We start from the raw sequence: 57,671 nt of genomic DNA, 5'->3' as shown, positions 1-57,671 counted from the left end.
TCTATTTAAAATCGAAAAAAGTCGATAATTGATCGCACTTTTTGCTCGTCTGATCTAGACGAGCTTTTTTAGTGGAAATAAAATTTATTTTTTTAAAGGAAAACCTTGTGATTGAAACTTGTCAATACGGGGCTTTTACCTTATCATAGTTAGAGAGTATATAAACTATTTGACCAAACAACTAGAAATATATCAGTAACATATCGAAGGGGGAACTGTTAGTGCAAAAAGAAATCAATGCGGGGGTCATGTTGAATGTGATCCCTACACAACAGTTCAAGACAACACGAGTCGTGATCTCATTTTTAAAAGAGTTGACAGATCGCAAAGAACTCGTTATGCGAACGCTATTAGCTAATATTTTAGAAACGAGTAGTCAAGCTTATCCGACGCAAAAAGCGGTTGCCTTAGAGCTTTCCAAGATGTATGGAGCAAGTTTTGGTACAACAGTCAGTCGTCGTGGGCAAGTACATATTCTAAATTTTGTTTTGAATTGTGTAAATGATAACTATCTTTTGCATCCCGAAGATTTATTAGGCCAAGTTTTCTCATTTTTAAAAGAATTGATCTTTGCACCATTAGCTAATGATGGGGCCTTTGATGAAACGACTTTTGAACGGCAAAAGCTTAATTTGACCGCTTATATCGAAGCAGTCAAAGATAATAAGCAGTCCTATGCGGCGTTAGAATTGCAAAAGATCTATTTTGAGGATACGATCCAACAAGCCGCTAACTACGGCACAGTGGAGGATCTAGCTCCAGTTACGGCAGCTGAACTCTATGCTTATTATTTGGAAATGCTTCAAAATGATCAGATCCAGATCTTTGTGTCAGGAGATGTCGCGGAAGCCGAAGTTGAGGCTAAGGCGCTCACCTTACCTTTTGGCAAAAGAATGACTGCGCTCGACAAGCTTGGTTATCAACAGCCAGCACGAGCTGAAGTAGTTGAAGTGGTCGAAAAGCAGACTTTAAATCAAAGTAAGCTAGACTTAGCTTATCGCTTGCCGACCGCTTATCGCACGGACAAACACTATGCTGCGGTAGTTTTCAATGCTTTGTTGGGGGGCTCACCACAGTCTAAATTATTTGCTAATGTACGAGAAAAGGAAAGTCTGGCTTACTATGCAAGTAGTAATTTTGATCCTTTCCGGCAATTGCTCTTGATCCAAACAGGGATCAAGACAAGTGACAAGGAAAAAGCCTACAGCTTGATCAAACAACAAGTTGCTGACTTAGCTGCATGTAAATTCAGTGAAGCTGAATTAGAAAATATCAAACTAAATTTGATCAACGGTTATGAGAGCCGTTTGGATAATCAAATGACGGCGATCACACGTAGTCAGTTAGATATCTTGAGCCAAGTGCCAGAAACACCAGCGACCTGGATCGAAAAGATCAACCGAGTTTCGGCTCAAGATGTGGTAGAGGTGGCTGATTTAGCTGAGCTTCAAGCCGTATTTTTCTTAGATGGGGGGCATATTTAGTGGAGATCAATAGTTATCCGCAATTTGGCGAGACGCTTTATACTGCTACTTTGGATAATGGGCTGAAAGTCAATTTCTTGCCTCGAGCAGATTTTCATAAGACTTATGGGATCTTGACGACTGACTATGGCTCAGTTGATAACGAATTTGTTCCTTTGGGTGAGACTGAAGTTCGCCGTTTTCCTGACGGGATCGCCCACTTTTTGGAACATAAATTATTCGAAAAAGAAGATCACGATGCCTTTGAACTATTTGGTAGATATGGGGCTGATGCCAATGCCTTTACCAGTTTTACGCGTACGAGTTATCTGTTTCAAACGACACACAATGTTGCTAAGTGTGTGACGACGTTATTGGATTTCGTGCAAGCGCCATATTTTTCGGAAAAAACAGTTGAAAAAGAAAAGGGGATCATTGGTCAAGAGATCAAAATGTATGATGATGACTCCAATTGGCGTTTGTATTTTGGGATCATCGAAAACCTTTATCCTAAAAATTCATTAAGTGTCGATATCGCTGGGACAGTTGATTCGATCAATAAGATCACTGCCCAAGATCTTTATGATTGTTACAAGACTTTTTATCAGCCAAGTAACATGGATCTCTTCTTAGTCGGAAATTTTGAAGTTGAAGCGATGCTCGAGTTGATCAAAGAAAATCAAGCAGCCAAGGAATTTCCAAGTGCTGAGCCGATCAAGCGTGCCGAAGAATTTTTTGATCACGAGGGTAAGGATATCATCCCTTATCGCATGACTGAATTGGAGATCCAGCGCCCTAAAACGATCATTGGGATCAAGGGATTAGATCAAGTCCCAGCTGGTCGGGCAGGCTTGCGGTATAAGCTAGCAGTCGAATTATTATTGTATTTACTTTACAGCGAAACTTCAGATAAATACTTAGAACTTTATGATGCAGGTGTCTTGGATGATAGTTTTGGTTATGATTTTTCTTTAGAACGTGGTTTTCATTTTGCTACGATCTCAGGTGATACCAATAAACCGCAAGAACTATCCAATGCTGTGATCGATATCGCTGAGCACGCGTTAGGGTTTTTAGAAGATAAAGGATCTGCTTTCGAGTTAGCCAAACGTGAGCTGATCGGACGAAACATCCAAGCAATGAATTCATTAGAGAGTATCGCTAATCGTTATGAAGCTGATCTATTTGAAAGTGCGACCTTATTTGATGTTGGAGCGCTTTTAGAACAATTGACTTTAGATGATATCAGAGCTGTTGCCAAACAGTTCTTACGTTCAGAGGCGATCAGTGTTTACCAAATTCTCCCGAAAGAAGATGAAGATCAATGAAATGGGCTTTGCTCTGTGGAGCCTCAGGTGATCTAGGTCACCAAATAGCCAAAGACTTAGCTGCTGATGGCTGGTCGTTATATTTACATTACTATCACAATCAAACGCGTGTGGATGATCTAGTAATAGAACTAGCGAAGAATTATCCCAAGCAAGATTTTTTAGCACTCCAAGCTGATCTTACAGCGCCAGACACGATGCCCCAAGTAGCTTCCCAGATCTTTGGTAGTCTAGATGCATTGATCTTTGCGCAAGGAACGACTGAATATGGTCTATTTAGTCAACAAGAACCGCAAGCTTTTGATCAAATTCTAGCGATGCAATTGCAGAGCCCGTTGCGTTTGATCGCGTCGCTCGAAGCTAAATTAGCTCGCAGTCAAGCGGCACGGATCGTGTTTATCGGTTCGGTCTATGGTGGAGCTGGTAGTGCTTTAGAGGTCGGTTATAGTACGGTAAAAGGGGCGCAAAGTGCTTTTTGCAAAGCTTATAGTAAGGAAGTCGCCTCTTTGGGGATCACAGTCAATACGATCGCACCTGGAGCGATAGATACGCAGATGAATCAGATGTTTTCTGGTAGTGAACGGCAAGCAGTCGAAGAAGAGATCCCAAGTGGTCGCTTTGCTCAGCCAAGTGAGATAAGTTATTTCGTAAAAATGTTGTTAGCCCCTAAAGCTAGTTATTTAACGGGTCAGACACTTTATGTGACCGGTGGTTGGCTCGTGTAGACGATAGAATCTAAAAAAGAGACGGAGAAATTAGATAAAATGACAGATATTGGAACAATTTTAAAAGAAGCACGTAAAGAAAAAGGTTTGACACTAGATGACTTGCAACAAACGACCAAGATCCAAAAACGTTATTTGATCGCGATCGAAGACGGTGATTTTGCGGCATTACCAGGTAAATTTTATGTGCGAGCTTTTATCAAGCAATATGCCGAAACTGTGGGGATCGATCCAGAAGAGTTGCTAGTCAAGCTAGATGAAAATAACGCACCAAAGCCAAAAGAAGAAACAGAAGCAACGACACGCACCGAAGCCGTCAAGCGCGAAGAAGAAGAAAAAACTATGTCACCAATCCTGGCAGGTTTGATCCGTTATTTACCAACGATCATCATCGTAGTCATCGTAGTTGCGATCTTAGGGACGATCTACATCTTTGCTTGGGGGGATCGTGACCGTAATAGCAGTACCCAAATCGCGGATAACAGCCAAAGCGTCTCAGTTTCTTCCGAAAGTTCTGCTAAGAGCAGTAGTTCAAAGGAAAAATCTTCAAGTAGTGAAAGTAGTAGTAGCACATCTAAAAAAGAAAGCTCAAGTACAAAAGCTAAGAAAGAATCTAAAAAGGCAACTAAGCAAAAGATCACTAACACTTCAGCTGCGGGTTCAGCTTTCGTATATGATCTAGAAAATGCGCCAGCTACAAATAAGATCGAAATGTCAGTTTCTGATGGCGCAACAGCTTGGAATGCTGTTTCAGCTAATGGAGTTCAAGTATGGCAAGGAACGCTTAGTGCTGATAATGCTACACAAACAATTAAGATCCCTGAAAATACAACAACGATCACGTTGAATTTAGGAAACTCAAAGGCAACCTCGATCAAGATCAACGGTAAGAAATTTGATTTCTTGAAAGAAAACGAGACATTGACTGTACGTACGATCACATTGAACGTTGCACAAACAACGGCACAATAAAAGTAGTATGGCAGAAAAAGGCGGATGCCAAAGCATAAGTAAATCTAAGAAAGGAAACTGTGCGCTTCTCAAAGTATGAAACTTTTCCGCCAACACAGTAGAAAATTATGAATTTACCTAATAAATTGACAGTTTTACGGATCATTTTGATCCCGATCTTCATGTTAGTTCTGCTATTGCCACTTGATTGGGGCGAGGTGGTCTTAGCTGGGACTGTTATCCCGGCCACACAATTGCTCGGAGCGCTGATCTTTGCCGTCGCTTCGATCACGGATTTTGCGGATGGTCAGATCGCACGTAAGCAAAAATTAGTTACCAACTTTGGCAAATTTGCTGATCCTTTAGCCGATAAGATGTTAGTAATGACCGCATTTATCATCTTGGTGCAGATGGGAAAAGTCCCAGCATGGGTGGCTTCGATCATTGTTTGCCGTGAATTGGCCGTAACTGGTTTGCGCTTGATCATCGTTGAAAATGATGGTAAAGTCATGGCGGCTGAACTCCCAGGTAAGATCAAAACGATGACACAAATGTTTGCGATCTTGTTCTTGTATTTGAATAATGTTTTCTTTATCAATGCAAATATCATGATCGGCGAGATCTTATTGTATATCTGCTTATTCTTTACAGTATATTCAGGGTTGGATTATTTTTGGAAGAGTAGAAGTATTTTTGCCGATTCTTTTAACGATTAAAAATGATAGACTACTTCAGTTGTGAAGTAGTCTATTTATTTGCATAGAAATCTAAGTGATTTGCGTATCTTTAAAGTGAGGTTAAAATATATCAAACATTAGTTCGCAAAATGCTTGCTTTTTTTGAAAAAAATAAGTATGATATATGGTACAGAGTAATTGAACGTAGATTAGGAAACGTTCTTTGTGAGTAGATGACAAAGAGGAGGAGTAAATTTGGCTGACGAAAGACAAGTTGCTTTAGACAAAGCGCTCAAGAAGATCGAAAAAGATTTCGGTAAAGGTGCCATCATGAAGATGGGTGAAAAGGCTGATACCCAGATCTCAACTGTTCCAAGTGGTTCATTGGCCCTTGATGAAGCTTTGGGAGTAGGTGGTTTCCCACGGGGACGTATCGTAGAGATCTATGGCCCTGAAAGTTCTGGTAAGACAACAGTTGCCTTGCAAGCTGTGGCTGAAGTTCAAAAACAAGGCGGCCTAGCTGCCTATATCGATGCGGAAAATGCGCTTGATCCTGCTTATGCGACAGCTTTGGGCGTTAACATCGATGACTTGTTACTCTCCCAACCTGGTACTGGTGAAGAAGGGCTACAGATCGCAGATGCTTTGGTCTCTTCTGGGGCGGTAGATATCGTGGTCATTGACTCCGTAGCAGCTTTAGTTCCTAAGGCTGAGATCGAAGGTGAGATGGGTGATTCACACGTTGGGTTACAAGCACGTTTGATGTCTCAAGCTTTACGTAAACTTTCAGGTACGATCAACAAGACTAAGACGATCGCTTTGTTTATCAACCAGATCCGTGAAAAAGTCGGAGTGATGTTTGGTAATCCAGAAACGACCCCTGGTGGACGTGCGCTTAAGTTTTATTCGACGATCCGTTTGGAAGTTCGGCGTGCTGAACAGATCAAAGATGGTTCAGATGTTTTAGGTAACCGGACACGGATCAAAGTTGTGAAAAACAAGGTCGCACCACCATTTAGAACGGCAGAAGTCGATATCATGTATGGTGAAGGGATCTCGAAGATGGGTGAATTGATCGACTTAGCAGTTGAAAAAGATATCATCGAAAAGAGCGGGTCATGGTTCTCTTATGGTGGTAGCCATATCGGTCAAGGCCGTGAAAAGACAAAGGCTTACTTGAGTGAACATCCAGAAGTGGCCGACGAGATCACCCAAAAGGTTCGTGATACGCCAACGCTCACACAAAAAGAGAAGAAAGCACTCGAAAAAGAACAAAAAGCTAAGGAAAAAGAAGCGGCTAAAGTTGATAAAAAAGCAACTAACAAGCCGGTCAGTTTGGACTTAGGTAAAGACGACAAATAAACTTTAAAGAGTAGCCGTTTGCTAAGGCTACTCTTTTTTTGCGACACTTTTTAGATAAAAGGTCAAACAGACTGATAATGATTGACATTTACCAACATTAAACATTAAAATATTATTGTGTGTAAATTAGACCTAAGCCGTCGATTTACCACGATAAAATAGATCGCGGAGGTGCAAACTTGAACTATACTGTTATTAGTGCCATCCTCGCAATCGCTGTTTTGACTTTAGTGCTAGGTTTTGCTTTAGGAATCTTTTATCGAAAGCGTAGTTATGAACAATCGCTAGATGCCGCAACTCAAACGGCCAAAGGTATTATTGCTAGTGCCAAAAAAGAGGCTTTACTGGAAGCAAAAGATGAAAGTCATCGCTACCGTAAAGAAGTCGAAGGCGAATTGAAAGAGAGACGCTTTGAAGTTCAGAAACAAGAAAATCGTTTGTTGAAAAGAGAGGAGAACCTTGATCGCAAGGATTCGGTCTTAGACAAACGCGAACAAGCACTCACACAAAAAGAAGATCAGTTGAGTGCTGAGCAACAAAGATTAGATGCAAAGAGCAAAGAAGTCGCTTCGCTTGAACAAAAACAAAAAGATAAGCTGGAAGAAATCGCCGCTTTGACAAAAGACCAAGCTAAGGAGCTTATTCTTAAAGAGACGCGTAACAGTTTGAATTATGAATTAGCTGTGATGATCAAGGAAAGTGAAGCTCAAGCTCAAGCTACAGCTGATAAAAAGGCTAAGAGTTTGATCGCACAGGCTATCCAACGTAGCGCAGCTGATATGGTCTCCGAAACCACCGTCTCAGTCGTTAACTTACCAAATGATGAGATGAAAGGCCGCATCATCGGGCGTGAAGGGCGGAATATTCGCACACTTGAAACTTTGACAGGGATCGATCTGATCATTGATGATACGCCTGAAGCTGTCGTTTTGAGTGGTTTTGATCCGGTAAGACGCGAGATCGCCAAAATGGCCTTAGAGAAATTGATCCAAGATGGTCGGATCCATCCGGCACGCATCGAGGAAATGGTCGAAAAGGCCACTAAGGAAATGGATAGCCGGATCCGCCAGACTGGTGAAGAAGCTATCTTTGATCTTGGGATCCATTCAATGCACCCAGATTTGATCAAGACGGTCGGACGATTGAATTATCGGACAAGTTATGGTCAAAACGTATTGGATCATTCGATCGAAGTTGCTAAGATCACAGGGGTCCTTGCGGCTGAGTTAGGTGAAGACGTTACAATAGCGAAACGCGCAGGTTTACTACACGATATCGGAAAGGCAGTCGATCATGAAGTTGACGGCTCGCACGTTGAGATCGGGGTAGAATTGGCGAAGAAATATAAAGAAAACGATGTTGTTGTCAATACGATCGCATCCCACCACGGTGATGTAGCACCGAAATCAACGATCGCAGTTTTAGTTGCGGCAGCCGATGCTGTTTCAGCCGCACGTCCAGGTGCTCGAAGTGAATCGTTAGAAAACTACATTCACCGTCTTGAAAAATTGGAGAATATCTCTAATGAATTTGAAGGTGTGAAGAAGAGCTATGCGATCCAAGCCGGGCGTGAAGTTCGGATCATCGTTAAACCAAATGAGGTCAACGACCTTGAGGCAACTGTTTTAGCACGTGATATTCGAAATAAGATCGAAGAAGAACTTGAATATCCAGGGCATATCAAAGTTACCGTTATTCGTGAAACACGGGCGGTCGAATATGCTAAGTAATGGTTTTAGCAATTGTATCAAAAAAGCTGTAGTCCGATCAGGGCTACAGCTTTTTTATTAGGCATGACGTGCTTGTTTTAATTTCTCAGCTTGTTTAGCACTTAAGTTGCCTAGAGTGACTAAACGGTCTTCGATCAAGTCTAAAACGTAATTACGATCCGCCTGATTTTCGACAAAATCGTATTTATCACCATCGATGATCAATAGTTGAGAGAGTTCGTAATTTTTTTCAAAATCATCGTAATAGCGTAAGAGACGTTGGTAGTATTTGATCAATGAAGGATCAGTTGAGATCTGTTCATATTTACGCCCGCGCTTTTGGATCCGCTTGATCATCGTATCATAGGAAACTTTGATCAAGACCATCAGATCGGTATCGTTAGAGGGAGTAGCAGCCTTGAGTTCGGTCAACATATGTCCCAAAAGTTCTTGATAGGTCGCATATTCGATCTGAGTGGCATTTCCCATATCGGTATTCATCTTCATGAACATCGCATCTTCGTAGATCGAGCGATCGAGAATATTGTTTGGTTGCTGCATCGCTTGCTTCATCATCATAAAACGACGATTTAAAAAGAAAGTTTGTAAGAGATAGGCATAAGGATTAGTAGCATCCTTATCGCCGGCTTGACGCTTTTTGGCTGCTATCTCGTTGCCTTTGTAAAATAATGGTAAGACAGGGTTATCTTCAACGGGTTCAAAGAATGGCTCTGAGCCTAATTCTTGAGCCAAGATCTGTGTTAGGCTTGATTTACCTGATCCGATTATCCCAGCTAGTGTGATCATAGAAAGTTCATCCTCTCGGTTAATGTACTTAACTATCTTACATTTTTAACGCTTGTTTTTCAATGGAAATTGGCGGGGATCCCCCTACCTTTAGACTGGGGTGGTTGACATGGTGGATTACTTGACTAATTGTTACGAGAGGCATATATTTCTCTATGTAAAATTTTTTATGGGCAGACTGTAGGTAAGATGATAGCCTGCCAGAAAGGCTTGTGAGACAATGAAAAAACAAAAAAGACAGCTATTTTTAGGGTCTTTGATCACACTGGGGATCGTCTATGGTGATATAGGGACCTCGCCTTTGTATGTGATGAAAGCTTTATTAGCGGATCTAGGAAGTCCCAAATACCTGACCCGTGAATACCTTATTGGCTGTCTCTCGCTAGTTTTTTGGACTTTGATGCTGATGACGACGATCAAATATGTTTTGATCGCATTGAAAGCAGATAACCACGGTGAAGGGGGGATCTTTGCCCTCTATGCTTTGGTACGCCATCAAAAAAAGTGGCTGATCGTTCCCGCATTGATCGGTGGGGCAGCTTTGTTGGCTGATGGGACCCTGACCCCAGCAGTGACTGTTACCAGTGCGATCGAAGGGTTGAAGGGAGTTGCATTTGGTAAAAATGTTCCGATCGCATCGCAAAATAGTGTGATCATCGTAACGTTTGTGATCTTATTAGTGTTATTTTTGATCCAGCGATTTGGGACGAGTTTGATCGGTAAAGGTTTTGGCCCGGTGATGTTTATCTGGTTTAGCTTTTTAGCGATCGTTGGTCTCATCAATTTAGCTAGCGATCCGGGGATGTTAGCTGCCTTGTCACCACATTATGGGTTAAAATTACTGTTTTCACCCGAAAATAAAGTTGGGATCTTTATTTTGGGGAGCGTATTTTTGGCAACGACTGGGGCTGAGGCGCTGTATTCAGATATGGGCCATGTTGGGAAACGCAACATCTATTTGACTTGGCCCTTTGTCTGCACGGCACTTGTATTGAATTATTTTGGCCAAGGAGCATATTTGAGTACACATTTAGCTCAGATAAAAGCTCAAACTAACTTTGAAAATCCATTCTATGCTGTTTTGGGTCCAGATTGGTATTTGTTTGGTGTAGTTTTGGCAACGTTAGCGGCTATTATCGCGTCCCAAGCTTTGATCACGGGGTCATTTACCTTGGTCCAAGAAGCGGTTGGGTTAAAACTTTTACCCCGGATGAAAGTTGAGTATCCAAGTCTTTCCCGCGGGCAGATCTATATTTCTGCAGTCAATTGGTTATTGTGCTTGACTACGACGATCGTGTTATTTTACTTTAAGACTTCTGAGCATATGGAGGCAGCTTACGGTCTAGCGATCACCTTGACGATGCTGATGACCACATTATTATTATTTGAGTATCTGCGATTTAAAGAAAAACCGCTAAGTGCTGTTTTGGTCTTAAGTTGTTTTAGTGTGATCGAATTGATATTTTTAGCTGCTAGCTTGAGTAAATTCATGCATGGTGGTTATGTGACGGTCTTTATCACCTTATTGATCTTAGGCTTGATGTTTGTTTGGTTCTTTGGAAATCGGCTACGTGAGCGTTATGCAGATCGCTCCGAGATGATCAATTTAAAGGATTATAAGTCAATGTTACAAGCACTAGCCAAAGATGAAAGTGAACCACTTTTTACAGATAACTTGATCGTTTTAGCTAAAGTAAAACGCGATCTTAGTGTCAAACGTGAATTGCTGTATTCGATCTTAGATAAAAAGCCTAAGCGCGCTAAAGTCTACTGGTTCGTGACGGTCAATACGACCGATGAACCATACAATAACTACTATACAGTTGATATGCTTGGCACGCGTAATATCGTCAATTTACAGTTATATTTAGGCTACAAGATGAATCCAAGCGTCAACTTATATCTCTATCAGATAGTTTCTGATCTGATGCAAAAAGATGTCATCGATGAACAGCCGCAAAAGTATACAACAGCTCCTGGTCGGATCGTGGGTAACTTTTCTGTTTTAGCGATCCAAGAAGTTTTATCGCCAGATACTCGGATCCCGGCTTGGATGCGTTTGTTGATCTCGGCCCGGATCTTTATCCAAAATCACAGTACGACACCAGTTCAGTGGTTTGGCCTTGAAACTAGTGAAGTCCACCTAGAAAAGGTCCCGCTTTTCTTGAAGAAACGTTCGGTACCTGTGATCGAGCAACGGGTCATCTTAAATCCTAAGGACATCAAACGCAGTACTTGCGAATAGTTGATCGCACCCAGTTATTGGGTGCTTTTTCGTGTTTTCCTTAAAATTAAATGTGTTTGTGTGTTTTTTTATAGATTATACGGATAAAATTATTATATTTAGAAAAATAGTTCGATTTTTATTTTGACAATTATAGGTCACTTTGTTATGCTTAAAGCAACTTGAGGGCTGATCAAGATCTTGATAGCCGCTGGGAATAGTGTGGTAGCGGTGGGACCCCCAATCTTTTGAACAGAGCTTGTTTGAAAATAACCAGGAAAGGATATGCTATATCACTTTCGGTCGTATTTTATGCGATCCCACATAGATATGGCGGGCACTTAGATTGAGTAATCGAATTAGTATTGTGATGGGCAGCTATTCTGATTGGGAGACCATGAAAAATACAGCTGCTGTTTTAGATGAATTTGGTGTAAAATATGATAAGGCTGTGATCTCAGCTCATCGGATGCCCGAAGAAATGATGACATTTGCTAAAGACGCTGTAGATAATGGAGTCGAAGTGATCATTGCGGGTGCTGGTGGTGCGGCTCATCTACCTGGGATGGTCGCTGCTAATACTGTTTTGCCAGTTATTGGTGTTCCCGTCCAATCGCGGGCATTAAATGGCCTAGATTCATTGTTATCGATCGTTCAGATGCCAGCGGGGGTTCCAGTCGCAACTACTGCGATCGGTGTGGCAGGCGCTAAAAATGCCGCTCTATTGGCGTTGCAGATCCTGGGTGTTACCGATAAGACGATCCAAAAAGACCTACTTGCTTATCGCCAGGAAATGCATGATAAAGCTGTAGAAAGCGGTGATCTTCTTGGCTGATGCAGTGCAACTCAAACAAGGACAGACGATCGGGATCATCGGTGGCGGACAATTGGGGCAAATGCTAGTTTTATCGGCTAAAGCGATGGGGCTAAAGACGATCATTTTAGATCCTGATGCCACTTGTCCAGCTGGACAGGCAGCTGATGCACAGATCGTGGCGCCATATGACGATTTTTCGGCTTTAGAAGAACTAGCCAAGCGAGCTGATGTCTTGACTTATGAGTTTGAAAATGTCGATCTAGCAGCTTTAGAACATTTAACAGATGCTAAATTATTGCCTCAAGGGACAAAACTACTACGGATAACTAAGAATCGCTTAGCTGAAAAGACTTTTTTGCATGAGCATGGCTTAAAGACCGCTCCATTTAGAGCAGTCAAGACAAAGACAGAGCTTGAACAAGCAGTAGCTCAGTTAGGTTTGCCAAGTATTTTAAAGACTTGTGAAGGGGGCTATGACGGTAAAGCCCAGTTTACACTCAAAGAAAAGGCTGATCTTGACGCTGCCAGTGAATTACTCGCGCAAGGAACATGTATCTTAGAAGGATTTGTGAACTTTTCTTTGGAGTGCTCTGTTATGGTCGCGCGAAATGCTAAGGGTGAAGTGACAGTCTTTCCGGTCAGTGAAAATATCCATCGTAACCATATCTTGCATGAAAGTATCGTACCGGCTCGGATCACACCAAAGGAACAGCAAAAAGCGCAAGCCATCGCAATAAAGATCGCCCAAAGTTTGAATTTACGCGGGATCTTGGGGGTTGAACTTTTTGTAGAGCCGGACGGTGAGATCTACGTCAATGAGCTAGCACCCCGCCCGCATAATTCAGGACATTATTCGATCGAAGCCTGCAACTTCTCGCAATTTGATGTACATAATCGGGCGGTCATGAATTGGCCAATGCCGAAGATCGAATTGTTGAAACCAGCTATTATGGTCAATATTTTAGGGCAACATAAGGCTTTAAGTGAAGACTTGATCGCCCAAAAGCCACAATGGCATTTCCATGACTATGGGAAAAAAGATGTTAGAGTCGATCGTAAGATGGGGCATATTACGATCTTGACTGACGATCTAGAACAGACTTTAGCTGAGATCAAAGCAACTCAAGTTTGGAATTAAAACAATTAAAGGAGAATCATTAATGATTTCACGTTATACACGGCCTGAAATGGCTGCAATTTGGACAGATGAGAAAAAATTTGAATGTTGGTTAGCAGTTGAATTGGCAGCTGATGAAGCCTGGGCTAAATTAGGCCATATTCCAGCTGAAGATGTCGAAAAATTAAAGCAAAATGCTAAATTTGACGTTGACCGCATTCAAGAGATCGAAGCGGTGACTCACCATGATGTGATCGCATTTACACGTAATGTCTCTGAATCATTGGGTGAAGAAAAAAAATGGGTCCACTATGGCTTGACCAGCACAGACGTGGTCGATACAGCTTATGGCTATCAATTAAAACAAGCTAACGATATCATCCGAAAAGATCTCGAAGACTTTACGCAGATCGTAGCTGATAAAGCACGGGAACATAAAAATACCGTGATGATGGGTCGGACTCACGGTGTTCATGCTGAACCAACAACATTTGGTGTGAAATTAGCTCGTTGGTATTCAGAAATGAAGCGCAATATCGAACGTTTTGATCGTGCAGCTAAGGGTGTCGAAGCCGGCAAGATCAGTGGTGCGGTCGGGACATATGCTAATATCGATCCTTTTGTTGAAGAATATGTCTGCGAAAAATTAGGGATCCGTGCCCAAGAAGTGTCGAGCCAAGTCTTACCACGTGATCTGCATGCTGATTACATGGCTTCCTTAGCTTTGATCGCTACAAGTTTGGAAGAATTTGCAACTGAGATCCGTGGATTACAAAAATCAGAGACGCGTGAAGTCGAAGAATACTTTGCTAAGGGGCAAAAGGGTTCATCTGCAATGCCACACAAGCGTAACCCGATCGGCTCAGAAAACATTTGTGGTTTAGCTCGTGTTTGCCGTGGTCATATGGTCACAGCTTATGAAAATGTTGCTTTGTGGCATGAACGTGATATCTCGCACTCTTCTGCCGAACGTATCATTTTACCAGATACAACGATCTTGATCGATTACATGTTGAATCGCTTTGGTCGGATCGTGAAGAACTTGACTGTTTTCCCAGAAAACATGAAGCGCAATATGGATAAGACATTTGGCTTGATCTACAGTGGTCGGGTCTTGTTGAAGTTGATCGATACTGGGATGAGTCGTGAAGAAGCTTATGACCTTGTGCAACCATATACAGCTAAAGCTTGGGATGAACAAACACAGTTCCGTCCATTGCTTGAAAGTGATGCAACGATCATGAGCCGCTTATCTAAAGAAGATCTTGATGATGCATTCGATTATCACTGGCACTTGAAACATATTGATGATATTTTTAAACGTGTTGGTTTAGAATAGTGTCTATAATATAAATTTAATATTTAAAAAGCCTTGATCGGTGGAGTTGGTTCCATGTGATCGAGGCTTTTTTATGCTTTTTATGAAAAAATCATAATATATTTTGATAAAAGTTATGAAGTTTATGAAAAAATTAAGGAGTAAATATATTGCTAACGGTGTCTTTATTAGATATGATAAGGATGAAAATAATATATATAATCTTAGGTATATTATTTGATTGTTATGTAGTTTATGGTGTTTGTAGAGGTTGGGAGGATTGATACAAAAATTGATTTTAAACTATATGTATAACTTTGGGTTAGTTTTTGGTAAGGAAAGGAGATGAAGAGGATGAAAACTAAATTGGTGAGAAATGTATGCGCTCTACTTTTGATCATTTGCCTACTTTTCCCATTACTTGGTCAAAGTGTACAGGCTTATGGAGATAATATTGAACCAGTGTACACTACTGACGATACAGGAACTTATCCAACAGCTTCTTGGAAACCAACAGGTCAAGAAAATGTCATCAACCATCAAGGTGGGACCGTCAGTGGTTGTGACAATAATACGAATTGGAGTGGTGATCCAAGTGATACCACTAATTCATACCTTAAACACGGCAATGTGGATGATCCGGATTTTATGATCCGAAAATTCGCACGTGAGACTGCTACTCCAGGGACTTTTGATGTATTTTTGAATGTTCGCGGTAATTCGGTCCGCCAAGAAAAAACGATTGATGTAGTTTTCGTGGTTGACACCTCGGGTAGTATGGGGGATAGTGAGCGGTTAGCAAATACTAAAGAGGGTATCAAAGGTTTCATTAATAGTGTTACAACCGCGGGTCTAGGTGATAATATTCGAGCAGGTCTAGTGAGTTACAGTAGTGAGGCACATAAGAAAGTGGAGCTAGGCACAGTTTCTAGTAATGCTGAGAGCTTAAAAAATGCTGTAGATCGTTTACGTGCTAATGGTGGAACTTTTACCCAAGATGGGCTGAATAAAGCCAAGGATATGTTTAAAAATAGTACTAGTGATGAAAAGATTATCATTTTACTTACGGATGGTAGGCCGACCTATTCGTACAAAGTAACTAGTGCGATTGAAGAAGAAGGTACGATATATGGGACAGATTTCGACTATAAGTCAAGTGAAGGTAGAGGTAGCAGTGAAGAGTTGTCCAAAAGCTATAAAGTTAACAATGACACTTTTGAAATTAAAGATACTTGGCCAGCTACATTAGGTGAGGCACGAAATATAAAGAATAATACTGATATTGTTATTAATGTCTTGGGTATAAGTATTGATGATAAATATAGCGCTAAAATGGAACTGCTGGCTAATAAAGGTCATTATTCGCCACAATCATCATCGGTGGGTATCAAAGAGTATTTAGAGAGTCAAACTGACAATGTTATTAATAGTTTTTCTACGATCAAGAACGGTAATGTTACCATTCCGTTGGCTGAACAGTATGAGTATGTTGCTTTGGATGGAAAAATTGTAACATCTGTAACATCTGTTGGTTCAAAAGAAGTTGATACGTATAATACCCAAGTTTCTGGTGGTAATGACGGACCGTTAGTTTGGTCGGGACTTAATCTTGGAAAAGGGCAAGAAGTCCAACTTCACTACCAAGTTCGTCTCAAAACAGGGACAGCAGATTTCGTGCCAAACAAGTGGTATCCGATGAGTGGGGAAACGGTGCTGACAGCTGAGAAGATTCCAGGAGCAAAATTTGGGATCCCATCTGGAAAAGCTTCGGGAACGACGATCGATGTCACTAAAGAGTGGAAGACTTTTAGTCAAACAGAATTGCCAGAAAACATCGGTTTCAAAGTCATTCGTAAAGTTGCTGGAGACGATGAGTGGCAAACAGCTGGTGGTGTATTGACTGCCGGTGACAAGTGGCAAAAGACTTTTGATAAATTGACATTAGCTGACGGTCAAGAAGTAGCCTTAGCTAAATATAATAAGCTTGGGGTCGACTACAACTATCAAGTCAGCGAAGAAACTGCCGTAGAGGGCTTTAACACGAAGATCGAACATCTTGATGAAAATAAATGGCGCATCATCAATACTGAGTTAGGTCTACAGGTCGAAAAACGTGCTAGTCCAAGTGATGCTAAGTTAGATGGCGCCGAGTTCAAGTTAGTCAAATACAGTGACGAATTTGTAACTGAAGATCCAAGTTTCAACGAGAAACTAGTTGCTAATAGCAAGGATATCATGAGTGGCCTTAAAAATGGGCACTACGCTTTGATCGAGACCAAAGCGCCAACTGGGTATCAAGCCGAGCCAAATGCGCTCAAGTTCAGCATCAAAAATGGAAAATTCTTCGATGAAGCAAATAACGAGATCACTGCAACCAATTTGGAAGCGGGGCAAGATGGTTTTTATTTGAATTTTTCAAATGATAGCGCTTATATCTTGACAGGTGTTAAATATAATATACTTAAACCATTTACGTTGAATTTGACCAAAACAGATACTAAGGGCAAACAGCTCTCTGGGGCTGAATTTGAGTTAGTGAATGCTAAGGGTGAGCAGATCAAATTCGAATACGCTAATGACGCTAAAACTAAGCTCAAGTTCAGTGGTTTAACTCCAGGCGAGTACACGTTGACAGAGACAAAAGCTCCAGTAGATCACAAACTTTTGACTGCACCACTTAAATTCACCATCACAGAAGCTGGTAAAGTCGAGTTTGAGAACGAGCCTAAAGATGTCAAAGTCGAATTAACTACAGGTGATGATCAAAATACACTTGATTTTAGGGTCGAGAATACACCACTGAAAACGGGGAGCGTAAGCGTTGCAAAATATACTACGAATGGTCAGCCTCTAGCCGATGCTAAATTCAAGTTGATCCGTTACACCGATGCGTGGCAGACCCAAGATGGATCTTTTGAAAAGACGATCACTGCTGATAGCGAAAATGTTTTAGATGATCTTAAATCCGGGCATTATGGGCTCCAAGAGATCAGCGCTCCAGCCGGGTATCAGCTCGATGAGAGTGTGGTCAAATTCAAATGGGAAGACGAAAAGTGGTTCGATGAAAATGGAAAAGAGATCACAGCCGCTAAGACTGAAAAGTTAGATCAACTTTATCTAGATCAGACTAATGCTGAAAAATTGATCATTTCCCGGGCGAACCGCTTAAAAGATACTGATCTGACCATCAAAAAAGTTAATGCCTTGACCCAAAAGACATTGGCCGGGGCTGAATTTGAACTAACGGATGAAACAGGTCAACGTTATGATATCACTACAACTGAGGATGGAATCTTTACAATAACTAACTTACGTCCAGGTGCATATGTCTTAAAAGAAGTCAAAGCGCCTGCTGGTTATGTGAAATTAAGTGATGAGATCGAATTTACGATCACTGAAGATGGTGAGTTGAACGGTAAAGGTAATTTAAAACTGACTACGACGGGGCATAACTTGATCGAGTTAAAAGTCAATAACTTCCCAGCTGGGATCTTACCAGAAACAGGTGGACCAGGTCTTTGGCTCTATGTACTCATTGGATCGGTCTTAGCCGGATCTGCTTTTGTCGCTAGACGCTTTATCATCAAGAAGCGGGGGGTGTAGGTCATGAAAAAAGTATTCAAATCGATACTCTTATTGATCGCACTTTGTCTGCCGCTTTTGGGACAAAGAGTCAGCGCTGATGTAACAGAAGAACCCTTACAAGTTGTAGTTCAGCATCAGTTTGAAAATCCTGATGGCAGTGAGCTAGTTTACGGAGCAGATATCGCTTTATCGCTCTATGATATCTCTAAGCAATATCAAGCGCAAGAAACGCCAGCTGATGCGCAGAAATTCATCGAAAGTTTCTCTCAGTTGTCAGCACAACAGTTAAGGCAGTATTTGGCAGATAACGAGATCAAAAAAGTCGAAACTGTGACGACCGATGTTATGGGAAAAGCTCATTTTAAAGTAGCAGGCAATGATAATGCGTATTTGATCGTGCAAGATCATGCGGTCAAGGGCCAAACGATCTTACCGCTAGCATTTTCGTTACCGCTGCAAAATGAAGATGGAACATCTAAAAATATGGTGGAACTTTACACCAAGCCGGTCAAATTGACGAGTTGTGCGTATTTTTATAAATACGGTGTCAATGGTGACAAGCAGATAGCGCTAGCGGATGCGCAATTTGTCTTAGGGCAAGAAGTTGCCGGTGAAAAGCAATATCTTGCAATAGATGAAACAAGTTTTGTAGCTAGTGATGATCCGGCTAATGATACCCGGGTCAAGAAGTTTACTTCCGATGAACAAGGTCTGGTCTTGCACGATTCTGAATTAGCACCGGGACAATACTTCTTTAGTGAAGTCAAAGCACCAAATGGCTACAGCATTTCTGAAGCGGCTAAACGGATCGCAGTGACTGTTGCTGATGACATGCAGATCACAGTGGCGGGCGTTCAATTAGTTGAATTGGTAGCTGGGATGGTCCCAAGTAGTTTTACGACCGCACCTAAGATCTTAAACTATGCCATTTCAGAAGATAAGCCAAATCAAACACCGACCGTACCGACTGATAATGGAAATAACGATAACACTTCCTTTGATAACAGTGGGCCAAAAGGGTCAAGTGTTGGTGGAATGTTAGCCCAATTGGGTGAGAAGAAAGGCCTGGTCTCTTTGATCGGGATCTTACTGGTAAGTTTTGCAGTTGTTGAATTCATACGTCAAAGAAAAAAAAGAGGTGGGAAAAATGAAAAATAAACTTAAAGCGCTCTTTATGAGTTTGTTGTTAGTTGCTTCGGTTTTGATCCCAAGTTTGGCTAGTGCAAAGACAGTCAATGCGGATGAAAATATTCCAGAAAATGTCAATATCACAGTACACAAACGCGTCTTTAAGGATGGTAATTTGCCAGGAGATAAGCCAAATACTGGTGATCTGATGCCAGACTTTGGTGGGGAAGCCTTACCTAATGTTGGATTTACAGTCTATGATATTACAGAAGAGTATATCAAAAAACTAGCTGAAACAAAGGATGCTCAAACGGCTACAGATGCGATGGTCAATAAGTATACTGATGCTAAGCCAGCTACTGTAGCGGCTGAACAAAAATTGACCGGTAAAAATGGAGATGTGACTTTTGAAGGTCTAGCTACTAAAGTTGATGACAAATTCAAGACATATATTGTTTTAGAAACTAAATCACCAAGTGCGATCACGACTAAATCTGCTCCGATGGTCTTAACAATGCCAATGTATGCGTACGATGATAAAGGTGAAGTGACCAGCAAGGTCTTAGAAAATATCCATGTCTATCCAAAGAACGCGGAAAATGAGGATAGTTATGAAGGTAAGCTCACTAAAGAATTGTTAGATGACACAGTTCACCACCACACTAATGCATGGGGCGTAAATGCGATCGATGATATGATCTTATCTCCGCGTGTTGGTCGTTTGCTTCAATACAAGGTAACTTACAATGTGCCTGCGACAACGATCTTTGATGCTGACAATGGTTTGACGATCGTCGATGATCCGGGTATTGGTATCGTGTTACCAGAAAAAGTTGCTAAAGACGCCAATGGTAAAGCAGTCGATACGATCGTTGATTCCTTGAACTCAAACGCTCAAGTTGCTAACGTGGTAGCGACCTACAATGGTAAAACAGTCGATGCTGAAGTCAAATATCATGAAGATAAACAACAAGGTGGGAACTCCTATTTTGAAATGAAAATCACGGGTGAACAAAATGCTGATCTAGCTGGGGAAACATTAGAGATCACTTACTATGCTTATTTAGCTAAGACAGAAGCTTCAATGGATGATCCGGTAGATAACAAGGTCACAGTTACAGCCGATACAACTAAAGATGATCAGACTTCAACTGAAGGTGAAACGACACGTGTGACAACACCATTTGCTTTGCGTGCTGCTATAGTCCTTGAAAAAACAGCTGAAAAGCCATTAGCTGTAGGTGGTTACAACTTCCAAAAGATCGATGCTCAATCAGGTAAAGCTTTAGCAGGTGCAAAATTTGTAGTCTTTGATACAGAAACTGATAATCCAAAGCAATCTGGTTATGTGAAATTCAACAAGAGTGCTAATGGTCGAAATGACCTCAAATGGGTGAAAGATAGCAGTGATGCGACCGTTTATACTTCTGATAAAAATGGTAGGATCAAATTGGACTATCTACCATATGGTGATTATAAATTAGTCGAGATCGAAGCGCCAACAGGCTATGCTAAGGGTGAAGCGCTCGACTTTAAGGTTGCTAAGGATACGTATCAAAAGACCGAAAATGCACCAATTGAAGTTAAAAATGCTAAGAAAGGTCTGTTACCTTCAACTGGTGGTTACGGGATCTATATCTTCTTAGTGATCGGTCTTGCTTTAATGGGCGGTGCTTATGTTTGGTTCCGTCGTGTTAGAAAAAATGACAATGTCTAAGTCAAATTAGACTAAAAAGAGGCGGGGAAACTTGACCTCTTTTTTATTACACTTCAGAAAGGATGAGCTATGAAAAAAACAAAGCAAAAAGGTGTTTGGCTCCAAGTTGGTTTGATCATAGTTTTTATCATTGGCGTCATTATCGCGCTCTACCCCTTTTACGTCGGGGCTTTGAATAATTTTATCGATCGTTATCGGGTGGGGCAGATCGCCCGTGAAAATACGCAGCAGAATGCTACACGTTTGGCCAAGTTAGAGGCTAAGAATAAACAAGCAACTGAAAAGGCAAAAAACGATCCCTTTAAAAATACTTCGAATAAGACAAAGGTCGATCTAAAGAAACATTTGATCGGTAAGGTGATCATCCCTAAGATCGCGGTCGATATTCCGCTGTTTGATACGACAAATAGTCAAACGATCCAGTATGGAGCTGCCGTTTTAGATGGGACCGCTTATCCAGTCGGTGGAAAAGGGACACACAGTGTAGTATCCAGCCACCGTGGTCTACCTGAGCGAAAATTATTTACTGATCTCAACAAATTAAAAAAAGGTGATATCTTTATTTTTGAAGTCTACAATAAAAAGCTCGCTTATCAGATCGAAGAGATAAAGACTGTGTTACCAAGCGATACATCGATCTTACAAGCTGAGCCAGGGCGAGATCTAGCCTCACTTTTGACTTGCACCCCGTACATGTTGAATACACATCGTTTGGTGCTAAAGGGTCACCGGATCCCGTATACTGCCAAAATGGACGAACAAAGTAAAGATGCAGTCTGGCGCAATTTTATCAAAAATATGCTGATCTTACTCGCCTGTGCGCTAATATTTGGTTGGCTACTCTATCTTTTAGTTACTACGATCTATGGTGCACTATTGAAGAAGCAAAAATTTGATCTAGAATTTTATTGTGTCGCTGCTGATGGTCGGCCGCTCAGTGGCAAAAAATTTGGCTTATATGACAAGCGAGGCAAAAAACTTTTACAGCGCAATGGGCGACCGTATTTAGTCAAAAGCGATGCCAAAGGTAAAGTTCGTTTCGCCCATTTGCCGGGTGGACTCTATAGTATTTTGTTGGAAGATGCTACGAGAAAGGAACGGATGGTAGTGGGTATCAAGAAACGTAGTGAGCAGCAGGGGAAATTTTATCCTAAGAAGTGGCAACGACCTAAAGTGATACATCTGGATAATGGATATAATTGGATCTTTTGAATGATAAAATTCGTGTTTTGGTATGTTTGTGTGCCAAAACACGAACTTTATTTTGTTGTTTTATATATTTAAGTTTATATTTTTAAAATTTTAACAATAAATATTCGGTATTTTTGTTGACGTGATAGAAGGAGTTTGTTATCTTATAGATGTAAATTATCGAATTATATTTGTTGTATGTCGTTTTAAAGTTCGTTTTTAAAGTTAAAGGAGCAAAAATATAGCCATGGGCGAAGTAATTTATACAGGAAAAGCAAAACAAATGTGGAGCACAGATGATCCAGAAGTCTTACGGGTCGTTTATATGGATCAGGCAACTGCTTTGAATGGCAAGAAAAAAGATCAGATCAAGGGTAAAGGTCAGATCAATAATGAGATCTCGACATTGGTCTTTGAATATTTAGCTAAACAAGGGATCAAGACCCACTTCATCAAAAAGTTATCCCCGACAGAAGAATTGGTACATAAAGTTGAGATCATTCCACTCGAAGCGGTGACCCGTAATATAGCTACTGGACACTTTGTCACCCGCTTTGGAGTTGAAGATGGTCTGGTGTTTGAGACACCAGTTGAAGAAACATACTACAAAAGTGATGCTTTAGATGATCCTTTCATCAATGAATCACAGACTTTAGCCCTTGGTTTAGCAACTAAAGCCGAACTCACCGAGATCTGGGAGCTTTCGCGCAAGACAAATCAATTGCTAACAGAATTATTTGCTAAAGCTGATCTGACTTTAGTGGACTTCAAACTTGAATTTGGTCGTTTGAGTGATGGAACTTTAGTCTTAGCAGATGAATTTTCACCTGATAATTGCCGGCTTTGGGATAAAAAAACTAAAGCTCATATGGATAAAGATGTTTATCGACAAGATCTAGGTGAGTTGACTCCAGTTTATGAAGAAGTTTTGGCCCGCTTACAACAAGCTTTAAAGGAGGAAAAATAATGACTGACGTAAGAATCTATGTGACCTATAAGGAATCTGTCTTTGATCCCCAAGGTGACACGATCAAACAAGCGATCCATGCATTAGGGCATGATGAAGTCAAAGATGTTAAGGTAGGTAAATTTTTTGATGTGACTCTTGATCCAAGTAAAAAAGATATCGAAACTGCCGTCAAAGAAGTCGCGGAAGAATTACTGGTTAATTTCAATCTTGAAACTTATCGCTATGAGATCATGGAGGAAGCCTAATGAAGATCGCAGTCGTTGTTTTTCCAGGATCCAATTGTGATATCGATCTCTACGAAGCTTTGCATATGGTTTTGGATGCAGATGTAGAGTACGTTTCGCATAAATGTGAAGACCTAAGTGCTTTTGATGCCGTGATGCTACCCGGTGGCTTTTCTTATGGAGATTACTTGCGTTGTGGTGCGATCGCGCGTTTTTCCAAGGTCATGCCTGAGATCGTAAAAATGGCCAAAGCAGGTAAACCGGTCTTTGGAACTTGCAATGGTTTCCAGATCTTGACCGAAGCTGGTCTGTTGCCAGGTGCCTTGAAACAAAATGATAGTTTGAAATTTGTTTGCAAGACAGTACCTTTAAGAGTTGAAAACACTAAAACACCATTTACCCACCAATATCGACAAGATGAAGTGATCGAATTGCCGATCGCCCATGCTGATGGCAGTTACTTTGCCGATGAAGCTACTTTAGCGGAACTGGAAACTAATGGACAAGTTGTTTTCCGCTATGTTGACGAAAATCCCAATGGTAGTTTGCATGATATTGCGGGGATCTGCAATAAACAAGGCAATGTTTTGGGGATGATGCCACACCCAGAACGAGCGGTAGAAGCTTTATTAGGCAATGAGGATGGCTTACGCGTCTTCAGATCATTATTGGAAAATGGCACAGTTAAAACGGAGGAAAGCTAATGGCTGAAATGACACCAGAAGAGATCAAAACCCAAAAACCATATCTTGAATGGGGTTTGACACAAAAAGAATACGATTATATCTGTGATGAACTGCTCCAGCGTTTACCAAACTATACAGAAACAGGTTTATTTTCGGTCATGTGGAGTGAGCACTGTTCTTATAAGAAGTCTAAGCCAGTTTTACGCTTATTTCCTACCAAAAATGAACGTGTTTTACAAGGACCGGGGGAAGGTGCCGGGATCGTTGATATCGGCGATGGTTTAGCGGTCGTTTTCAAAGCTGAAAGTCACAATCATCCTTCTGCCGTTGAACCCTATGAAGGAGCCGCAACTGGGGTCGGTGGGATCTTGCGCGATATTTTCAGTATGGGTGCACGACCTGTTGCCTCACTTGACTCATTACATTTTGGCGAATTGACGGATGCGCGGACCAAATACTTAGTCAATGGTGTCGTAGCAGGGATCGGCGGTTATGGTAACTGTATGGGGATCCCAACTGTCGGCGGTGAGATGACTTTTGATGAATGTTATCGTGGCAACTGCTTAGTTAATGCGATGAGTGTCGGCTTGATGGAACAAAAAGACATGCAAAAAGGTCGCGCGACTGGTGTTGGTAATGCGGTGATCTATGTTGGTGCTAAGACCGGACGTGATGGGATCCACGGTGCAACTTTTGCGTCAAGTGATTTCAGTGACGAAAAAGAGACACAACGTTCAGCTGTTCAGGTCGGTAATCCATTTATGGAAAAATTACTCATGGAAGCTTGCTTGAAATTGACCCATGACCATAAGGATTGGTTGGTCGGGATCCAAGATATGGGAGCAGCAGGGATCGCTTCATCATCTTGTGAAATGGCCTCAAAGGCGGACAGTGGCTTGGTCTTAGAGTTAGATAAAGTGCCACAACGTGAAAGTGAAATGTCAGCTTATGAGATCATGTTGTCTGAATCGCAAGAACGGATGCTACTTTGTGTGCATAAAGGATATGAAGAAAAGGTCATCGAATTGTTCAAAGATTTTGACCTTGAAGCTGTTGTGATCGGGCGTGTAACGGATGATGGTCAGTATCTTTTGAAACATCATGGCCAAGTAGTCTGTGATATCCCAGTCAAAACTTTGACGGATGATGTTTTAGAAGAACCGAGCCAAGAAAGAGTACCACAACGTTTGCTCGAAGCTAAGGAAATGCCACAATGGGTCCCAACAGTCACCGATCCTAAACAAACTTTACTCGCATTGTTGCAACAACCAACGATCGCTTCAAAAGAAATGTTTACGCAGACTTATGATTCACAAGTGCGCACGAGCACAGTCTTAGGGCCGGGAAGCGATGCCGGTGTGATCAGAGTTCGCAAAACAAACAAAGCCTTAGCGATGACGACCGATGGCAATGGACGTTTTATCTATTTAGACCCAAAGATCGGTGGACAGATGGCAGTCGCTGAAGCCTGTGCTAATGTTATCTCTAGTGGTGCTTTACCGCTAGCAATGACAGATTGCTTGAATTATGGTGATCCTAATGACCCTGAGATCTATTATGAACTACACCATTCGGTCGCGGGGATGGCCCAAGCCTGTGAAGCCTTTGATACACCAGTTATTTCAGGGAATGTATCCTTATATAACGAAACCAATGGTGAAGCGATCTACGGAACTCCAATGGTCGGGATGGTCGGTTTGATCGAGGATGTAAAACGCATCATTCCTTCGACTGTAAAAAATGCGGGTGACGCTTTGTATTTAGTTGGTGCCAAGACAAAAGCCGATTTTTCAGGTAGCGAGATCCAAAAGATGCAAACTGGTAAGATCTTTGGCGCGCTAAATGAATTAGATCTACCTAATTTGAATAAGGTAATGAAACAACTTTTAACAGCCATGCAAAATGGTTTGGTCACGAGCAGTCACGATGCTAGTGAAGGTGGTTTGGGTGTTTGTTTAGCCGAAACATTATTCAATAGTGATCTGGGGGCTAAAGTAACGTTAAACTTGAGTAGTTCAGATTTCTTTAGTGAAACGCCCGGTCGTTTTATCGTCAGTGTTCCGCAAGCTAAGCGCACTGAATTTGAAAAAACTTTAGGGACAGCGCAGATCTTCTTAGGTGAAGTAGATGGCGGATCCAAGTTAGCCGTGACCTTAACTGATGCAAAATTTGAAGTTGAAGTAAGCGAAGCACAAAAATTATGGGAGGAAGCGATACCGTGCCTCATGAAATCAAAGGATTAAACGAAGAATGTGGTGTCTTTGGTGTTTTTGATACTAAAAAGGCCAATCAGCTGACATATTTTGGTTTACACAGTCTACAACACCGCGGTCAAGAAGGTGCAGGGATCGTCTCAAGTGATGGCACCAAGCTCAAACAATTCAGAAATAAAGGTTTATTGGCGGAAGTCTTTGCTAATGAAGCTGATCTGGATAGTTTAGATGGGAATGCTGCGATCGGTCATGTTCGCTATGCCACTAGTGGTAACGATTCGATCAACAATCTCCAGCCTTTTTTATTCAACTTTTATGATGATGAAGTTGCCTTGGCACATAACGGTAATTTGATCAATGCTAAAAGTCTTAGGCGGCAATTGGAAAAAGCGGGTTCGGTTTTTCACTCTAATTCTGATACCGAGATCTTGATCCATTTGATCAGGCAAAAGCGCGATCTGGATTTTATCGATGCCTTAAAAGCCAGTTTAAATGAAGTCAAGGGTGGCTTTGCATTTCTATTGTTGCAAAAGGATCGCTTGATCGCAGCGTTAGATCCTAATGGCTTTCGTCCGTTATGCATCGGACAACTTAAAAATAAAGCCTATGTCGTTGCAAGCGAGACCTGTGCTTTGGATATGATCGGCGCTAAATTTGTCCGGGATGTCGAACCCGGTGAACTGATCATCATTGATAAAGATGGTCTGCACATCGATAACTATACTGACGACACTAAATTGGCAGTTTGTTCGATGGAATACATTTATTTTGCGCGGCCCGATTCGATCATTCATGGGATCAATGTGCATACTGCGCGTAAACGGATGGGGCGTCTGTTAGCCAAAGAACAGCCAGTTGATGCTGATATCGTGATCGGTGTTCCCAATTCATCTTTATCAGCTGCTTCGGGTTTTGCGGAAGAAGCTGGCTTACCATATGAAATGGGGTTGATCAAGAGTCAATATGTAGCTAGGACTTTTATTCAGCCGACCCAAGAATTGCGTGAACGTGGTGTCAAATTAAAACTTTCGGCTGTGCGTGGGGTCGTTGAGGGTAAAAAAGTTGCGATCATTGATGATTCGATCGTTCGTGGTACAACTTCTAAGCAGATCGTGAAACTTTTAAAAGAGGCGGGCGCTAAAGAAGTACATATGCGGATCGCTTCACCCCCATTGCGCTTTCCATGTTTTTATGGGATCGATATTTCAACTAGGGCAGAATTGATCGCAGCTGATCACAGTGTGCAAGAAATCTGTGAGTTGATCGGGGCTGATTCACTGGGCTTTTTGAGCACGGAAAGTCTGATCAAGGCGATCGATATCCCGAGTGGTAGAAAAGTCGAAAATGGCGGGCTAACAGTTGCTTATTTCGATGGCAAATATCCGACCCCGCTGTATGATTATGAAGCTGATTATTTAGCCTCACTCAAGCAACAAGAAGAAAGGAATTTTTTGCGATGAGTCGTTATCAAGAAGCTGGTGTTGACGTTAATGCTGGGTATGAAATGGTCAAAAAGATCAAACAAGATGTTGCTTCGACCGCACGTTTAGGGATGCTAGGTAGTCTAGGAAGTTTTGGCGGGATGTTTGATCTAAGTGTCTTAGATCTAAAAAGCCCGGTCTTAGTTTCAGGAACTGATGGTGTAGGGACGAAATTGATGATCGCCCAGGCATTAGATAAGCATGATACGATCGGGATCGATTGTGTCGCGATGTGCGTCAACGATATTTTAGCTCAAGGGGCTGAACCGTTATATTTTTTAGATTATATCGCAACTGGAAAAAACGATCCGGCTAAAATGGCGCAGATCGTTTCTGGTGTGGCAGAAGGCTGTCGTCAAGCTGGAGCGGCTTTAGTCGGTGGCGAAACGGCTGAAATGCCTGATATGTACGCCCCAACTGAATATGATCTAGCTGGTTTTGCTGTCGGAGCGGTCGAAAAGAGTAAGCTTTTGGATGAAAGCCGGCCTAAAGCGGGCATGAAATTGATCGGTCTACCTTCAAGCGGGCTACACTCGAATGGATTTTCATTAGTCAGACAGATCTTATTCAAAGATCATCAGGTAGACTTGGCCGACCGCCCAGCAGCACTTTCAGGTAAAAGTGTTGGTGAAGTATTGTTAGAACCCACGCGGATCTATGTTAAAGCTGTTTTGCCATTGATCAAACAAGGCTTGATAAGTGGTGTTAGTCATATCACAGGCGGTGGCTTGATCGAAAATTTACCACGTATGTTTGGCGACGAGCTACAGGCACGCTTAGATTATACCTCATGGGACAAACCGGCGATCTTTGGGTATTTGAGAGATCTAGGTGAGTTAGAGCAAGCTGATTGTTTAGAGACTTTCAACTTAGGGATCGGGTTAGTTTTAGCCGTTGCACCGCAAAATGTTCCAGCGGTCAAAGACTTATTACAGCAGGCAGCTGAGCCATTTTACGAGATCGGTGAACTGGTAAAACGGCCTGAAAATGCAGCTAAGATCGAGATCGATTTTTAAGGGGTGATTTGATGCGCACAGCAATTTTTGCATCGGGCAGTGGTTCAAATTTTGAAGTTTTAGCCCAAAAATTCCAAGCCGGCGAATTCAAGGCTGAGCTGGTGCTATTATTTAGTGACCATCCAGACGCTTTTGTGATCAAACGGGCCCAGAAATTAAAGGTCCCCTATGAGACTTTTACGGTCAAAGAATGCGGGGGCAAAGTTTTGTATGAAAAACGTATTATGGAGATCTTGGAGAAGTATCAGATCGATTTTATCATCTTGGCGGGCTATATGCGTGTTTTAGGTGAAGAGATCGTTTTAGCTTATGATAAGCGGATCGTTAATCTACACCCAGCGTATTTACCTGAATATCAAGGTCTACATGCGATCGAACGGGCTTTTAGCGATCATCAGACGCAAGGTAAAAGTCAGACCGGCGTGACGATCCATTATGTCGATACTGGCTTAGATACGGGCCCAGCGATCTTACAAAAGCATGTCCCGATCTATCCAGATGACACGTTAGAAACGCTCGAACAGCGGATCCATGCGTGTGAACATGAATTGTATCCTCAAGCACTAAAGCAGATATTTAAAGGAGAGTAAGCGTGAAAAGAGCATTGATCAGTCTTTCAGATAAAAGTGGTATCGTTGAATTTGCCAAAGGATTAGTCGCAAATGATTTTGAGATCATTTCGACAGGTGGTACTCAAAAAATGTTAGAAGAAGCTGGGATCAAGACCCTGGCAGTAGAAGAGGTGACTAATTTTCCTGAGATCTTGGATGGTCGGGTCAAGACCTTGAACCCATATATCCACGGGGGACTTTTGGGAAGACGTGATTTACCCGAGCATGTTGCAACCATGGAAAAGTTAGCGATCAGACCGATCGACCTAGTATGTGTCAACTTATATCCCTTCAAAGAAACGATCACCGATCCTAGCAAGACATTTGCCGATGCGATCGAAAATATCGATATCGGTGGTCCAAGTATGTTGCGTTCGGCCGCTAAAAACTTCAATGATGTGACTGTGGTCGTCGACAAGGCTGATTATGAGAAAGTTTTAGAAGAATTGAACAATGAAGGTAATACGACTTTAGCAACGCGTAAAAAGTTAGCGGCTAAAGCTTTTGCACATACAGCCAGCTATGATGCGATGATCGCCCATTACTTTGCTGAGCAATTACATGAAGTTGCACCAGAGAAGTTGACATTGACCTATGAATTGGAGTCTGAAATGCGCTATGGCGAAAATTCGCACCAACCGGCTTGGTTCTATAGGGATGCTTTACCTAAAAAATATGCGATCACTTCCGCTAAACAATTAAATGGTAAGCAATTATCCTATAACAATATCAAGGATGCCGACGCTGCACTGCGGATCGCCCGCGAATTTGAGGGCCCGACCGTGGTCGCTTTAAAACATATGAATCCATGTGGGATCGGACAAGCAGATAACTTGGAAAAAGCGTGGGATCTAGCTTATGCGGCTGACCCGATCTCGATCTTTGGTGGCATTATCGTATTGAATCGTCCAGTCGATGTCAAAACGGCTGAAAAAATGCATAAGTTATTCTTAGAGATCATTATCGCACCTGGTTTTGAGCCAGCTGCCTTAGAAGTTTTGAAACAAAAGAAGAATTTACGTTTATTAGAGTTAGATTTTAGTGCTAAAGATGAAACTCCAGCCTTTGAAACAGTTTCGGTCATGGGTGGCTTGTTGGTCCAAGAACAAGATATGACTTTAGAAGATCCAGCTGACTGGACTGTTGTTACGAAAAAAGCGCCAACTAAAGCACAAGAAAAAGCGTTATTACTTGCTTTAAAGGCTGTCAAGCACACTAAATCTAATGCGATCGTAGTAGCTAATACTGAACGCACATTAGGGATCGGGGCTGGTCAACCTAATCGGATCGACTCGACCAAGATCGCAGTGGGACATGCTAAAGACTTTATCAATGATGAAACAGTTTTAGCCTCAGATGCCTTTTTCCCAATGGATGACTGTGTTGAATATGCGGCTAAAAATGGGATCAAGGCGATCATTCAACCGGGTGGCTCGATCCGCGATGAAGATTCGATCAAAATGGCTGATAAGTATGGGATCGCAATGTTGACTACAGGTATCAGACACTTTAGACACTAATGGGCGAGGGTGAAACGCAAATGAAAGATGATTTAAAGTTATTAGTCGTTGGTTCTGGTGGACGTGAACATGCGATCGCTAAAAAATTATTAGCTAGTCCACATGTTAGTCAAGTTTATTGTGCTCCAGGTAATCCGGGGATGACAGTGGATGGGATCATACCGGTTGCGATCTCTGAGCTTGATTTTCCGGCACTTAAAGGTTTTTGTTATGAAGAAGAGATCGCCTGGACTTTTGTGGGACCGGAAAATGCGTTAGTCGCTGGGATCGTGGATTCATTTGAAGCAGATGGGCTAAAGATCTTTGGTCCAGCTAAGACAGCAGCTCAGTTGGAAGGGTCAAAAGACTTTGCGATGCGCTTTATGAATAAATATGCTGTTCCAACGGCAAGCTTTGCCACTTTTTCCGACTCAGCTTCAGCTATTGCAGGGCTAGCAGAATTTAGTGAACCGGTCGTGATCAAAGCTGATGGGTTAGCAGCTGGTAAGGGGGTCGTGATCGCCCAAACAAAGGAACAAGCTAAAGAAGAGATCGCTTTGATGTTTAAAAAAGGGCAAAAACGGCTCGTGCTCTCGGAATTTTTATCTGGAGCAGAATATTCACTCTTTGTTGCGGTAGGCCGTAAAGATTATCGGATACTTCCGATGGCGCAAGACCATAAGCGAGCTTTTGATCTTGATAAAGGGTTGAATACTGGTGGAATGGGGGCTTATAGTCCGTTGCCACAATTGCCAGAAGCTGATTATCAGCGGATGTTACGTGAAGTTGTTGCACCAACGATCGCTGGTTTGCGCCAAGAAGAGTTTGATTACTGCGGGATCTTATATATCGGGTTGATCATGACCGAACAAGGCCCGAAAGTCATTGAATACAATGTACGTTTAGGTGATCCCGAGACGCAGGTCGTCTTACCGCGGATCACATCTGATTTTGCAGAATTGATAGACTGTGCGCTTAATGGCAACGCATTACCAGCGATCGAAGTAACGGCTAAAGCTTGCTTAGGCGTAGTCGTAGCAGCTTCTGGTTATCCGGGTGAGTATCTCAAAGGACAAGTTTTGCCCGAATTAAAAACAACAGATGAGATCAAGATCGATTATGCTAATGTCAGTGAAAAGGCAGAGCAGTTTATCGGTAATGGTGGTCGTTTATTGTGTGTGTTAGCGCTAGAAGATGATCTTCAGCTAGCACAGGCAAAAGCCTATAGTTATTTAGCGCAACATGAATTTACTGATTGTTACTATCGCCACGATATCGGGACGAAAGCCACAGGAAAATTTTCTGGGATCGATGGCGAACTAAAAGACTTAGCCTAGTGTAAAAGCGGACTGGATCTGGTTCGCTTTTTTACTTGTCTTCTAAGTAGAGAAATGATATTTTTAAGGAAATGATTTGGACAAGGCAGGAAACTAGATGAGTAATTTTATGTATCAAGCATTCAGCGAGGTCGCTAAGCAAAAAGCTTTTGTGACGGCAGCCAAAGTATTGAATGTGACACCATCAGCGATCAGTCATTCGATCAATGGGCTTGAAAAAGAGTTAGGATTTGCATTGTTTTTCCGTAATCGCAATGGAGTCCAGTTGACTTCCGCTGGAGAAAAGATCTTACCGATCGTCCGTGAACTATTGAATACCGAAGATAAGTTATTAGAAGAAGCCGCTCGGATCAACGGGTTAGACCAAGGGCGGTTGCGGATCGGGGCTTTTAGTAGTGTCTGTATCAATTGGCTCCCTGATATGATCAATACCTTCAAAAAAAATTATCCTGAGATCGAAGTTTCGGTTTGGCAGGGCAACTTTAATGAAGTCATCCAGCAGATCAAATTAGGAGAGATCGATATTGGTTTTTCCGCCTTACCGATCAAAGAAAATCTGGAAGTTGTACCGTTGTATCGAGATGAGATCTATTGTGTTGCACCTGAGGGATTTACGCCCCAAGATAAAAAAGCCGTCGTGGCTAGTGATGTGGCGGATAAACCGTTTATTCTCCAAGAGATCGATTATGATCGCAATACTAAAGAGGCTCTGGATGACTATAATGTTTCAGTCAATTCGATCCAATACAGTATCGATGATGCCTCGATTATTGCAATGGTCGAATCAGGACTAGGCTTTGGGATCTTGCCAGAATTAGCTCTACAAAAACTTTCGGGCAATGTCGTGCAGTATCCTTTTGCCAAGCGATATTTTCGGACGATTGCCTTATTAACACACAATAAAGCCCAGCAAACACCTTCGACACAGGCTTTTATCCGCGTTATTATAGACTATTTGACCGAGCGCTATGGTGGGTTAGTGTAACGGGTCACAGTAAGAATTGTTAAAAAATTTAAATAAAGTCAAATTTATGGACTAAGGTACTTGCATATAGCATTAAAGTTTGTTAATATTCATAGGACATTGCCAGGCAAAGTAGGTGAATATTAATCAATGGAAACAAAATTAAAAGTTGGCGACAAAGTGACATGTGATAAATTTGCTTCATTGACGCATGATTTTGTCGGCGCGATCGAAAAGATCTATGAAAATTCTGCAGTGGTTGAGATCTTGGAACATCATAAAGATGATACCGTAGTCGTGAGCGATTTCCATAACCGTGCTGTAGTAGCTTTAGATCACATGAAAAAGAAGCCAGCATAAAAATTCAAAAAAAAGATGACAAACGAAGATAAGGGTGCTATAATTATCTTTGTTGTTGCGGGTGTAGTTTAGTGGTAAAATCCCAGCTTCCCAAGCTGATGTCGCGAGTTCGATTCTCGTCACCCGCTTCAAAGAGCATCTTTGGTTTCGGCCGGAGATGTTTTTTATTTAAGTTAAGAAAACTCAATGATAAAAGAAAAGTAGCCTGTGGCAGCGGTAAGCGAGTCTGGGGTGGTGGGAGCCAGATCGTGTAAGCAGGTGAAGCGCGCTTTTTAGAGTACAAGTGAATATTTGAGTGGATATTGATCAAATAGAGTGGTACCGCGGGAATTTCTCGTCTCTTGCAAAGTGTTATTTAACGCTATGCAAGAGACGTTTTTATTTTTAAAGGAGGATATAATGATGAAGGACTACAAACAATTAGTGGCTCAAGCAGTATATGCGGCAGTTGATGGCCAGTTAAATGAAGAAGCGATCATTGAAAAGATCGAACAACCAAAAGATCTTAAGTTAGGGGACTATGCTTTTCCAGCATTCGTATTGGCTAAGGTCTTGCGTAAAGCACCACAAATGATCGCGCAAGAATTGGTCGAAAAGATCGATACGACTAATTTTGAAAAAGTTGAAGCTGTGGGACCTTACGTAAACTTTTTCTTAGATAAGGCAGCTTTTAGTGAAGATGTTTTGCATGATGTTTTGACTAAACAAGAACATTTTGGGGATGCAACGACTGGCAATGGCCGCCAAGTTCCGATCGATATGTCTTCGCCTAATATCGCTAAACCAATGTCGATGGGCCACTTGCGTTCAACTGTGATCGGTAACTCGATCGCTCTTTTAATGGAAAAATCCGGTTACAAACCAGTCAAGATTAACCACCTAGGTGACTGGGGCACCCAATTTGGCAAATTGATGCGTGCTTATGAACTTTGGGGAAGTGAAGAAGAAGTTAAAAATGATCCGATCAACTCCTTATTAGGTTATTACGTACGTTTCCACCAAGAAGACGTTGAAAATCCTCAATTAGATGATGAAGCCCGTGATTGGTTCAAACGTTTAGAAGATGGGGATGAAGAAGCAACTCGTCTTTGGAAATGGTTCCGTGAAGAATCACTTAAAGCTTTCACAACTGTCTATGATCGTTTAGGGATCGAATTTGATTCTTACAACGGTGAAGCTTTCTACAACGACAAGATGGATGAAGTAGTCGAGATCTTAGAAGACAAGGGATTATTAAAAGAAAGTCAAGGAGCTCAGATCGTGGATCTTGAAGCCTATAACTTGAATCCTGCTTTGATCAAAAAGACTGACGGGGCGACACTTTACATTACTCGTGACTTAGCCGCAGCAATGTATCGTAAACGTACTTATGACTTTGCCCAATCCTTGTATGTCGTTGGTAACGAACAATCAAATCACTTCAAGCAATTGAAGGCCGTTTTAAAAGAAATGGGATATGATTGGTCCGATGATATCCATCACATTCCATTTGGTTTGATCACACAAGGTGGTAAGAAGCTTTCTACACGTTCGGGTCGTGTCATTTTGTTAGAAAAAGTTTTGGATGATGCGGTTGCCTTGGCTAAAGAACAGATCGAAGCTAAGAATCCTGGTTTAGCTAATAAAGATCAAGTTGCTGAAGAAGTCGGTGTTGGTGCGGTAGTCTTCCATGACCTTAAGAATGAACGTTTGAACAACTTTGACTTTGATTTAGAAGAAGTCGTACGTTTTGAAGGTGAAACTGGTCCATATGTTCAATACTCACATGCTCGTGCAATGAGTATTTTACGTAAAGCTGGTGTGACGAAGATCGATCCGGCTAAGGCCTATGCTGTAACAGATGAAAATGCTTGGGAAACTTTGCGTCTATTGGGCGAATTCCCAGAAACTGTTGCTCGTGCAGTCGCAGAATACGAACCATCTGTGATCGCTAAGTATGCGATCCATTTGGCAAAAGCCTTCAACAAGTACTATGCTCATTCTAAGATCTTGGTCGAAGATGACCAATTAGAAGCACGCTTAGCTTTAGTAGCTAGTGTAGCTGATGTCTTAAAAGAAGCATTGCGCCTCTTAGGGGTAGCAGCTCCAGACGAAATGTAATTTTCAAAAGTCGATCGCCACAGTGTGATCGGCTTTTTTTATGAAATCACCGTTAGAAATAATTTATTGATAAATAAGTTTTGCGCCAGTTGTTTAGTGGTAAACTTGGTGCAACAAACAATAAGGGGGAGTTTCGTGGTGAAGATCAACAATTATGCAAAAAAAGAGGATTATGTTTTTGATCTGATTCAAAAAATCGGAAATTTATCAGAAAAAGACCAAGAAAAATTTCGCACATCTTGTCGAGCAATGGTTTATGACTACAACGATATGTTGATGTTCAATGGATTTAAGGGTGACTTTGCTTGCTTTTTAGTCAGTGGGTTGGTGGCAAGCCGGTATTACAATTATGAAAGTGATAAAGACCAATATATGACGTTTTATAAGCAACAAGAGTTATTCTATCCTTCGCATGAGGTATTTGATGAAGATCATACGGAAGAAGAGTTGGTCGTATTTTCGGATAAAGCGATCATTATTGTTATTCCTGAAGATATTATGCATGAATATCGAGATAAATCGCCTTTCTTCAATGAAATGCTACGTGAGCAGATGGCATACCAATTGCAAAAAGAACGGATCTACAACATTTATTGCAATCTATCATCGACAAGGGAACGGATCAAGAATACACTTTTCTACTTAGCGGTGCTCTATGGGAAAGTTACCGATGAGAAGTGGGTCCGTTTGCCTCGGCGGATCGATCAAAACGTTTTAGCTTCTTACACTCGTGCCTCTACCTCACTAGTCAACATGATCATCAAAGAATACTGCAGTCAAGGCTTAGCTAAACGGGGACGGCGCAAGCTCTTGTTAGACCGCGAGCTAGTGATGGATTATGTCGCGAATACAGGTTTTAATGAGTTTAGTTGAATTTTTAGACGAGATCGAGTAAGCCTAATTTTGCTTGCCTGCGGAAGTTTGTTAAAATAGAGATACAATCTTTTGTCTTGAGGTGATTTTTGTGAAAAAAGAAATGCGCCAAGGAAAGATCGAGCAGCTGATAAATCAGCAAGTCATCTCTAATCAAGAAGAGCTGATGCAGGCGCTACAAGCTATTGGTATCAGTGCAACGCAAGCGACGATCTCACGCGATATCCGGGAAATGCAGATCGTTAAGCAACAGGATGGTAATGGTAAGTTACGCTATGTGATCTTTAAAGCTAACAATCAATCGGAACAAGATAAGCTGTATAAAGCAATTTCTGATGCGGTCACAGCGATCACGACGGTTGAATTTATGAATGTGATCCATACTACTCCACGCAATGCGAATGTTTTAGCGGCGATCTTAGATGATCTGTCTTTACCAGAAGTTGCTGGAACGTTAGCTGGCTTTGACACTGTAGTAGTGATCAGTCCCTCACGCGAAGCTGCTGCTCAGCTCTATGCGTTATTTATGGAACACGTTGATCCAGATAATTTGCTGTAGAAGCATTTATACTATAATGATCATTGAGATCGTGACTCTTAGTTGCGGTCTCTTTGTGCATTCTTAAATATTATTAAATTTTAGATACGTTTGGCGGAACCTTGCTTAGATGTGCTAAGATGATAATTAACGATAGTAGAAAAGGAATTTATGCGATGAATGATTTTTTAGAAAAATTGCGCCAAACTATAAGCCACTATGGTAAAAAAATTTGGACTTGGTTTTTGGCTAAGAGCCGACGTTATCAATTATGGCGGTGGTTGGTAGTTATTTTTTTAGCGAGTTTTTTATGCATGAGTATCTATCTGACCTTTGTAGCCAAAACTTCTAATGTTAAGGGCCTAAAGAACGCTTTAGAACAAGCAACTGAGATCTACGATAAAAATGATCAAAAGGCGGGTTATCTTTATGCCCAAAAAGGTACTTGGACTTCGATCGATGATATTTCACCTAACGTTATCGATGCAGTATTGTCGACCGAAGACCGTAACTTCTATAAAGAATATGGTTTTTCCGTCAAAGGGATCGCCCGGGCCAGTTTGATGCATCTCAAAAATAAGTTGACTGGCGGTAATGCCGTTACCGGTGGGGGGAGTACTTTGACCCAACAATTGGTCAAAAATGCCTTCCTTTCCCAAGAACAGACGCTTTCTCGTAAAGCCAAAGAGATCTTTATTGCGATGCAAGTCGAAAATACCTATAGTAAAAAAGAGATCTTAGCAATGTATCTGAATCATGCTTATTTTGGCAATGGAGTCTGGGGCGTTGGTGATGCAGCTAAACGCTATTTTGGAACAACGGCTAGCCAGTTGACGGTTCCACAAGCAGCTACTTTAGCGGGGATGTTGACGAGTCCAAATGCCTATAATCCAGCCGACCATCCCGAAGCCTCTAAAAAACGCCGGGATGTAGTCTTGAGCTTGATGGAAGATAACAATAAACTGACCGCAGCCCAAACTAAAGAATATCAAGCTACACCAATGGTGACTAATAATACGTATACCTATAATTCAGGTTATAAGTATCCATATTATTTTGATGCTGTTATCTCAGAAGCGATCAATCGCTATGGTTTAAGTGAATCAGATATTATGAACCGTGGCTATAAGATCTATACTTCACTTGATCAAAATTACCAAACGACATTCCAAGAAGATTTTGCTAATGACTATTTATTCCCAGACAACGCGGCTAATGGGGCTAGAGCTCAAGGTGCTTCAGTGGCACTTGACCCTAAAACAGGCGGTGTAGCCGCGGTCGTTGGGGGCCGGAGTGGGACGCATGTCTTTCGGGGCTATAATCGGGGGACGCAATTGGTGCGCTCACCGGGATCAACGATCAAACCCTTAGCGGTGTATGCTCCGGCTCTGAATAAGGGTTACCATTATGATTCGGAATTGCCTGACGAATTGAAAGCCTATGGAACTAACAAGTATACGCCACATAATTGGAATAATGTTTATGGTGGTGATCTCCCGATGTATAAAGCCTTAGCTGAAAGTAAAAATACTTCCGCGGTCTGGTTGTTAAATAAGATCGGGGTCAAAACCGGTTTTGACAGTGTTGAAAAATTTGGGATAACGCTAGATCCTTCTGATGAAAATTTGAGTTTAGCGCTAGGGGGACTTAAAAAAGGGGTCTCACCTTATCAGATCGCAAGTGCTTATACGGCTTTTGCTAACGATGGTGTCCGCTATGATCCACACTTTATCACCAAGATCGTCGATGCTTCGGGTAAGACGATCGTTGATAATACTGAAGTCGATTCGACGCGAGTCCTTTCAGCTAAGAATGCCAATGAGATGACGAGTATGTTGATCGATGTATATACAATGGGGACTGGGACTAATGCTAAACCAGCTGGTTATACGATCGCTGGTAAGACCGGTTCAACGCAAGGCAATGGGGTCGATCCGATGGCAGCAGATACCGATCATTGGTATGTGGGTTATACCCCAGATGTAGTTGTGGCTACCTGGGTCGGCTATGATTCTAGCAAAGATCCGATCGAAGACGCTGGTAATCGTGGTGGGGCTAGTCTGTTCAAGACCCAGATGGAAGGCATCTTACCATATACCAAGGAAAATAAATTCGAAGTCAAGTCCGCCTCAACGATGGCCGCTGAGAATAGTGCTGACGATGATAGCGATGAGAGCTGGTGGGATAAGATCAAAAATGCTGGTCAAGAAGGTACGAGTGATTGGAAACAGACTGCCGATTCGTGGCTTCAAAAAGGAAAAGATGCATTAAATAGCCTGTTTGGAAATTAGTTTTTAAAGGCTTTAGATAAAACTTTTTTAGCAAAGTGCGTTATAATAGATATATTAAGAATTGAAGGAGCGATATTATGGTCAATATTTATGATACAGCTAATCAAATGGAACAAGATTTGAAGCAAACACAACAATACCAAGAATTAAAAGCAGCTTATGAAGCTTTGAAGGCGGATGAAAAAGCTTATGCTTGCTTCAAGGAATTGCAAGATCTTCAAGGTCAATTGCAACAAAAGCAAATGCAAGGCAACATCACAGAAGATGATTTCAAAGAATTACAAGAAGCTGGTGCTAAAGCTAAGGAATTTGAAGCATTACAAACATTGATGTTGAAAGAACAAGCTTTGAGCATGTTGATGGATGAAGTAAGCAAGATCATCTTCCAACCGGTTCAAGAATTATACCAAGATTAAAATGAACAAAAGAGCTCTGCGGGGCTCTTTTTTTAGTCCTACTAACTGGCTCGAAAATGTGGTAAAGTTAGTACGAAACGGGGAAAAATAAATGAATGGATAGGACAAGAGCGTGTTAAAAAAATTATTTGATTATAAAGTTGATGAAAATTTAGAATTATTTGTATTGATCAAGTCAGCTGAAACGCGGATCGCTAAGAATGGCAAAAAGTTTATTGCTTTTAATTTTGCTGATAGCTCTGGCGTGATCAGTGCTAAATTTTGGGATGCTTCAGATGATGATATCAAGCGATTTGAAGCGGGCAAAGTAGTTCACTTGAAAGGTAAACGTGAAAATTATCAAAACAATCCCCAGATCAAGATCTTCAAGCTTCGGTTAGCTAATGCTGAAGAACCAAATGATCCGGCACTTTATCTCCAAGCTGCACCAGAAAAGACACTTGCGATGGAAGAAGAACTGAATCAGTATGTGTTTGAGATCGTTAATCCAACGTGGAATCGGATCGTGCGTTATTTACTCAAGGAATACCACGATGAGTTCTTTAAATTTCCCGCAGCTAAGTCCAATCATCATGCCTATGCGGGTGGTTTAGCCTTTCACACATTATCGATCTTACGCTTGGCTAAATCAGTGGCCGAACAATATGAAGAAGTTGATAAGGCATTACTCTACGCGGGAACTATTTTACATGATCTAGGTAAGGTCTTAGAATTGTCGGGGCCCGTTGCGACGACCTACACGTTAGCTGGTAATTTGATCGGGCATATCGTTTTGGTCGATGAAGAGATCGTTAAAGCTTGCGCAGCATTAAAGATCGAGCTTGAAAGTGAAGATGCGATCTTATTGCGGCACATGATCTTAGCACATCATGGACTATTGGAATACGGTTCTCCAGTGAAACCACACTTGTTAGAGGCCGACATTTTACATCAGTTAGATAATCTTGATGCTTCGATCCAAATGCTAAAGAAAAGTTTAGGGCATACCGAGCCGGGCAATTTTTCAGAGCGCATCTTTGGGATGGATGGGCGTAATTTCTATCATCCCAAACAAAAATAATTGCCTTGGAGGCTGATCACGCACAGGTCAGTGAAAAATTTGACATCACTAAAGAAACTTTGCGTTATTGGGAAAGATCGGGATTACTTCCTGAGATCCCACGTAATGAGAGTGGTTATCGTGACTATGGAGAGTATGGGTCTTCTTTATTCAGGTCATGCGCAAAGCTGGGGTATCGATCGAGGCGCTAGTTGAATTTGTTGAGCTATATCGCTTAAAAACTGATACACGTGCTGCCCAAAAACAATTACTTGTTGAACAACGTGATAAATTGGAACAACAAAAGCGCGAGATCGAAAAAACTTTGAATTATTTAAATTACAAGTTAGATAATTTTGAAAGTCATGTACTAAACTATGAAATTGAAAAATTACACTATAAAATAGATGAGAAAGATCAATGAGGTCATATGGCAAAAAAACATTTTTATGCAATAAAAAACACGGGTAAGATCTATCGCACTTGGGCTGAATGCCAAACTGCACTAAAAAAAGTCAAAGCACCTGTATTCAAGGGATTTGCAACTGAAGCGGAAGCCAAGGCATTTTTAGCGGGGCAAAGTCCAACTGCAAGTTTACCAAGCGAAAGTATTTTCGTCGATGGTAGTTTTAATGCGGATGAGACGATCGTAGGGGGCGCTTTTGTAATGGTAAAAGATGACAAAAGTGTCCATGAACAAACGATCCGGGATGATAAGTATGCTGAGATCTTGCGGTTACGCAATGTTGGCGGCGAATTGTTGGCTACGATCTACGCCCTAAAGTATGCACTATCACTGGGAATGAAGGAAGTCACGATCTGTCATGACTATCAAGGGATCGCTAGCTGGGCCGATGGTTCTTGGCAGGCTAAACAAGATATTACCAAACGTTATGCTGCGTTTGTTAAGCAAGTTACCACTAAAGATGGATTGCAGGTCCATTTTCAAAAGATCTCGGCTCATACTGGAGTAAAATTCAACGAACGGGCCGATCAACTAGCTAAACAAGCTGCAGGGATAGCGATTTGAACGTAAAAGAAGCTGTGTCAGGCTTCTTTTTTTATACTAAAAAAGGCTACCCACGAAATGTAGGTAGCCTTTGAAAGTTCAAAGCTTATTTTGAGCTTGAGCTAGATGAAGAAGAGATGTAATCGGATAAGACATCTTTCAAGTCACTATCTTTGATTTTTACATTACCTTCTTTGAATTCTTTAGCAATGATCTTTTGCAATGCTGTTGAATCATTTAGTTTTTCATCAATGATCTGATCTTTCAATTCTTTTGTATGATCAGCCATCTTGCCCTTACCAGGGTTCTTGATGCTGTAGATGACATGGTAACCATAGCTTGTCTTAACTGGTTCTTGTGAGAATTCACCTTGTTTCAAAGCAAAGGCAGCTTTCTTGAAGTCACTGTCAAGGGAAGTATCCATGTTATTGAAGGAAGGTAACTTACCGCCATCATTCTTAGTAGATTCATCGATCGATTTTTCCTTAGCTAACTTCTTGAAGTTATCCCAAGAGCCGTCTTTTTTCAATTCTTCGATGATCGCATCAGCATCTTCTTTCTTAGATACCAAGATCTGTGCGACTGTGATCGTTGGTTCATAGCTCTTCCATTGTTTCTTCAAGTCAGCATTAGTGATCTTAGTATTAGCGATCACAGCTTGACGAAGCAATAAGTTAGAACGAATGCTCTTCTTAAATGCTGAAGCTGTCATACCATTTTGGGCTAAAACAGTTGAGAAAGAAGAACCATATTGTTTCTTATACTTATTGTATTCTTTGTTAACAGCTTTATCAGTGACCTTATCACCATACTTGCCTTCTAAGATCTTATCTAAGATCATTTGTTGTAAGACTTGCTTACCTGAAGTAGTCTTCTTCATGCTGTCGTAGTATTGGCTTTCAGTGATCTTACCACCTGATGTTGTTGCAACTGTTTTAGATGAACAAGCTGCTAAGGTGAAAGTCAACAAGACGCCGGCTAAAGCGGCAAACCATTTTTTCATTATGTTACACATCCAATCGTAAAATTAATAATTCTAATATAACACAAGTCACGTCTAAATTATCAATGTTTTAATAATTTTTAAGAAAATCAATCGTTTTGCTGAGGCAGTTTAGCTTGGATCTCTTTGGCTAAAGGTTCGACTTGTTCACGATAGCTTTCGATCTCTTGGGTCAAACTGTTGATCACAGGCTCAGAAGCTTTGAGTTCTGCGGAAAATTTAGCCGCATTTTCTTTGACTTTTTCGACTTTAGCAAGATAATCTGTTGTTTGCTCTACAGTTTGATCAAAAGCGATCAGTTTTTTGGTGAGATATTTTAAGATCTCATCGCGCTTACTATAAGCATAGGCGCCGAGAGCTCCAGTAATGGTCAAAGTCCACAAAAATTTTTTCATTTTTTTCAGTCCTTTATCTGCTCTGCGATCTTATTTGCGATCACTTGTAATTTTTCTGGTGTGTAGTCGGCAGAATTATCGGCAAAGGTCATTCCAAAACCATCTTCATTGCTGTAGCGTGGTAAGAGATGGATGTGTGAATGAAAGACCGTTTGATAAGCGACTTCACCGTTGTTGTTGACGATGTTTAGCCCCTTGATCGTTGGATCCGATGCTTTGACTGCACGCGCGATCTTAGGCAAACGACTAAAAACATCACTAGCTAATTGTTCGTCGTATTCAAAGAGGTCAGCAACGTGCTTTTTAGGCACGACCAATGTGTGACCTGGGGTTGCTTGTGAGATATCTAAAAAGGCTTTGACTTTATCGTCTTCATAGACGGTCACACTTGGGATCTCTCCGGCGATGATTTTGCAAAAGATACAGTCTGTCATATAAAAACCTTCTTTCAAAAATTTTAAATCTGTTTTTAGTATACACTATCTGAGCCTAATTGTTGTAAACTAAATGTTAAAAGGAAATAATGGAGGGAAGAGCATGTTGGGCAAACAAACGTATAGGATGCAAAACGGTATGATGTATAATGATCTAGACCCTGAGCTGATGCAAGCGCGTCAAAGGACTATGGCCTTAACGACGGCATATGATCAAAGCTACTCTCAAAGTCCTGCCAAACGCGAAGCTTTGTTAGCAAAAATTTTAGGCAAGATCGGTAAAAATGTCCATTTTGAACCGACTTTTCGCTGCGAGTTTGGTAAGAATATCTCGATCGGTGATAATTTTTTTGCGAATTTTGATTGTATCATGCTTGATGGGGCTAAGATCACGATCGGGGACAATGTTTTATTTGGTCCCCGGGTAGGTATTTATACAGCTGATCATGCAATTGATAAAACTGAGCGCCAACTGGGTGGCTGTCGGGCTAAGCCAGTGACGATCGGTAATAATGTTTGGATCGGCGCGGGCGTGCATATCGATCAGGGAGTCACGATCGGCGATAATACTGTGATCGGTGCGGGGAGTATGGTCACACATTATATTCCCGCTGATGTCGTCGCATACGGAGTTCCGTGCCAGGTCGCACGTAAGATCACAGCAGCCGATAAAACGGGTTATGATCCCGCTGAAATTTAGATAAAGTAGGTAATTTAGATGACATTAGAAGTTGAAAATTTAGTCGGTGGTTATTCACGTGTTCCAGTTCTAAAAGATGTTTCATTTGAGGTCAAAGCCGGTGAATTAGTCGGCTTGATCGGCTTGAATGGGGCTGGTAAATCCACGACCATCAAGCACATTATTGGTTTATTACGACCACAGAAAGGGACGATAACTTTAGAGGGTGTGACTCTAAAAACAGATCCTAAAGCATATAAGCAAAAAATGGCTTATATTCCTGAAACTCCGATCTTATATGAAGAATTGACCTTACGTGAGCATATCGAGCTAACGATCATGGCTTACGGGTTAGAAGCTAAGAGTGCTTGGCAACGTGCCCAGAAATTACTCGAGCTCTTTAGATTAGAAAATAAATTGGATTGGTTTCCCGCTAATTTTTCTAAGGGGATGAAGCAAAAGGTGATGATCGTTTGTGCTTTTATAACTGAAGCCAAACTTTATATCATCGACGAACCGTTTTTGGGACTTGATCCTTTAGCGACCCAAGATCTCTTGGACTTGATCGATCAAAAAAAGCAAGCTGGAGCAGCCGTTTTGATGTCGACACATGTTTTGAGTACAGCTCAAGAATACTGTGATCGCTTTGTAATGATCGATCAAGGTCAAGTAACGGCTAAGGGTGATCTTGCAAGTCTGCGGACGCAGTTTGGCGATGAAACGGCTTCTTTAGCAACGATCTATCTCAAGCTCACAGGGGCAGGTGAAAAGCATGCTTGATCTGTGGAAAACACGTCAAAAAACTCATCAAAAGCAGATGTTTAAGTATTTACGCTATGTATTAAATGATCACTTCATCTTAGCGTTGCTTTTCATCTTAGGTGGCTTGGCTTTGGGCTATTCAAATTATATCAAAGCTCTTCCGACCCAAGAAGAGCTCTGGTATGCTAAACCGTTGGTGTTACTTATTTTAGTCATAAGTTTACAAGTAGGACGGCTAGCAACGCTGTTAAAACCGGCTGATATCGTATTTATTTCACCCCGCCAAGCTGAAATGGGACAGTATTTACAAAAAGCTTTACGGGCATCGTTAGTTTTTGCTTGGGTGTTCGATACGTTAGTGATGTTGGCCTTAGCTCCATTTTTACTTGTTGCGGCTAAATTGACCGCGGTCCAGCTCATCTTTTTATGGCTGTTGTTGTTAGTATTGAAATATTTACAACTGGATCGGCAACTATTAGGACTTTATCAAGCACAATTTGCCAGTGGACGTTGGAAATGGTTCTTAGATATTGGTTTTTGTGGCCTTTTATTAGGGACAAGTCTTTATTTGGATCCGTTATACCTGTTATTAGTGGCCGCACTTTTGACGGGGTATGTTGATCGATCAAAAAAAGCTCTTACGACCCAAGCTGTATTTGACTGGGAAGGGGCGATCCGGACTGAAAATGCAAGAATGTTGCAGTTATACCGTTTCTTTGCGCTCTTTACCGATGTACCTAATCTGCAGGTCGCAGCTAAACGGCGTCGCTACTTAGATCGCCTGTTACCGCAAGCTAAGCCTAATGGAAGTTTTACTTACCTTTATTGGCGGGCCTTGGTCCGTAATGGTGAAACCAGTGGCCTAGTCCTACGGTTAACGGTGTTGGGGGCTGTTATCTTGTATTTCATCACTGAACCGTGGCTAGCCTTGGCTTTAGCGGTATTGTTCATCTATTTACTTGGGTTCCAATTGTTTTCTTTGTATCACCACTATGATGAAGTAGTTTTTATGCACATCTATCCGTTGGATCCAACCGGTAAACAAAGGGCATTTCAAAAGATGCTCGGGCAATTACTGTTTACGCTCGCGGTGATCTTTACTTTAGTTAGTTGGATCCAGTTGCAAAATAGTTTATTTAGTCTCGAATTCTTAGGCGTTTTAGTGCTTGAGGTCGCATTGTTGACTCGGCCTTATCTTAAGGGGCGCTTAGCAAAAAGAGCTTGACACTGAGCCTAGTTCTTTGTAGACTTATTTTAGTTATCGATATTTTCAAAAGGAGAGCCCCAGATGGATTTCAATTTGGAACATGGCTGGGAGATCTTACCGATCGATGGCGACACTGGCACTGCTTATATGGCGGTGAATAACGATGAACGTATCTTCATCAAGCGTAACACTTCGCCGTTTTTAGCGGCCCTTTCATTAGAAGAGATCGTTCCCCGCTTGATCTGGTCAAAGCGGACGGTCTCAGGTGATACCCTGACCGCTCAAGAGTGGTTGAATGGCCGTTCGCTAAAACGCGAAGAGATGTGTTCGCTCCAGGTCTCGGAATTACTAGCTCGGATGCATGGCTCTAAGCTTTTAAAAAAGATGCTATTACGGGTCGGAGGCAAAACGTATACGCCGGCTGATCTGTTAGCCCAATATTTTAATGGCTTGAGTTCTGAATTACGTCAGCATCCGCTATTGGCCGAAGCAACGTCGCGATTGAAGGCGAACCAGCCGCAACTTGAACGCTCGAATTACGAAGTATGTCATGGCGATTTAAATCATAAAAACTGGCTCTTATCTGAGACAGGACAGCTATATCTAGTCGATTGGGAAGCCGTTAAATTGGCTGACCCGGCTTTAGATCTTAGTATGTTAATGTGTCAATATGTCCCACGCAAAGACTGGAAGCAATGGTTGACGCGATATGCAAAAAAAGAACCGTCACCGGATATGATGAAGCGCATTTATTGGTATGCGGTCATGAATCTTTTGTTGGTTATCAAACACAACTATCAGCGTGGTCATTTCCATGAAATGAACCAAGACATTATCAAGCTTAATCAAGTAATCAAGAAGCAAAATTATATTTAAATTGATGGGGATAAAAGGCATCAAAAACCTTTTGTCCCTTATTTAGTGAATTTTAGTTGAAAGGAAGTCTATGTATTAACTACATAGCAAATTATCATGCGTTTACGAAATAAACCTTGGGCTAAGCCCTTGATCCAAGAAAACCCACAATATGTCGTGACTGATCCGGCAGCTTTACGTGGTAATTGGCAAAGTCGTTTTGAGAAAGAACAACCACTATATATCGAGATTGGGATGGGAAAGGGTCGTTTTATCGTTGAGATGGCCAAGAAATATCCTGAACGTAATTTTATCGGTCTTGAAATGCAGACAGTTGCTACAGGGATCGCCTTGAAAAAACAGCTCGAGGCTAAATTACCTAATCTCCAGTTGGTATGTGCTAATGGCAGTGGTTTGACAGAATTCTTCGAACCAAATGAAGTTAGCGGGATCTATTTGAATTTTTCTGATCCATGGCCTAAAAACCGGAATGAAAAACGGCGCTTGACCTATAAGAGCTTTTTAGCTCAATATGAAGAAGTGATGCAAGTAGACGGTCATCTTGAATTTAAGACCGATAACCGTGGCTTGTTCGAATATTCATTGACGAGTTTGAACAATTATGGGATGGTATTTGATCAGGTGTGGTTAGATCTTCATCAGACACCGGATGTTGAAGATAACGTGATGACTGAATATGAAGAAAAATTCAGTCAAAAAGGCCAACCGATCTATAAACTCGAAGCTCATTTCAAAGCTTAGGCAAAAAAATTTTAAAAGCCAAGAGGATAAGTTATAATATACAAAAAGTAAGTAATTTATCTTGGAGGTATTTAAGATGGAAAAATTAGCAAAGATGGATAAAAAAACATTAGAAGAAAAGTTGAGCACAGGAAAGTACGTATTATTCTTTACCGCTGACTGGTGCCCAGATTGCCGTTTTATCAAACCAGCAATGCCTGAGATCGAAGCCGAATTTTCACAATTCGAATTTATCTTAGTCGATCGGGATGAAAACATCGACCTTTGCCAAGAAATGATGATCATGGGGATCCCAAGTTTTGTCGTGTATGAAGATGGTAAAGAAAAAGCTCGTTTTGTGAATAAAGATCGTAAGACGAAAAAAGAAGTAGAAGACTTCTTGAACAATATCTAAAACAAAGGAAGTATCAAATAATGTTAATTGCTAGCTATAATCCGACCCAAATGGGGGATGTTTTATTGACGATGGTGCGCCCTGAAGCAGCAGCGCAAGCAACTGAACAAAAAGGACGGATCGTTCGTATTTTTAATACCGAAAATAATGAAACTTTAGGGTTTAACTTTTTTGATGTCAGTGAGATCTTGGGTGATCTAGCTGTTAAAGGTCAAGTTTTCTTGGATCAAGCTCAAGTGGAAGCTTTGAATCAAGCTTTACAGGCAGCTGGTTTTGAACCTGAATTGGTCGTTGATGATGAACCTAAATTTGTGGTGGGCTATGTAGCTGAATTGACAGAACATCCAGATTCAGATCATTTGCATATCGCTAAGATCGAAGTTGATAATGATCAAACGTTACAGATCGTATGCGGTGCGCCTAATATTGAAGCAGGTCAAAATGTGGTCGTTGCTAAGGTTGGTGCGATGATGCCAAATGGTGCAATGATCTGGCCTGGTAAATTGCGAGGCGTAGATAGCTATGGGATGGTTTGTGCAGCCCGTGAGCTTGAATTGCCTAACGCTCCTAAAAAGCGTGGTATCTTAGTTCTTGATCCCGCTGAATTTGAAGCTAAGACAGCTTTTGATTTTGAAAAGGGGGCTAAGCTTTTTACAGCTTAGTTTAGTAGCTCTCACCTGGGACTATGGTAGGTCCTAGGTGTTTTTTTTACATAAAGTTTTATAAAAGTGGTAAAAAACCTTTTCTCCATTTTGAATAATTACTATAATGAATTTAGAAGTAAATTAGACAGACAGTTAGGATGAACACCATGGAACATTATGATGGACCAGCCTTTTACAGAAATAATGGTCGCCCGGCTACAAAAGCGCGGGTTCAGACTAAAGTACCAGCCAAAACTGAAAAAACGCCGACTAGAACAGCAACAAGTAACCAAAAGGAACGTTTAAACGAGTCTCCACGGGCTTTTAGTCCAAGACAAGTCCCGCGCTCTTTAGTTGCTGATCGGGTCGTAAAAAAACGCCCTGATTACGATAAATTGGTGCGCTCATTGAAGAAAGCTCCCGAGGATTATTTACTCTTTGAAGGGACTGTTTTGTTAGGAACTCAGGCGATCGATCTAACGGTAAAACGCCCACTCATTAGTGATAGTACGGAGACTAAGTTGCCTAAACGCCCGACTGTATCATCACAACTTAAAACTCCGACCTTAGCTTCGGACAGTCAAACAACTAGTTCTAGTTTAGCGACTAGTGAAAGTTTGGACGACTCAACAAGTCAGGCCTATTTGGCAAGTTCGACTAGCCAGTTGCAAAGCTCAGTGAGTGATACGCACGCTCAAAGCACGAGCCAAGCTAACAGTGAGGCAAAAAGTGTAAGCCAAAGCCAAGTAACTTCAGAGCTTACTTCACAAGTTGAACTCACTAGTGAAGTCGCTACTAAATCAGAGCCACAGAAAATGACGGGGCTCAAAGCTGCTTTGGCGCATGAGAGTTCCTTGACACAAAGCCAACCAAGCGTGACAGCCCAACCGACAACACCTGAGTACGAACCTAAGCATTATCAATTTCCACCTCTCAATTTATTGCCTGCACCAGTGATCGATGATGATCCGGCCTTAGACGATTGGGTCGCAAGTCAGGTCCAAACGTTAAATGAGACGCTCAAGGCTTTTCACGTTGATGCGACTGTCAGCGATTGGACGATCGGCCCGACTGTTACGCAATTTGAATTGACTTTAGGACGGGGAGTCAAGGTCAATAAGATCACCAATTTAAATGATGATCTCAAGCTTGCATTAGCCGCTAAAGATATCCGGATCGAAGCGCCGATCCCGGGCAAGAGTAGTGTGGGGATCGAGATCCCTAATAAGACTTCACGCCCCGTTATGTTATCCGAAGTTCTACGTTCAGATAAATTCCAAGAAGCCTCTTCACCATTGACAGTAGCTCTAGGTGTCGATCTGTTTGGAGAACCTCAGATCACAGATCTACAAAAGATGCCCCATGGTTTGATCGCTGGAGCTACCGGCTCGGGGAAATCGGTCTTTATCAATAGTCTGCTCGTCTCACTGCTCTACAAAGCTTCGCCTAGTGAAGTGAAGCTGGTCTTGATCGATCCTAAGGCAGTAGAAATGGCACCTTACCATGATCTGCCTCACTTATTAGCACCAGTGATCTCTGACGCTAAAGCAGCTGCAGCAGCGTTGAAATGGCTCGTTAACGAAATGGAAGAGCGTTACCAACGGCTGGCTGCTGCGGGAGCCCGTAATTTAGAGGCTTATAATGAAAAAGCTAAGGCCGCCGGAGAGTATGGTCTGCAATTACCATATATCGTGGTAGTGATCGATGAATTAGCTGATCTCATGATGGCCGCTTCTTCTGAGGTCCAAGATCATATTGCCCGGATCACTCAAAAAGCTCGGGCAGCGGGGATCCACTTATTAGTTGCGACCCAACGACCAAGTGTGGATGTTTTGACGGGAACGATCAAAAATAATATTCCGACTCGGATCGCCTTTATGGTCTCAAGCCAAGTCGATTCACGAACTATCCTGGATACCGCAGGGGCGGAACGTCTTTTGGGGCGTGGCGACATGCTCTATTTGGGAAATGGTTCGGGACAACCGACCCGCTTGCAAGGCACGTATATCGAAGATGAGGTCGATTTGGTAACTGATTTTGTTAGACAGCAGGGTAAGCCGAAGTATGCTTTTGATCCTGATAGTTTGAAAAAACGTGCTGTCGAATCAGAAAAACAAGACGATCTCTTGCCGCGCGTTCTAGACTATATCGTCAACGAAGAGACGATCTCGACTTCCAAGTTACAACGTGTCTTTTCGATCGGCTATAATCGAGCTGCGGCGATCATCGATGATCTTGAAGCTAAACAATATATTTCACCAGCGCATGGTGCTAAGCCACGGAAGGTCTTTTTGACACAAGAAGGCTTGAATAAATTGCGCAGTGTATAATAAAAAAACGACTGAGTGCGCCTCAGTCGTTTTTTTATTATACAGCTATTCATTGAATACGAAATTTAAAAATGCTGGGAAATGTTTAGCCCAGTAAAACTCACTGTGAGATTCAGCTGCAAAGATATTTAGTGAGATATTATCCAAGGAATGCCCCGTCCGTAAAAGCGTCTGATAATAGCGTAAGGCTTCATCAATATAGGCCTGGGCCTGTTTTTCAGGGGCTAAAACTTCATCGTCACCAGCATCATTTTCGCTAGCTCCAGTTTGAATGTAGACTTTATTGCTTGGCATCAGGGGATGAGAGGCGACAAATTGCGTGAATTTTGTTTCATTCAACCAGGCAGCGCTAGAAAAAACACCTAAATTTCCAAAGATCTCAGGATATAATGAACCAGCATAGGCGGTGATATAGCCCCCCATCGAACTTCCAGCTAGCAATGTGGTCTCACGTTGGGGCAATGTACGATACTTTTTATCGATAAATGGCTTAACGGTATCTACTAGCCAGTCAACATAAGCTCGACCTAGGCCACCAAAATGCCCTGTGCCATCAGGCGTTTGAAATTCGGTCTTCCAAGGTGAATATTCATCGAGCCGATGTTCATCGCTATTGTCGATCCCAACGATGATCATTTGAGGTAGTTCAAGGTGTTGCTTGATCAAGGGAATGACCTTCCACGAATAACCCGCATACGCTTCGCGACTGTAAAAAACATTTTGCCCATCGTGCATGTATAAAACAGGATAATGGCGCTCATTATGAAAATAATCTCGGGGAAGTAGTACTCGGATCCTACGCTCATTTGAAAAATAAGGCACAAATAGATAGTGCGTCCGTAACTCAAGATAATAACTATTTTGCGGCATAATATAGCTGTTCCTTTCCCAATTTCTTGCATATATGACCAAGATATACTGAAAAAAACTTTTTGTCCAGCTATGATCAAAATTTTATTTGTATAAAAATAAAATGATAAATAAATAGTATTCACATTAGTTAAATTTTGTGTTAATATTAACGGAAAATTAAATAAAAGTTAGTTAATGCTGGGTAAAATGAAATTTATTTTAGTATTTTAAGCAGTGTTAGAGCTTAAAGTAGCCGAGACATTGTAAATTAAAAAAGGTGGAGGGAGATCACATGTATTTTGAGGAATGTCAATTACATAGTAAAGTTTTGGGGCGTTCAATGAATTTTAATGTTTATGGTCATGCGGGGAGACCGATCTTAGTTTTTCCTGCATCTGGTGGCAGTCATAACGAATATGGTGATTTTGGGATGATCGCCGCATGTCGTCCTTGGATCGATAGTGGTCAGGTGCGCTTTTTTACTCCAGATTCGTTCGATAATGAAGCTTTTGAGGCTAATGAGAAGAGGCCCCATGATCGGGCCTTAGCACATATGGCTTATGAGCGTTTTATCGTTGAGGAATTGGTACCGCTCATCTATGACAAGACACAATGGGCTGGCGGACTGATAACAACAGGATGTTCGATGGGAGCATATTATGCGATGAATTTTGGACTCAAATTCCCTGAGATCTTTGATACCGTTATTTCATTAAGTGGGCTATATGATCTACGGTTTGTCGTAGGGGACTATGGCGATGACGAGTTAGTTTACTACAATTCACCGACTGATTATCTCTGGAATTTAGCTGATCCGTGGTTTTTTGAAAAATATCGGCAAAATACCTATATCATCTGTACCGGTCTAGGGCCTTGGGAAGAAGTCGATGAGACCCGTAAACTTGAAGCGGTTTTTAATGCTAAACAGATCCCAGGTTGGTTTGATTACTGGGGAGCGGATGTTTCTCATGACTGGGTCTGGTGGAAAAAACAGATGCCATATTATTTAAGTAAATTATCCGAAACGGGACAAATTTGATTAGAAGGGACAAGCTATAATGAATTTTATTGTTATTTCGCCCCATTTTCCCGCAAATTTTGAGCAATTTTCAGTGAGCCTCAGCAATAATGGGATCACAACCTTGGGGATCGGGGATAAAGCCTACGATGAGTTGACACCGAGTTTGCGCAACGCATTGAGTGAGTACTACAGAGTTGATGATATGGAAGATTATGACCAGATGTATCGCGCAGTAGCATATTTTGCTTTTAAATACGGCAAGATCGATCGCTTGGAATCACATAATGAATATTGGTTGTTTCAGGATGCCAAATTACGGACTGATTTTAATATTCCAGGTTATAAGAACGATGAGATGGATACGATCAAGTATAAGTCAAAGATGAAACAGGTCTTTTTGAGCCACGATATTCCAGTTGCATTGGGAAAAGCTTTCCAGACCGCTGAGGAAGGTTGGCATTTGCTAGAACAGTTCGGTTACCCGGTGATCGTTAAACCTGATTCTGGCGTTGGAGCTAGCGACACATATAAGATCAGTGATCCCAAAGATTTTACTGATTTTTTGACCAAACGCACTCCAAATGTGACTTACTTTATGGAAGAATTCATTGAAGGTGACATCATAACTTTTGATGGTCTGACAGATCAAGCAGGGAACGTTGTTTTTTATTCTTCGCTCGTTTATCAAGAACCAGCTTTAGAAACGGTCCATCGCACGGGTGACATGTATTTTTATGAGACACGGGATATCCCCGAAGATCTTTATGAGTTGGGCATGAAAAGTGTAGCTGCTTTTGATATCCGGGAAAGATTTTTCCACTTCGAGTTCTTTAGAACAGCAGATGATAAGCTCTATGCCTTAGAGATCAACTGTCGTCCGCCGGGGGGAACTTCGATCGATCTGATGAATCATGCCCATCAGTTGAGCTTGTTTGAAGAGTATGCCCATTTGGTCAAAGAAAATAAATTCTATGGAGATAGTACTTGTCCATATTACAGTGTCTATATTTCACGTAGTAACAAGCAAGACTATCGCTATGATCTAGCTGAGATCAAACAAAAATATGGAGCTGAGCTAAAAGAGATCCAACATGTACCGGGAGTATTTGCTGAGATCATGGGAGATGTTGGCTATATTTTCAATACGGAGACTAAAGAACAGATGCATGCGATAATCGAATTTGTCGGTGCGCTCAAGCCACAAGCATAAGAAAAAAGCTGATCAAAATTATGATCGGCTTTTTTGTATGGCTATGACTTTAAAAAGGTTTGCGATCTATGGTAAACTTAGCTTAATTGTTAATTAAGAAAAGAGGATATTTACCATGAATATGGACACCACATATTTTTTTGTAGGCATCAAGGGGACGGGGATGAGTGCGTTAGCCCTTATTTTAAATGATAAGGGTTGTAAAGTTGCCGGTTCAGATATCGAAAAATACACGTTTACCCAACGTGGCTTAGAACAGGCTGGAATTGAGATTTTCCCATTTGACGAAAAAAATATCCATGATAAGATGACGATCGTTGCGGGTAATGCTTTTGGTGACGATCAAGAAGAGATCAAAAAAGCACGCGAATTAGGCTTAAAAGTCATGCGTTATCCAGAAGTTGTTGAAATGTTGATCGAAGAGACGACAAGTATTGGGGTCGCTGGTGCCCATGGTAAGACGAGTACTTCAGGCTTGTTGGCTCATGTTTTAAGTGGGGTCTCACCAACAAGTTATTTGGTCGGAGATGGCTCGGGTAAGGGAATTCCTGATGCACGTTTCTTTGTGTTTGAAGCTGATGAATATCGGCGTCATTTTGTGGCATACTATCCAGATTACACGATCATGACCAATATCGACTTTGATCATCCGGATTATTTCACCGGGATCGAAGATGTTTGTGATGCCTTTGAAACTTTGGCTAAACAAACTAAAAAGGGTCTCTTTGTTTGGGGTGAAGATAAATACCTTCGTAAACTAAAAGCAGATGTACCAGTATATTATTATGGGACTGAAGCTAACGATGACGTGCGTGCTGAAAATATCAAACGCACAACTAAGGGTTCGACTTTTGATGTATATCTACACGATGAATATCTAGGTAACTATGAGATCCCAATGTTTGGTAAGCACAATATCTTGAACAGTTTAGCTGTGATCGCGGTTTCGCACATGGAAAAAGTCGATCAAGAAGAGATCAAAAAAGAATTATTGACTTTCAAGGGTGTTAAGCGTCGGTTTACTGAAAAGCGTGTCGCTGACATGGTGATCATTGATGACTATGCTCACCATCCATCTGAGATCACTGCGACTCTAGATGCTGCACGACAACAATATCCAGATAAGAAGATCATTGCAGTCTTCCAACCGCATACTTTCAGTCGGACGATCGCGTTGATGGATGAATTTGCTAAGAGTTTAGACCTAGCCGATAAAGTCTATTTGACGGATATCTTTAGTTCGATCCGTGAACATGACGGTAAAGTTTCTGCCAAAGATCTAGGTGAAAAGATCACTAAGGGTGGCGAAGTTTTAGCTTTAGATAACATGTCACCATTGCTTGATTACCATGATGATGTTGTTGTCTTCATGGGTGCAGGCGATATTCAAAAATACGAATATGCTTATGAAAAATTATTGAGCAATCTTAGCTTGAACAATAACTAATATACTTAGTGCTGCATAAATAACAGGGGCCTCACTATGATCAGATCGTAGTGAGGCCCCTGTTATTTATACACTAGGTCATTATTCAGGTAAGAGGATGATAAAGTCTAGCAAACGTTTAGCATAACTAGTATTAGCATTGAAGTTATGGTAGACCCGTTTTGCTTTAGTGACATTATCGGTGATGATCCCATCTACATCCAAAAAGGCTGCATTTTTAAAATCGTTTTCACTATTGACAGTCCAAGAATAAACTTTTTTGAAACTGAGCTTGGCTTGGGTGACAAAGGAATCATTTAAAGTTGTCTTTTCCATCGTATACCCATTAGCTGGTGTTTGAGGGAAGATGAAATTATACGGTAGGATATAGTAGGTATTTAGCGTAGGAGCATATTTTTTAGCACTAGTGATAACTTTATAGTCAAGTGATTGCAACTCATGTTTATTTTGTTTGAGAGTAGCTTCGTACGTGTCAAAGAAATTCTTTAACATATTTTTTGAATCACGTTTAGTTGTTTTGATCTCAACTAATAGCTTTTGATCATATTGTTTGGCAACATTCAGATACTCATCAAAACTAGGGATCTTAGCTTGATGACCATTTTCGTGTACGGTCAAAGCTGTCAGTTGTGCGAGTGTCAATTCTTGAGGACTGGCATCAAGCTTGGCGAGTTGTTTTAGATTTTCATCGTGCATGACGACGAATTTATGATCTTTAGTTTCTTGAATATCGATCTCGATGTAATCGGGTCTGGCTTGAGCGGTCTTACGTAGAGCAGGGAGCGTATTTTGGACACCATTTTGCGCATCGACGCCCCGGTGTGAGATGATCAATGGTGTTTGGCCTAAATGAACTAAATAGACCCCATTACCTAATAGGGCTCCAAGTGCAAATAAAGCAAATAATGGCTTAGCTACCTTGCTGAGCCAACTTTTTTTAGTACTCTTATAGGTCGCTAAAGTAACGTCAGCTGGTAAAATGAGTTGCAACAGGGCAACACTAGCCCAGACCGAGATCAGAAATGAACCGACTTGCAGCAAGGTAACATTGATACTGCCACCGATAAGTGCGCTCCACGGAGCGGTCTGGTCGAGTCCCAGCTGGATCGCGTATAAAATACCGATCAGACTCAAGTTAGCGATGAGCGCAATAAGTGAGATCTTTAGTAATTTTAACGTATAGACCCAAAATTTATTTTTCGTCAGTTGCCAACTTTGAGCGAGTGCTGCTTTGATCTTGAGCTTTTCAAAAAGCATCAGGGGTAACACAAAGAGCAAGCGGATGCTCAAAATAAAGATCGCTAAATAAAAAATACCGATCAAAGTTGCATAAAGTGGTTTTTGTAGGAGAAAATCCAAGATAAATTCAGGGATGACCACTTTACTCAAAAGCGGTGAATTAAAGAAGATCCCACTAAAAGGTACGATCAATAAGAAATAGCCAGCAAAAAAGCAGATCCCGAGTGGGTCGAGTTGGCGCAGTTGCCGGGCAGTGTCTTTGAGGATCGTCCGAAAGCTGAATTCATCTTGCCTGATCCGAACAACACCGTTTAAGATGAGCGCGAATTGCCCAAAAACACAGATGATCAAAATGATCAATTCCAATAGCAAGCCTAAAGCGATATAGGGATGGCTCGTAACGGGTGAAAGAGCATTAGTATAAGATAAATAGGGGATCGCACCTAAATTCAATAGTAGCGAAGTCCACGCATTAAAGAGAGGGATAACCCCGACCTCAAGTGAAAGTTCGACCACTAAAAAGAGGATCAAATAATTTTTCCAATGTAAGCTAAAATCGCGTTTCAAACGCATCATATCACTGCTATATAAAATGTAGAATAATATAGAAGTTTAAGTACATTCTTCTACATTGATTAGAAAGAATTATATAGTTTTTCCTTTCCTAATTTTATTTACTGCCGTCAACATT

51 protein-coding genes, 1 tRNA gene and 1 pseudogene (1 of these 53 running past the window's edge) are annotated in these 57,671 nt (G+C 41.5%); 47 read left to right on the top strand and 6 right to left on the bottom strand.

Translation table 11 applies throughout. The features are described 5' to 3' along the window. The 8 genes from FC30_RS03940 to rny form a co-directional block, all read left to right on the top strand. Nucleotides 1-32, top strand: the 3' end of a protein-coding gene (locus FC30_RS03940; protein ID WP_010689247.1) for a DNA translocase FtsK. Its footprint begins 2,155 nt before the window's first position; 32 of the gene's 2,187 nt are visible here — the last part of the coding sequence; its start codon lies beyond the left edge, outside the window; the stop codon is at nt 30-32. Nucleotides 33-221: 189 nt separating this feature from the next. Further along, nucleotides 222-1,484 carry an EF-P 5-aminopentanol modification-associated protein YfmF gene (gene yfmF, locus FC30_RS03935; RefSeq protein ID WP_056938474.1) on the top strand — a complete coding sequence of 421 codons (1,263 nt, stop codon included), beginning with the start codon at nt 222-224 and terminating at the stop codon, nt 1,482-1,484. Continuing rightward, entirely contained in the window at nt 1,484-2,791 is a 1,308-nt protein-coding gene (gene yfmH, locus FC30_RS03930) for an EF-P 5-aminopentanol modification-associated protein YfmH (RefSeq protein WP_029507349.1), read from the top strand. The genes yfmF and yfmH overlap by 1 nt, the downstream gene beginning before the upstream one ends. Next, a complete protein-coding gene (ymfI, locus tag FC30_RS03925; RefSeq protein ID WP_010689245.1) occupies nt 2,788-3,516 on the top strand; it encodes an elongation factor P 5-aminopentanone reductase in 729 nt (242 codons plus the stop codon). The genes yfmH and ymfI overlap by 4 nt, the downstream gene beginning before the upstream one ends. A gap of 39 nt (nt 3,517-3,555) precedes the next feature. Next, nucleotides 3,556-4,488, top strand: coding sequence for a helix-turn-helix domain-containing protein (locus tag FC30_RS03920; protein WP_010689244.1), 933 nt, complete (start codon nt 3,556-3,558; stop codon nt 4,486-4,488). A 107-nt stretch (nt 4,489-4,595) separates the two neighbouring features. After that, entirely contained in the window at nt 4,596-5,183 is a 588-nt protein-coding gene (pgsA, locus tag FC30_RS03915) for a CDP-diacylglycerol--glycerol-3-phosphate 3-phosphatidyltransferase (protein ID WP_010689243.1), read from the top strand. Between the two features lie 216 nt (nt 5,184-5,399). Then, nucleotides 5,400-6,506 (top strand): recombinase RecA, encoded by a 1,107-nt coding sequence (gene recA / locus FC30_RS03910; RefSeq protein ID WP_010689242.1) that lies wholly within the window; start codon nt 5,400-5,402, stop codon nt 6,504-6,506. 179 nt (nt 6,507-6,685) lie between these two features. Beyond that, complete coding sequence (rny, locus tag FC30_RS03905) at nt 6,686-8,236, top strand: ribonuclease Y (RefSeq protein WP_010689241.1); 1,551 nt, start codon at nt 6,686-6,688, stop codon at nt 8,234-8,236. Between the two features lie 57 nt (nt 8,237-8,293). Here rny and FC30_RS03900 read toward each other — a convergent pair whose 3' ends face one another. After that, entirely contained in the window at nt 8,294-9,022 is a 729-nt protein-coding gene (locus FC30_RS03900; protein ID WP_010689240.1) for a deoxynucleoside kinase, read from the bottom strand. 220 nt (nt 9,023-9,242) lie between these two features. Here FC30_RS03900 and FC30_RS03895 point away from each other — a divergent pair, with 220 nt between their 5' ends. The 28 genes and pseudogenes from FC30_RS03895 (at nt 9,243) to FC30_RS03760 (ending at nt 41,767) form a co-directional block, all read left to right on the top strand. After that, on the top strand, nt 9,243-11,267 hold the full coding sequence (locus FC30_RS03895; RefSeq protein WP_056938473.1) for a KUP/HAK/KT family potassium transporter: 2,025 nt from the start codon (nt 9,243-9,245) through the stop codon (nt 11,265-11,267). A 325-nt stretch (nt 11,268-11,592) separates the two neighbouring features. Further along, complete coding sequence (gene purE / locus FC30_RS03890; protein WP_029507334.1) at nt 11,593-12,081, top strand: 5-(carboxyamino)imidazole ribonucleotide mutase; 489 nt, start codon at nt 11,593-11,595, stop codon at nt 12,079-12,081. Continuing rightward, nucleotides 12,065-13,201, top strand: a complete 1,137-nt coding sequence (gene purK, locus FC30_RS03885) for a 5-(carboxyamino)imidazole ribonucleotide synthase (protein WP_029507333.1) — start codon at nt 12,065-12,067, stop codon at nt 13,199-13,201. The genes purE and purK overlap by 17 nt, the downstream gene beginning before the upstream one ends. A gap of 22 nt (nt 13,202-13,223) precedes the next feature. Next, entirely contained in the window at nt 13,224-14,519 is a 1,296-nt protein-coding gene (gene purB, locus FC30_RS03880) for an adenylosuccinate lyase (RefSeq protein ID WP_010689236.1), read from the top strand. A 333-nt stretch (nt 14,520-14,852) separates the two neighbouring features. Beyond that, the gene (locus FC30_RS03875; protein WP_010689235.1) at nt 14,853-18,101 is read left to right on the top strand and encodes a VWA domain-containing protein; all 3,249 of its coding nucleotides are present in this window, start codon (nt 14,853-14,855) and stop codon (nt 18,099-18,101) included. 3 nt (nt 18,102-18,104) lie between these two features. Beyond that, nucleotides 18,105-19,241, top strand: a complete 1,137-nt coding sequence (locus FC30_RS03870; protein ID WP_056938472.1) for a SpaA isopeptide-forming pilin-related protein — start codon at nt 18,105-18,107, stop codon at nt 19,239-19,241. Continuing rightward, nucleotides 19,231-20,928, top strand: a complete 1,698-nt coding sequence (locus tag FC30_RS03865; protein WP_056938471.1) for a SpaH/EbpB family LPXTG-anchored major pilin — start codon at nt 19,231-19,233, stop codon at nt 20,926-20,928. Before FC30_RS03870 ends, FC30_RS03865 begins: the two co-directional genes overlap by 11 nt. A gap of 69 nt (nt 20,929-20,997) precedes the next feature. Next, nucleotides 20,998-22,140, top strand: a complete 1,143-nt coding sequence (locus tag FC30_RS03860; RefSeq protein WP_010689233.1) for a class C sortase — start codon at nt 20,998-21,000, stop codon at nt 22,138-22,140. Between the two features lie 226 nt (nt 22,141-22,366). Then, nucleotides 22,367-23,086 carry a phosphoribosylaminoimidazolesuccinocarboxamide synthase gene (gene purC, locus FC30_RS03855; protein ID WP_010689232.1) on the top strand — a complete coding sequence of 240 codons (720 nt, stop codon included), beginning with the start codon at nt 22,367-22,369 and terminating at the stop codon, nt 23,084-23,086. Beyond that, the gene (gene purS, locus FC30_RS03850) at nt 23,086-23,334 is read left to right on the top strand and encodes a phosphoribosylformylglycinamidine synthase subunit PurS (protein WP_010689231.1); all 249 of its coding nucleotides are present in this window, start codon (nt 23,086-23,088) and stop codon (nt 23,332-23,334) included. Before purC ends, purS begins: the two co-directional genes overlap by 1 nt. Then, nucleotides 23,334-24,017: a phosphoribosylformylglycinamidine synthase subunit PurQ gene (purQ, locus tag FC30_RS03845; RefSeq protein ID WP_010689230.1), complete on the top strand. Its 684-nt coding sequence runs from the start codon at nt 23,334-23,336 to the stop codon at nt 24,015-24,017. Before purS ends, purQ begins: the two co-directional genes overlap by 1 nt. Beyond that, nucleotides 24,017-26,242 carry a phosphoribosylformylglycinamidine synthase subunit PurL gene (gene purL, locus FC30_RS03840; RefSeq protein WP_010689229.1) on the top strand — a complete coding sequence of 742 codons (2,226 nt, stop codon included), beginning with the start codon at nt 24,017-24,019 and terminating at the stop codon, nt 26,240-26,242. Before purQ ends, purL begins: the two co-directional genes overlap by 1 nt. Continuing rightward, entirely contained in the window at nt 26,218-27,672 is a 1,455-nt protein-coding gene (purF, locus tag FC30_RS03835) for an amidophosphoribosyltransferase (RefSeq protein WP_010689228.1), read from the top strand. Before purL ends, purF begins: the two co-directional genes overlap by 25 nt. Then, nucleotides 27,669-28,709 carry a phosphoribosylformylglycinamidine cyclo-ligase gene (purM, locus tag FC30_RS03830; RefSeq protein ID WP_010689227.1) on the top strand — a complete coding sequence of 347 codons (1,041 nt, stop codon included), beginning with the start codon at nt 27,669-27,671 and terminating at the stop codon, nt 28,707-28,709. Before purF ends, purM begins: the two co-directional genes overlap by 4 nt. An 11-nt stretch (nt 28,710-28,720) precedes the next feature. Beyond that, nucleotides 28,721-29,299 (top strand): phosphoribosylglycinamide formyltransferase, encoded by a 579-nt coding sequence (gene purN, locus FC30_RS03825; RefSeq protein ID WP_010689226.1) that lies wholly within the window; start codon nt 28,721-28,723, stop codon nt 29,297-29,299. A gap of 2 nt (nt 29,300-29,301) precedes the next feature. Beyond that, a complete protein-coding gene (gene purH / locus FC30_RS03820; RefSeq protein ID WP_056938470.1) occupies nt 29,302-30,840 on the top strand; it encodes a bifunctional phosphoribosylaminoimidazolecarboxamide formyltransferase/IMP cyclohydrolase in 1,539 nt (512 codons plus the stop codon). A 20-nt stretch (nt 30,841-30,860) separates the two neighbouring features. Then, nucleotides 30,861-32,156: a phosphoribosylamine--glycine ligase gene (gene purD / locus FC30_RS03815; RefSeq protein ID WP_010689224.1), complete on the top strand. Its 1,296-nt coding sequence runs from the start codon at nt 30,861-30,863 to the stop codon at nt 32,154-32,156. 97 nt (nt 32,157-32,253) lie between these two features. Then, a complete protein-coding gene (locus tag FC30_RS03810) occupies nt 32,254-33,141 on the top strand; it encodes a LysR family transcriptional regulator (protein WP_010689223.1) in 888 nt (295 codons plus the stop codon). Nucleotides 33,142-33,270: 129 nt separating this feature from the next. Continuing rightward, nucleotides 33,271-33,480: a hypothetical protein gene (locus tag FC30_RS03805; RefSeq protein WP_010689222.1), complete on the top strand. Its 210-nt coding sequence runs from the start codon at nt 33,271-33,273 to the stop codon at nt 33,478-33,480. 57 nt (nt 33,481-33,537) lie between these two features. After that, nucleotides 33,538-33,608, top strand: a tRNA-Gly gene (locus FC30_RS03800). Nucleotides 33,609-33,882: 274 nt separating this feature from the next. After that, nucleotides 33,883-35,580, top strand: coding sequence for an arginine--tRNA ligase (gene argS, locus FC30_RS03795; RefSeq protein ID WP_010689221.1), 1,698 nt, complete (start codon nt 33,883-33,885; stop codon nt 35,578-35,580). Between the two features lie 138 nt (nt 35,581-35,718). After that, nucleotides 35,719-36,453, top strand: coding sequence for a Crp/Fnr family transcriptional regulator (locus FC30_RS03790; RefSeq protein WP_010689220.1), 735 nt, complete (start codon nt 35,719-35,721; stop codon nt 36,451-36,453). Nucleotides 36,454-36,544: 91 nt separating this feature from the next. After that, the gene (locus FC30_RS03785) at nt 36,545-37,012 is read left to right on the top strand and encodes an arginine repressor (protein ID WP_010689219.1); all 468 of its coding nucleotides are present in this window, start codon (nt 36,545-36,547) and stop codon (nt 37,010-37,012) included. 155 nt (nt 37,013-37,167) lie between these two features. After that, entirely contained in the window at nt 37,168-39,282 is a 2,115-nt protein-coding gene (locus tag FC30_RS03780; RefSeq protein ID WP_010689218.1) for a PBP1A family penicillin-binding protein, read from the top strand. 77 nt (nt 39,283-39,359) lie between these two features. Continuing rightward, complete coding sequence (locus FC30_RS03775) at nt 39,360-39,698, top strand: YlbF family regulator (protein WP_010689217.1); 339 nt, start codon at nt 39,360-39,362, stop codon at nt 39,696-39,698. 112 nt (nt 39,699-39,810) lie between these two features. Next, complete coding sequence (locus tag FC30_RS03770) at nt 39,811-40,758, top strand: 3'-5' exoribonuclease YhaM family protein (protein WP_010689216.1); 948 nt, start codon at nt 39,811-39,813, stop codon at nt 40,756-40,758. A gap of 5 nt (nt 40,759-40,763) precedes the next feature. Further along, nucleotides 40,764-41,161 (top strand): annotated as a pseudogene (locus FC30_RS03765) (MerR family transcriptional regulator). 6 nt (nt 41,162-41,167) lie between these two features. Further along, on the top strand, nt 41,168-41,767 hold the full coding sequence (locus FC30_RS03760; RefSeq protein WP_010689214.1) for a ribonuclease H1 domain-containing protein: 600 nt from the start codon (nt 41,168-41,170) through the stop codon (nt 41,765-41,767). 85 nt (nt 41,768-41,852) lie between these two features. Here the strand turns inward: FC30_RS03760 and FC30_RS03755 are convergent, their stop codons facing one another. The 3 genes from FC30_RS03755 to FC30_RS03745 form a co-directional block, all read right to left on the bottom strand. Beyond that, the gene (locus tag FC30_RS03755; protein ID WP_010689213.1) at nt 41,853-42,749 is read right to left on the bottom strand and encodes a peptidylprolyl isomerase PrsA; all 897 of its coding nucleotides are present in this window, start codon (nt 42,747-42,749) and stop codon (nt 41,853-41,855) included. An 89-nt stretch (nt 42,750-42,838) separates the two neighbouring features. Further along, nucleotides 42,839-43,144, bottom strand: a complete 306-nt coding sequence (locus FC30_RS03750) for a hypothetical protein (protein ID WP_010689212.1) — start codon at nt 43,142-43,144, stop codon at nt 42,839-42,841. Nucleotides 43,145-43,149: 5 nt separating this feature from the next. After that, on the bottom strand, nt 43,150-43,578 hold the full coding sequence (locus tag FC30_RS03745) for an HIT family protein (protein ID WP_010689211.1): 429 nt from the start codon (nt 43,576-43,578) through the stop codon (nt 43,150-43,152). A 103-nt stretch (nt 43,579-43,681) separates the two neighbouring features. Here FC30_RS03745 and FC30_RS03740 point away from each other — a divergent pair, with 103 nt between their 5' ends. The 8 genes from FC30_RS03740 to FC30_RS03705 all read left to right on the top strand — a co-directional run bounded on the left by FC30_RS03740 (nt 43,682) and on the right by FC30_RS03705 (nt 51,211). Beyond that, entirely contained in the window at nt 43,682-44,278 is a 597-nt protein-coding gene (locus tag FC30_RS03740) for a sugar O-acetyltransferase (RefSeq protein ID WP_010689210.1), read from the top strand. Between the two features lie 18 nt (nt 44,279-44,296). Next, nucleotides 44,297-45,037 (top strand): ABC transporter ATP-binding protein, encoded by a 741-nt coding sequence (locus FC30_RS03735; RefSeq protein ID WP_010689209.1) that lies wholly within the window; start codon nt 44,297-44,299, stop codon nt 45,035-45,037. After that, nucleotides 45,030-46,244, top strand: a complete 1,215-nt coding sequence (locus tag FC30_RS03730; protein WP_010689208.1) for an ABC transporter permease — start codon at nt 45,030-45,032, stop codon at nt 46,242-46,244. Before FC30_RS03735 ends, FC30_RS03730 begins: the two co-directional genes overlap by 8 nt. Nucleotides 46,245-46,307: 63 nt before the next feature. Further along, nucleotides 46,308-47,102: a phosphotransferase family protein gene (locus FC30_RS03725; protein ID WP_010689207.1), complete on the top strand. Its 795-nt coding sequence runs from the start codon at nt 46,308-46,310 to the stop codon at nt 47,100-47,102. Nucleotides 47,103-47,198: 96 nt separating this feature from the next. Then, nucleotides 47,199-47,843, top strand: a complete 645-nt coding sequence (gene trmB / locus FC30_RS03720) for a tRNA (guanosine(46)-N7)-methyltransferase TrmB (RefSeq protein WP_010689206.1) — start codon at nt 47,199-47,201, stop codon at nt 47,841-47,843. A 76-nt stretch (nt 47,844-47,919) separates the two neighbouring features. Further along, nucleotides 47,920-48,237, top strand: a complete 318-nt coding sequence (locus tag FC30_RS03715) for a thioredoxin family protein (RefSeq protein WP_010689205.1) — start codon at nt 47,920-47,922, stop codon at nt 48,235-48,237. 20 nt (nt 48,238-48,257) lie between these two features. Further along, nucleotides 48,258-48,899 (top strand): YtpR family tRNA-binding protein, encoded by a 642-nt coding sequence (gene ytpR, locus FC30_RS03710; protein ID WP_010689204.1) that lies wholly within the window; start codon nt 48,258-48,260, stop codon nt 48,897-48,899. A 149-nt stretch (nt 48,900-49,048) separates the two neighbouring features. After that, entirely contained in the window at nt 49,049-51,211 is a 2,163-nt protein-coding gene (locus FC30_RS03705) for a DNA translocase FtsK (RefSeq protein WP_010689203.1), read from the top strand. 45 nt (nt 51,212-51,256) lie between these two features. On the opposite strand, the gene FC30_RS03700 is transcribed toward FC30_RS03705, so the two are convergent. Continuing rightward, complete coding sequence (locus tag FC30_RS03700) at nt 51,257-52,081, bottom strand: alpha/beta hydrolase (RefSeq protein ID WP_010689202.1); 825 nt, start codon at nt 52,079-52,081, stop codon at nt 51,257-51,259. Between the two features lie 274 nt (nt 52,082-52,355). Between FC30_RS03700 and FC30_RS03695 the strand changes: the two genes are divergently transcribed. The 3 genes from FC30_RS03695 to murC all read left to right on the top strand — a co-directional run bounded on the left by FC30_RS03695 (nt 52,356) and on the right by murC (nt 55,741). Further along, nucleotides 52,356-53,102 (top strand): esterase family protein, encoded by a 747-nt coding sequence (locus FC30_RS03695; protein ID WP_010689201.1) that lies wholly within the window; start codon nt 52,356-52,358, stop codon nt 53,100-53,102. 19 nt (nt 53,103-53,121) lie between these two features. After that, nucleotides 53,122-54,294 carry an ATP-grasp domain-containing protein gene (locus FC30_RS03690; RefSeq protein WP_056938469.1) on the top strand — a complete coding sequence of 391 codons (1,173 nt, stop codon included), beginning with the start codon at nt 53,122-53,124 and terminating at the stop codon, nt 54,292-54,294. A 115-nt stretch (nt 54,295-54,409) separates the two neighbouring features. Further along, nucleotides 54,410-55,741: a UDP-N-acetylmuramate--L-alanine ligase gene (gene murC / locus FC30_RS03685; RefSeq protein ID WP_010689200.1), complete on the top strand. Its 1,332-nt coding sequence runs from the start codon at nt 54,410-54,412 to the stop codon at nt 55,739-55,741. A gap of 81 nt (nt 55,742-55,822) precedes the next feature. Here the strand turns inward: murC and FC30_RS03680 are convergent, their stop codons facing one another. After that, nucleotides 55,823-57,553, bottom strand: coding sequence for a glycerophosphoryl diester phosphodiesterase membrane domain-containing protein (locus FC30_RS03680; RefSeq protein WP_162255311.1), 1,731 nt, complete (start codon nt 57,551-57,553; stop codon nt 55,823-55,825). Nucleotides 57,554-57,671 lie beyond the last annotated feature (118 nt).

This window comes from Ligilactobacillus animalis KCTC 3501 = DSM 20602 (assembly GCF_001434535.1).
Lineage (GTDB): Bacteria > Bacillota > Bacilli > Lactobacillales > Lactobacillaceae > Ligilactobacillus > Ligilactobacillus animalis.
Note: the sequence above shows the minus strand (reverse complement) of the source record. Positions and strands in the feature narration are given on the sequence as shown.

Bases quoted from the DNA above. Each gene is read 5' to 3' on its own strand.
- ymfI (WP_010689245.1), top strand. From the start codon at position 2,788: ATGAAATGGGCTTTGCTCTGTGGAGCCTCAGGTGATCTAGGTCACCAA.
- FC30_RS03920 (WP_010689244.1), top strand. From the start codon at position 3,556: ATGACAGATATTGGAACAATTTTAAAAGAAGCACGTAAAGAAAAAGGT.
- pgsA (WP_010689243.1), top strand. From the start codon at position 4,596: ATGAATTTACCTAATAAATTGACAGTTTTACGGATCATTTTGATCCCG.
- FC30_RS03900 (WP_010689240.1), bottom strand. From the start codon at position 9,022: ATGATCACACTAGCTGGGATAATCGGATCAGGTAAATCAAGCCTAACA.
- FC30_RS03895 (WP_056938473.1), top strand. From the start codon at position 9,243: ATGAAAAAACAAAAAAGACAGCTATTTTTAGGGTCTTTGATCACACTG.
- purB (WP_010689236.1), top strand. From the start codon at position 13,224: ATGATTTCACGTTATACACGGCCTGAAATGGCTGCAATTTGGACAGAT.
- FC30_RS03875 (WP_010689235.1), top strand. From the start codon at position 14,853: ATGAAAACTAAATTGGTGAGAAATGTATGCGCTCTACTTTTGATCATT.
- FC30_RS03870 (WP_056938472.1), top strand. From the start codon at position 18,105: ATGAAAAAAGTATTCAAATCGATACTCTTATTGATCGCACTTTGTCTG.
- FC30_RS03865 (WP_056938471.1), top strand. From the start codon at position 19,231: ATGAAAAATAAACTTAAAGCGCTCTTTATGAGTTTGTTGTTAGTTGCT.
- FC30_RS03860 (WP_010689233.1), top strand. From the start codon at position 20,998: ATGAAAAAAACAAAGCAAAAAGGTGTTTGGCTCCAAGTTGGTTTGATC.
- purC (WP_010689232.1), top strand. From the start codon at position 22,367: ATGGGCGAAGTAATTTATACAGGAAAAGCAAAACAAATGTGGAGCACA.
- purS (WP_010689231.1), top strand. From the start codon at position 23,086: ATGACTGACGTAAGAATCTATGTGACCTATAAGGAATCTGTCTTTGAT.
- purQ (WP_010689230.1), top strand. From the start codon at position 23,334: ATGAAGATCGCAGTCGTTGTTTTTCCAGGATCCAATTGTGATATCGAT.
- purL (WP_010689229.1), top strand. From the start codon at position 24,017: ATGGCTGAAATGACACCAGAAGAGATCAAAACCCAAAAACCATATCTT.
- purM (WP_010689227.1), top strand. From the start codon at position 27,669: ATGAGTCGTTATCAAGAAGCTGGTGTTGACGTTAATGCTGGGTATGAA.
- purN (WP_010689226.1), top strand. From the start codon at position 28,721: ATGCGCACAGCAATTTTTGCATCGGGCAGTGGTTCAAATTTTGAAGTT.
- purD (WP_010689224.1), top strand. From the start codon at position 30,861: ATGAAAGATGATTTAAAGTTATTAGTCGTTGGTTCTGGTGGACGTGAA.
- FC30_RS03810 (WP_010689223.1), top strand. From the start codon at position 32,254: ATGAGTAATTTTATGTATCAAGCATTCAGCGAGGTCGCTAAGCAAAAA.
- FC30_RS03805 (WP_010689222.1), top strand. From the start codon at position 33,271: ATGGAAACAAAATTAAAAGTTGGCGACAAAGTGACATGTGATAAATTT.
- argS (WP_010689221.1), top strand. From the start codon at position 33,883: ATGAAGGACTACAAACAATTAGTGGCTCAAGCAGTATATGCGGCAGTT.
- FC30_RS03780 (WP_010689218.1), top strand. From the start codon at position 37,168: ATGAATGATTTTTTAGAAAAATTGCGCCAAACTATAAGCCACTATGGT.
- FC30_RS03775 (WP_010689217.1), top strand. From the start codon at position 39,360: ATGGTCAATATTTATGATACAGCTAATCAAATGGAACAAGATTTGAAG.
- FC30_RS03760 (WP_010689214.1), top strand. From the start codon at position 41,168: ATGGCAAAAAAACATTTTTATGCAATAAAAAACACGGGTAAGATCTAT.
- FC30_RS03755 (WP_010689213.1), bottom strand. From the start codon at position 42,749: ATGAAAAAATGGTTTGCCGCTTTAGCCGGCGTCTTGTTGACTTTCACC.
- FC30_RS03750 (WP_010689212.1), bottom strand. From the start codon at position 43,144: ATGAAAAAATTTTTGTGGACTTTGACCATTACTGGAGCTCTCGGCGCC.
- FC30_RS03745 (WP_010689211.1), bottom strand. From the start codon at position 43,578: ATGACAGACTGTATCTTTTGCAAAATCATCGCCGGAGAGATCCCAAGT.
- FC30_RS03740 (WP_010689210.1), top strand. From the start codon at position 43,682: ATGTTGGGCAAACAAACGTATAGGATGCAAAACGGTATGATGTATAAT.
- FC30_RS03735 (WP_010689209.1), top strand. From the start codon at position 44,297: ATGACATTAGAAGTTGAAAATTTAGTCGGTGGTTATTCACGTGTTCCA.
- FC30_RS03730 (WP_010689208.1), top strand. From the start codon at position 45,030: ATGCTTGATCTGTGGAAAACACGTCAAAAAACTCATCAAAAGCAGATG.
- FC30_RS03725 (WP_010689207.1), top strand. From the start codon at position 46,308: ATGGATTTCAATTTGGAACATGGCTGGGAGATCTTACCGATCGATGGC.
- trmB (WP_010689206.1), top strand. From the start codon at position 47,199: ATGCGTTTACGAAATAAACCTTGGGCTAAGCCCTTGATCCAAGAAAAC.
- FC30_RS03715 (WP_010689205.1), top strand. From the start codon at position 47,920: ATGGAAAAATTAGCAAAGATGGATAAAAAAACATTAGAAGAAAAGTTG.
- ytpR (WP_010689204.1), top strand. From the start codon at position 48,258: ATGTTAATTGCTAGCTATAATCCGACCCAAATGGGGGATGTTTTATTG.
- FC30_RS03705 (WP_010689203.1), top strand. From the start codon at position 49,049: ATGGAACATTATGATGGACCAGCCTTTTACAGAAATAATGGTCGCCCG.
- FC30_RS03700 (WP_010689202.1), bottom strand. From the start codon at position 52,081: ATGCCGCAAAATAGTTATTATCTTGAGTTACGGACGCACTATCTATTT.
- FC30_RS03695 (WP_010689201.1), top strand. From the start codon at position 52,356: ATGTATTTTGAGGAATGTCAATTACATAGTAAAGTTTTGGGGCGTTCA.
- FC30_RS03690 (WP_056938469.1), top strand. From the start codon at position 53,122: ATGAATTTTATTGTTATTTCGCCCCATTTTCCCGCAAATTTTGAGCAA.
- murC (WP_010689200.1), top strand. From the start codon at position 54,410: ATGAATATGGACACCACATATTTTTTTGTAGGCATCAAGGGGACGGGG.
- FC30_RS03680 (WP_162255311.1), bottom strand. From the start codon at position 57,553: ATGCGTTTGAAACGCGATTTTAGCTTACATTGGAAAAATTATTTGATC.